The organism is Paraburkholderia sp. J8-2, assembly GCF_905220195.1.
GTDB lineage: Bacteria > Pseudomonadota > Gammaproteobacteria > Burkholderiales > Burkholderiaceae > Paraburkholderia.
In genome coordinates, this window is sequence record NZ_CAJMZA010000020.1 from 1 (window position 1) to 57671 (window position 57671).

A 57671-nucleotide genomic window follows, 5' to 3' on the forward strand; every position below is an offset into this window, starting at 1 on the left:
AGGGTTCTCGGCGGGGACGGGCAGTGCATTCGCGACGCTGCCGGCGCAGAACGCTACGGGCAACTGGATCAAGATCGTCCAGCGCCTGCCGGTGCGCATCGCACTCGATCCGCGCGAACTCGCGGCGCGGCCGTTGCGCATTGGCCTCTCGATGACAGTGGATACCGATACGCGCGACGATGCCGGCTCGCAGCTCGGCGCGGCGCACAATACGCGCTATCGCACCGATGTGTTTGCACAGTACGATGCGCAGGCCAACGGCGAGATCGAAAAGATCATCAAGCAAAACGAAATGCCAGCGCCAGCGCCCGCGACTGCGTCGCAACGCTTGTCGCAACGTGTGGCGGCGCGCGATCACAAGGGCAACGCGGGCTAGGGCTGTCTCGCGGCCCGGCTCAGCGCTTGCGCGTCCGCGGCCAGTGCTTTGGGCACCGCCTCGCGCAGGTAATCGATGAACGTCTTGACTTTGGCGTCGAGGTACTTGCGCGAGGCGTACACCGCATAAGCGGTGAGCCTTTGCAGACGATACTCCGGCAATACACGAACCAGCGCGCCGCTACCCAGCATGGCGAGCGCCGTCGCCATCGGTAGCGCGCCGATGCCCACGCCTTCGCGAAGCGCGACACTGAGTGCATCGGGAAGATTGATTTCGACGGGCGTGTTCGGGAACGCGACCGTTTCGCGGCCGTTGGGGCCGTTCAGGTGCCAGCGATCGCGCGGAAAAAACGACGTGACGAACTGCAGGCACGTGTGAGCCGCGAGGTCCTGCACCGTGCGCGGCACGCCGTGCGCGTTCAGATAGGCGGGCGCGGCACACAACACGTTATGGACTTCCCCTAGCCGGTGCGACACGAGCCGCGAGTCCGGCAGCTCCGTCGTACTCAATTGAAGCATCACGTCGTAGCCGGCCTCGATAATATCGGGCGCGTGCTGTGACAGCGTCAATTCCACCGACACCGCGGGATAGCGCTCGCGATAGCGCACGAGCGCCGGGACCACATAGGCCTGGCCGAAGCTCGGCGAAGCATGAACGCGCAGCCGCCCCGACGGGTCGACCTGCGCGTTGGCCGCTTCGGCTTCGTCGACGCAGGCGAGGATGCGTTCGCATCGCTCGAGATAGCGTTGGCCTGCCTCGGTCAGCGCGAGCCGCCAGGTACTCCGATGCAGCAAACGCGTGCGCAATTGCGACTCGAGCTGCGTCACCGCCCGCGACGCATTGGCGGTCTGAATGTTCAGGCGCGAGGCCGCGCCCGTAAAGCTTCCCTCTTCCGCGATGCGGACAAATATCCGCATCATGTCCAGCTTGTCCATTGCGTGTTTCCAACGGATAGATTGGCCGCGCGCGCAAGTGCGCGCAATGCCGGATCCTCCTATAAATGCAGGCAAATCTGTTCGGCGAATGTCCGTATGACCGCTTCATTGCGTGACAGAAACATCCATTGTCCGATGCGCGTGGAAACGAGAAGCCCCGCTTCGACGAGAACGGCAAGGTGTGCCGATACGGTGGACTGCGAGAGCCCGCTGCGCGCCTGGATGGCGTGTGCGGGCACGCCGCGGCCCAGATCGACATAGCCCTCTGGAAAGGCTTCGGCGGGGGCCTTCAGCCACGCGAGGATGTCTCGCCGCAGTGGATTGGCGAGTGCCTTGTGAATCAGATTCGCGTCTATCATGGCGTTCCTTGCGCTCTCCCACGGCGTCAATGCGGTTGCATCAACAACGTTCTGGCAATCGTTCCCACGGCGCCTCCTCCCAGGTCTTCCCGCACGATAGAGAGAGCCAAATAAATGCCGGCACTTGCTCCGCCCGATGAATAGAGGTTGCCGTCCTTGAGACAGCCAGGATTGGACATGACGTGCACGAGCGGGTATTCGGCTGCGAGGCGGTGAGCATCGCGCCAATGCGTGGTCAGCCAGCGGCGGTCGGCAAGGCCCGCGCGCGCCAGCAGAAACGCGCCGTTGGAAATGCAGGCCAGTCTCTGCGTAGTGGGGCCGGCGTCGCTGAGCCACGCTACGAGTTCGCGATGCTCACGTGCCGGACTCGCGCCAGGCGACCCGGGCACCACGACGACGTCGAATGGCGGGCGCGTTTCGAACAGACATTCCGTCGTGCCCACCGCCGTACCGTTGGAAGACAGGACGGGCCCGGGCGAGGGCCCGACGAGATGCGGTTCATAAAACGCTCTTCCATAGAGGCGATTCGCTTCATGAAATACATCCATCGGGCCGCTCACCTCGAGCAGTCGAAAACCGGCGTAGAGCATCATCGCGACACGCATGCGCCGTCACCCCGCGAACGCCTGCTCGACCAGCGCGGATTGCCTTGCCACATGCGCCGCATGGTAGCCCGGCGCGGTCGATGCGCCGGCATCGGGACCGGCATAGTGCAGCGTTGCGCCCGAAGGCAGCAGGTCGCGCAACTGTGGCTCGGCGAAACTCCATGCGCCCTGGTTGCGCGATTCCTCCTGACACCAGACCACGGTCTTGAGGTTGGGATAGCGCGCGAGTTCGGCGGCCAATTGTTTCGCGGGGAACGGGTAAAGCTGTTCGACGCGGATGATTGGTGTGTCGGAAGCGCGCGTGCGGCGATGCTCGAGCAGTTCGTAGTACACCTTGCCTGTAGCCACGATGACGCGCTCGACACTGGAAGCCCGCGCCGCTTCGATCTGAGCATCCGGCAGAACTTCGCGGAATTCGCCCTCGCCCAACGCTTCGAACGTGCTGACTGCTTCAGGGTGCCGCAACAGCGACTTCGGCGTCATTACGACAAGTGGGCGGCGATCGGCAGCGAGCGCCTGCATGCGCAGCAAATGGAATAGCTGTGCGGGAGTGGTCGGCTGGGCGACGCGCATATTGTCCTGCGCGCTCAGTTGCAGATAGCGTTCGAGCCGCGCCGATGCGTGCTCAGGTCCCGCGCCTTCCTGCCCGTGAGGGAGGAAGAGTGTGAGGCCGCTGCGCTGCCCCCACTTCGCGGCGCCTGCAGCGATGAACTGGTCGATCACCACTTGTGCGCCATTTGCGAAATCGCCGAATTGCGCTTCCCAGATCACCAATGCATCGCGGTTCACCGTGGTGTAGCCATATTCGAATGCGAGCACTGCCGCTTCCGAGAGGATGGAATTCGTGACGTTGAACCGGCCTTGCGCCTGGCTACCCGCTTCACCGATATGATCGAGCGGAATATAAACGCCATCCGGACGGTTCATCCGCGTTTGATCGTGCAGCACGGCGTGACGATGATTGAACGTTCCGCGCGCGCTGTCCTGTCCGCTCAGTCGAACGCCGACCCCGGCGCCGAGCAGCGAAGCGAATGCCAGATGCTCGCCCATGCCCCAATCGAGCGGCCTTTTTCCAGCGGCCATTTCCTGGCGGCCATTCATCATCTTCTTGACGAGCGGATGAAGCGAAAGGCCGTCAGGAACGGTTGAAATCCGTTGCGCGAGCGCGCGCAGCGTTTCGGCTGAAGGAGAAGGGGGGAGAGCCTGGTTCGCCATTCCCGCCGCCATGGAAAGCTCGCCCGCTTCATCGTGCCCAGCGGAAGCATCGGAGCCGTCGGTTTCATTCGCGTGCTTGAGAAGGTCGCGGCGCGCGCTGAGGTAGCCCTCGGCTTCTTCGGCTGTCACCACGCATTGTTGAATCAGCTTCTGGGCGTAGAGCGTTCTCACGCCGGGATGATTGGCGATCGCGCGATACATCAGCGGTTGCGTGATGCCCGGTGTGTCCTGTTCCTGGTGCCCGTATCGGCGGTAGCACACGAGATCGATGACCACGCTCCGTTTGAACGCCGTGCGATAGTCGAGCGCAAGGCGCACCGCCATCGCGACCGCTTCGGGGTCGTCGCCGTTCACATGCAGGACGGGCGCCTCGATCATCTTCGCGATGTCCGTGGTGTAGAACGACGAACGCGTGTCGCGCGGATCGGAAGTCGTAAAGCCGATCTGGTTGTTGACGACGATATGAACGGTGCCGCCTGTGCCATGTCCGCGCGTATAGGAGAGGCTCAAGGTTTCCATCACGACGCCCTGGCCGGACATCGCCGCGTCGCCGTGAATCTCGACCGGCAGAACGTCGACGCCGTCCGTGCTGCCGAGGACCTCGCCCTTGGCGCGCGCCATGCCTTGCACAACCGGGTTCACGATTTCCAGATGCGACGGATTGAAAGCGAGCGTCACTTCAACCGGCCCTTCAGGCGTATCGACCGAACTCGCGAAGCCTTTGTGATATTTGACGTCGCCTGCGAGAAGTCTTTCGGGATCCTTGCCATCGAACTCATCGAACAGCGCCCGCAGCGGTTTGCCCACGATATTCACGAGAACATTCAGGCGTCCCCGGTGCGCCATGCCCATCACCACTGAGCGCACCTTTTTCGAGGCACTGTACTGGACGACTTCGTCGAGCAGCGCGATCAACGACTCGCCGCCTTCGAGCGAGAAGCGCGTTTGTCCGATATAACGCGCGTGAAGGTACTTTTCCAGGCCCTCTGCCGCAGTCAGGCGTTCGAGCAGCCTGCGTTTCTCCGCGGCCCGCAGCGACGGCCTGGCTCGCGTGGATTCGAGTTGCATCTGCCACCAGCGCCGCTGCCCGGCATCGGTGAGATGCATGAACTCCGCGCCGAGCGTGCCCGTGTAGGTTTGCTCGAGCGCCGTGACGAGGTCTTGCAGCGTGGCGTCGTCGTCGAACAGGAACGTGTCGGCGGTGCTGAATTTCGTCGACATGTCGGCGGCCGTGAGGCCGTAGTAAGCCGGAGTCAACTCGGCGTAGGCGCGTGGCGGCGTCCATGCCAGCGGATCGAGATCAGCGGTGCGCGTGCCGATCATGCGGAACGCGGCGATCAGCGACTGTACCGCTACCTGCTTGCGTGCGAGGCCAAGGCCGGAGTCGTTGGCCAGCGTGCTATCGGACTGCGCGATCGCGCGGGGCGGCCGCTTCGCAAGCTCGACAAAGCTTGAAATGACAGGCGCGTGCGGCTCGTCGTCGCGATCGCTGCCGTCGATAGCGGGTGTTTCGCGCAGCGCATCGAACCACGCACGCCATTCGCCGGTGACCGCATCCGGGTCAGCCAGGTAAGCTTCATATTGCTCTTCAACATAAGGGGCATTGCCCCCGAACAGGAAAGAGGTCTGACGTTCCTTCAACATGATCATTCTGCCCTTGGTCGTTGCGCGGTCCAGCATCGACCGCAACGCGTGGAGTGGCGGCGATAACGCCGGCTACCCGGTACGCCCGGGTTTGTCCGCCTAGCCGCAATCGTGAACACCAGTCTAGTAAAGGGAGGCAGCGGAGGAAATGCGCGCATGGTGCTGCCGCCTGCCAATGAGTGGACGTTTTGGGCCACGCTTGTTCATCGGCCGAATACCGGCGACGCTCAGGGTCTGGCCGAAGATTTGTTACACCGAGGCAAAATACTTTTTCCGGGGACAGACGGCATCAAATCGCGACGATGCGGTAAGCTGCGCCACGGTCCTCGTCGGGGCACGGCGCGTTGAGTTGGCATGCATCGAACTCACGCGGGCCGGCTCTACGACGCAAACATAGCTATCACCAGTGAAGGTCACGGCATGAAAGTCGCCATTGTTGTATTCGATGGTGTGCAGGCGCTAGACGTTGCAGGCCCACTCGACGTGTTTGCCGAAGCGAACACGTTTCTCTCCGAGCATCAGCGCTACGAGGTGACGCTCGTAGGGCGCGAGGCGGGCGCCGTGACCTGCTCGAACGGTATGCAACTGGCTGTCTCGCTGGGCTATGCCGACAGCGACGTTCAATGGGACCTGCTCCTCGTAGCCGGTGGCCCGCGGCTGCCCGACGTCCACCCATCGAACGAGTTTCTCGCCTGGCTGCAAAATCAGGCGCGCAGCGCGAGCCGCTTTGGTTCGGTGTGCAACGGCGCATTCGTGCTGGCGCATGCGGGGCTGCTCGACGGCAAGGAAGTGACGACCCACTGGTCCGACGCCGGTCGCCTCTCCAACGAATTTCCGCACGCTAATGTGCAGCCCGACCGCATTTTCGTTCGCGATGGGCGGCTGTTCACGTCGGCGGGCGTGACCGCGGGCATCGATCTGTGTCTCTCGCTGGTTGCGGAAGACTGGGGACACGATCTGGCGGTGCGCGTTGCGAAGCGGCTGGTGGTCTATATCCAGCGCGAAGGCGGCCAGTCCCAATACAGCCCGTATATCGGCGCCGGCAAGGACGAAGACCCGATACTGAACAAGGTGTACCGCTACGTGAGCGAACATATCACCGATACGCTGTCGATCGAGGCGCTGGCGAACGCCGCTGCCGTAAGCCGCCGTACGCTGTCGCGCATATTCGCGAAGAACGCCAAGGTCACGCCCTCGGTATTCGTCGAGCAGGTGCGTGTCGATACGGCGAGGAAGCTTCTGGAGGACACGGACGCGCCGCTCAAGACGGTAGCATTCAAATGCGGGTTCCATAGCGCCACGCATATGCGCACGACGTTCTCGCGTCGTCTGAATGTCACGCCAAAACAATATCGCTTGCGATTTCGCGGGGAAGCGAGTGCGTAGCAACGATGCTCAGGTTGAGGCTGCGAATGTCCCTTCCGCGCAGGGGCTTCCGGATATCATCGGGCCCGGTTTGTCGGTACTTTTCTGCGGGATCAATCCGGGTATGCGTGCAGCGGCTGCGGGGCACCACTTCGACGGCAGAGGGAACCGGTTCTGGCGAGTTCTGCACCGCGCTGGCTTTACGAATGAAGAGTTTCGCCCTGAGAACGACCGCGAGTTGCTGCGGCGCGGCTTTGGTCTGACTACGGCAGTTTCGCGTGCGACGGCGCGCGCGGACGAATTGTCGAGAGCGGAAATTCGAGCCGCCTCCGCGGAGTTCGAACTGAAGATCCAACGTTACGCGCCGAAGTTCGTTGCCTTCCTTGGCAAGATGGCGCTTGCCGAAATGTCCGGTAAGCGGGATATCGAGTGGGGTTTGCAATCCAGCCGATTCGGCGGTGCGCACGCATGGGTCCTGCCCAACCCGAGCGGCCTGAATCGCGCATTCAGTCTCGACGCACTCGTGAGTGCCTATCGCGAACTGCGTATCGCGGCTGAGTCGTCGGACGAATAATTGAGTGGCTGTAAATATTGTGTGTGCGTCCCATGTCGCGCGGGTTCGCGATTGCTTTCACTTTGCGTGCATTCACCCCCGGATGTCACGCCGCCCGCACACTGAAGATGGGCGTTGCTGCGCAGCGTTTCAGTCACGAACTCCACGAAAGACCGAATCTTTCCGCTTGTCCCGCGTCGCTCGACATGAAGCAGATTGACGGGTGCGGATTCGGGCTCGTATGGCCTCAGGATTGGCGCCAGGTTTCCGGCGGCCACTTCGGATGCGGCCTGATACGAGAGCAACTGTGTGATACCCACGCCGTCCTGCACGGCCGAAATGGCGGCGGGCGCCAGATTCACGATCAATCGTGGCTGAAGCCGCACGGGAATCTTTGAATTATTTTCGTAAAACATCCACTCATGCGGTTGGGAAACGCCGGTAAAGGACACGCAGAGGTGGGCGGCCAGGTCTCTCGGGTGCATCGGTTCTCCATGCTCGGCGAGATAAGCGGGGGATGCGAAGGTTTGACGCCGCACCGATCCCAGGCGCACCGCGAACGTGGACGAATCCTCGAGATGGCCAATGCGTATGGCGATATCCACGCCTTCTTCGAGCAGGCGCGTGGGACGATCGAGGTAAACAGCGTTCACGCTGACGTCGGGGTAGCGCAGTGTGTAGGCGTTGACGAGCGGGGCGATGAAGCGTTGGCCGAGCTGGACCGGCGCCGTGATTGTGAGCGTGCCCACAGGGTTCGCGGGGTCGGCTGCGATATGCGACTCCGCGTCGGTGATGCCATCCAGCAGCTTGCGGCAGGCGTCGAGGTAAGCGACGCCCGCATCGGTGGGCCGTACCGAACGCGTCGTGCGCGCCAGCAGTTGCGCGCCCAGCCGCGTTTCGAGCGAGTTGACCGCTCGCGAAACCGCCGCGCGCGACAAGCCGAATTTTTCGGATGCGGCGCTAAAGCTGCCACGTTCGAGGATGGCTACAAACACCTCCATCTCGCGCAATCTGTCCATCTTGATGTCCCAATCCCAGTCTCTTTCAAACAGAAGACAAAAACAACAGCCGTTCGGCGCTTGTCATCCTGGCTCGTTCTCAAACCTTCGCCATTCGCATTTGCCGCGATTCACTCCCGGCTTCAATGCATACGCCGTGATTGATTCTAAGCGTCGCGTGCGCGCTGGTAGCGCCTCTTCACCTGGATTGGCTCAAAAGCGCGCAGAAATGACCCATGCGAAGTCAGTGAGGCTTGCCTTGACGCAGCGCACTTGCGCTGCCGCGTCATGAACAGACGGCCTGGCAAAATTCTCGTACTAGATGGCCCAAAATCAGGCCAGGTGAGACTTTAAGAAATTGGGTTCATCTCTGACAATAAAGCACTCGGTGAACAGCAACAATGCGCGGCACACCCATGGCGGGATCCTCGCATTGCGTGAGGAAGCAGGGCGCCGAATCGCACCACAGTGAAATAGCCACATCAAACAGTACAGCTAACGAAACGGGAGAAGTTGCTGATCGCCATGACGACTGCGAACCCTTTGACGACTGGAACGAAAGCGGCAACGATCCCGCATCCGCGGGACCTTGTCCCTGTGCGCGAGGCCGAGGCGCCCGCGCAGCCTGCTCCCGCGCAAGTGGCGTTTACCGCGCGCATTGTCGTGGGTCTGCTCGGCATGTTGTTCGCTTCGTTGCTGGCTATCCTGAATGAGCAGGTCACCGCGGCGGCGATGGCCGATATCCAGGGCGCGTTCCTGATTGGCCATGACGACGGGACCTGGCTGACCTCGCTCTTCGAAGCCGCCAACGTCGCCATCATGGTGTTCGCACCGTGGTTCGGCATCACCTTTACGCTGAAGCGGTTCACGATCGGCGCCGTGCTCGCCACGATGTTCTTCGGATTGCTTTGCCCGTTTGCGCCGAATCTGGCGTCGTTGTACGTCTTGCGTATCTTGCAGGGAATTGCGGGCGGTTGCCTGCCCCCCATGCTGATCATCGTGGCGCTGCGTTATCTGCCACCCAAATTCAAGCTCTATGGGCTCGCCGGCTATGCGCTGACGGCGACTTTCGGGCCGGCGCTCGGCACACCGCTCGCCGCGTTGTGGACGGAGTTCGTGAGCTGGCGCATGGCGTTCTGGCAAATCATTCCGCTCGGCGTGCTGTGCTGTATCGCGATTCAGCAGGGCCTTCCCGCCGATCCGGTCAAGCTCGAGCGCTTTCGCACGTTCAACTGGATTGGGTTCATCACAGGCTTCCCCGCGTTTGCCATGCTCGTGACCGCGCTTTTGCAAGGCGATCGGCTCGACTGGTTCAATTCGCCGTTCATCGCATTCATGTTCTGCGCTGGTGGGCTGTTGCTCGTCGTGTTCCTTGTCAACGAGTGGTTTCAGCCCGTGCCGTTTTTCAAGTTGCAGTTACTCGAGCGCAGGAATTTCACGCATGGACTCTCAACGCTGCTTGGCACCGTGATCCTGCTGGTGGGCGTGGCGGCAATCCCCGGACGGTTTCTCGCCCAGATTCACACGTACAGGCCGCTGCAGACAGCGCCGCTCTCGCTGCTGCTGGCCATTCCGCTGCTGATTACGCTGCCATTGACTGCCGCCGTGTTGAATACGCGGCGCGCCGATCATCGCTGGATGATCGCGATAGGTCTGTCCCTGATGTTCGCGACGTTCGCCATGGGAAGCTTCGTGACGTCCGAGTGGATTCGCGACAACTTCTACGCACTGCAGGCGCTGCAGATCGTCGCGCAGCCCATGGTGATCATGTCGATCCTGATGGGCGTCACGACAGGTTTGCCGCCAACGGAAGGCCCGTTTGCTTCGGCCATGTTTAACACGGTCAAGACGTTCGCGGCCGCGATTGCGACGGGTCTGATCGAGGGCGTGGGAACGGCGCGCGAACATTTCCATTCCAGCATGCTCGTCGACCAGTTGGGCAACCGCGCGCAGGTGGCCGGCACTGGCCTCGACACACCCCAGGCGCTGGGGCAACTCGCGCACCGTATTCATGAGCAGGCCGTCGTTCTGACTTCCGCCGATCTCTATCGTGTGATGGCGTGTATTGCGTTCGTTCTGCTTCTTCTTGTTCCCGTGCTGCCGGTGCGCATCTATCCGCCGTGGAGCACCACGCCGCCCGCTTCGAAATGAGGTTCGTTTTCCATGTCATCGACCAAACCCACCCCCACACCGTCCAGGCTGAAATGGCTTCGTATTGCCGCAGTGATCGTCGTCGTCGTCATCGCTGCGTGGGCAGGCATGAAGTTGTTGTCGCACTCCAGTTCGGAATCCACGAACGACGCCTACGTCACCGCCGACTTCACGCTAGTCGCGCCGCGCGTAGCGGGGCAGATCACGGACGTATTGGCGAACGATAACGAGGACGTGAAAGCGGGCCAGTTGCTGGTGCGTATCGACGACCGCGACTATCGCGCCGCGTTGATGAGCGCACAGGCGGAGGTGGCGGGAGCCAAGGCATCCGTTGCGAACCTCGACGCGCAGATAGCGCGCCAGCCCTCGCTGGTCGATCAGGCGCGCGCCACGTTGCGCGCCGACGATGCGTCGATCAGCTTTGCGCGGGCCAACGCCACGCGCTACCAGAATCTTGCAGCCGCGGGAGCCGGGGCCGCGCAGGAGCAGCAACAAGCGTCGAGCACGCTCGCCGAGCAGCTTGCGCAGCAGTCGCACGATCAGGCGGTGCTCACCGCCACCGAGCAGAATCTGGACGTATTGCGGACCGAGCGAGACAAGGCCGCGGGCGCGCTGGAACACACCGAGGCGGTGCTCGAACAGGCGAAGCTCAACCTCTCCTATACGGAGATCCGCGCGCCTGTCGACGGCAAGGTGGGACGCCGGTCGGCGCGGGTCGGCGCATTCGTGACGCCTGGCGCACCGGTGCTGGCAATCGTGCCGCTTGCGGATGCATATGTGGTCGCGAACTTCCAGGAGAGCCAGATCACGAACATGCGGCCCGGTGAGCGCGTGCGCGTGACGGTCGACAGCCTTCCCGGCGTGGTGATTCGTGGCCGCATCGACAGCCTCGCGCCGGCGACCGGCGTGAGCTTCGCGCCGATCGCACCCGACAACGCAACGGGCAACTTTACGAAGGTCGTGCAGCGCGTGCCCGTCAAGATCACGATCGATCGCGGGCAGCCGGCTGCCGCGGCATTGAGCGTGGGTCTCTCGGTGGAAGCGGAAGTGGCCGTTGGCCGGAACTCAGAAGCAACGGCAGAGGGGGCGGAAAGAAAATGAACGCGAACCAAAACGCTATTCGCGCGATCCTCCTCACGGTGCTCGCATGCCTCGTCATCGCGGGTTGCACGGTTGGTCCCAACTTCGAACCGCCAAAGTCGCCTACGCCGGAGGTCTTCAACCGCACGCAGACCGCGCAGGCGGAAAGCCAAGCTGTGCAAGCGCAATTCGCTCCGGAATGGTGGACGCTTTTCAACGATCCGGTATTGAACGGCCTGGAAAAGCAACTGGCCGACGCAAACCTCGACGTGGCGGCGGCCTCCGCGCGCTTGCTGCAGAGCCGGGCCGAGCGCCGCGTGGCGGGCGCGGCCCAATATCCGACGCTCGACGGCGCCGCATCGTATAACCGCGAACGCGGCAGCGAAAACGGCATTCTTTCGCTGCTTGGCGTCACGCCGTCGCAAAGTCAGCCGCTGTCGGCTTCGGGCAACTCGCCGCTCGGCGTGTCGGCGATGCCGGGCTCGAAGGGCTCTCCTGCCTACAACCTGTATCAGGTTGGCTTCGACGCTTCATGGGAAGTCGATATCTGGGGGCGCGTGCGCCGCAGCGTGGAAGAGGCGACGGCGCTTTCGGAAGCCTCGTACGAGGACCGCAATGCGGTCTTGCTGAGCGCGCGCGCGGAGCTTGCCCGCGACTATATCGAGCTGCGCAACACACAGGAACTCCTGCAAATCGCGAAGGAAAACCTGGATATCGCCAACAACGCGCTGAAGCTTACGCAGGTGCGCGCGCATGAAGGCGTCACGACGGATCTCGATGTCTCGAATGCGTCGGCTCAGGTGGAGAATATCGAAAGCCTGATTCCCACACTCGAGTCGCAGTCCGAAACAAGGATCAATGCAATCGGCCTGCTGCTTGGTGAGGAGCCCGGTGCGCTGCGGCAGACGCTCGCCGCCACGCAGGAAGTGCCCGTGCTTCCCGCGCAGGTCCCAATCGGCTTTCCTTCCGAACTCGTGCAGCGCCGGCCCGATATTCGCGAAGCGGAAGCCAGGCTGCACGCGGCAACGGCGTCGATTGGCGTGGCGAAGGCCGATTTTTATCCGCGCATCATGCTCAATGGAAGCGCGGGCTTTCAGAGTCTTCAACTTTCGAGTCTGGCCAGTTGGGCGTCGGGGCAGTTTGTCGTTGGCCCTTCCATTACGTTTCCGATCTTCGAAGGCGGACGCTTGAAGGGCACGCTCCAGCTGCGTGAGGCGCAACAGCAGGAGGCCGCGATTGCCTACAAGCAGACGGTGCTGCGCGCATGGCAGGAAGTGGACGACGCGCTCGTCACCTACGACGCCGAGCAGCGTCGCCGCGACCGGCTCGCCCAGGCCGTGACCATGAACCAGCGCGCGCTTGCGGTGGCGACGCAGCGGTACAAGGCCGGGGCGCTGGACTATCTCGACGTGTTGAACGTGCAGAGGCAGTTACTTGAAGCACAAAGCAGTCTCGAACAAAGCAAAGCGACGGCTGCCACGAATCTCATCACGCTCTGCAAAGCGCTGGGAGGAGGATGGGAGTCGACCTATGGCGGGTAATACATGGCACGAATGCCCGCTTGTCATGATGCTTGCGAGGGCCACCTGTTGATGCCAATGTTGCTTTACGTCGACGCATGGCAGGCTCAGTGCACACACACCATCATTGTTCAGGACAATCGATGACATTGCGGCGCTGACAATGGCGCAAAGACGGGCACGCGTGCAAAATCATTTGCGGACGAAAATCGCATCATGACAGGAGCGTGCGTCGTGGATCTCGCCGGATACGAGCTTGAGCCGCTGCGCGACGACAGCGATTTTTCACTGTATCGCGCCCGCAAACGCAGCGACCCCGTCTCGGTGCTCGCGCGAGTCGCCACGCGCGCGGACCCGGTGGGCGTGAAGCGCCTCGAGCGAGAGTACGGACTCGCCGCGTTGCTCGATTCCAGCTGGGCGGCGCGGCCTCTCGCGTTCTACCGGCACAGGGAGCCGCCCATGCTCGTGCTCGACGACGACGGCGGCGAGCCGCTCGATCGCTCGCTTGGCGGCCCGTTCGAACTCGCACGCCTGTTGCGCATTGCGGTCAATCTGGCGAAGGTGGTCGGCCATGTGCATCGATGCGGGCTCGTTCACAAAGACATCAAGCCAGCGAATGTGCTCGTCGACAGCAGCGGCAACGTGCGGCTCACCGGCTTCGGCATCGCTTCGCAACTGCCCCATGAACATCAGCCGCCCGCGCCGCCCGAGATCGTCGCCGGAAGCTTTGCGTATATGGCGCCGGAGCAGACCGGCCGCATGAACCGCTCGATCGACACGCGCAGCGATCTCTATTCGTTCGGCGTCACGCTGTACGAGATGCTCACCGGGGCGTTGCCGTTCAACGCAACGGACGCGATGGAGTGGATTCATTGCCATATCGCGCGCAAGCCGACGCCGCCACGCGCGCGCCGCGACGCGATTCCGCAGGTGCTCGAGGGCATTGTGCTGAAACTGCTCGCGAAGGCAGCCGAAGACCGCTATCAAACCGCAGCAGGACTGGAGGCCGATCTGCGCACATGCCTCGCGGCGTGGGAAGCGCAGCATCGCATCGACGCATTTTCGCTGGGGCAGCACGACGCGTCCGACCAGTTGCTGATCCCGGAAAAGCTCTACGGTCGCGAGGCGCAAATCGAAGCATTGACGACCGCGTTCGATCGTGTCGTGGCGAGCGGCTCGGTCGAACTGGTGCTGATTTCAGGCTATCCGGGCATCGGGAAGTCGTCGGTCGTCAACGAGTTGCACAGGGTGCTGGTCCCGCCACGCGGTCTCTTCGCTTCCGGCAAGTTCGACCAGTACCGCCGCGGCATTCCGTACGTGCCGTTCGCACAAGCCTTCCAAACACTCGTGCGCAACCTGCTGAGCATGCGCGAAGCGGAAGTCGAGCCGTGGCGGTGCGCGCTGATGGAGGCGCTCGGGCCCAACGGCCAGCTTATTGTGAATCTGATCCCCGAGCTTGCGCTCATCATCGGCGAGCAGCCGGCCGCGCCGACGCTGCCGCCTCAAGACGCGCAAAATCGTTTTCAGATCGTATTTCGAAAGTTTCTCGGCGTATTCGCGCGGCCCGAGCATCCGCTCGCCCTGTTTATCGACGACCTGCAATGGGTCGATACAGCGACGCTTGATCTGCTCGCGCATCTCGCCACGCATCCTGAAGTCAAACATGTCCTGCTGGTGGGCGCGTATCGGGACAACGAGGTCGATGCTAGTCACCCGTTCGCGCGCACGCTCGAGTCGATCGCCCGCGCCGAAGGCAAGGTGCAGCAAATCGAGCTAACACCGCTCACACAAGACAGCGTGACGCAACTCACGGCGGAATCGCTTCACTGTGACAGCGCGAGCGCCGCTGCGCTCGCTCAACTGGTGCATGAGAAAAGCGGCGGCAATCCATTCTTCACGATCCAGTTTCTCACCGCGCTCGCCGATGAAGGCCTGCTTGCGTTCGACCCGCGAGCCGCGAAGTGGGGGTGGGAACTGCCGCGCATTCGCGCGAAGGGCTACACCGAAAACGTCGCCGATCTGATGGCGGCGAAATTGAGCCGGTTGCCACGGGCGGCGCGTGACGCACTTGGCCAACTGGCGTGCCTGGGCAACGTTGCCGAAGTGGCTGCGCTGACCTGGGTTCAGGGCGGCTCAGAAGAACGGATGCACGCGGACCTCTGGGAAGCCGTGCGAACCGGGCTGGTCTATCGCGAGGCCAACGTCTATGAATTCGCACACGATCGCGTGCAGGAGGCCGCGTACGCGCTCATTCCTGACGATCAGCGCGCCGCCGCGCATCTGCGCATCGGGCGCGCGCTGGTGTCGCGCACGCCGCCGGACGCACGCGAAGACGCGATCTTCGATATCGTCAACCATCTCAATCGCGGCGCGGCGCTGATCGCGCAGGAGGCCGAGCGCGAGCAGGTCGTCGCGTTGAACCTTGTCGCGGGCAAGCGCGCCATGAGTTCGACGGCATACGTGGCCGCGCGCGGATATCTGGCGCAAGGCGCCGCGCTGCTCTCGCCCGAGGCGTGGACGCAGCGCTACGAGAGCACGTTCGAACTCTATCTCGCGTTTTCCGAGTGCGAATATCTGGTGGGCGATTTTGCAAAAGCGGATGCCCTGGCGGACATGATGCTCGCCTCGGCGCGCTCCAGTCTCGATCGTGCAAAGGTGTACAGCCTGCGCATCGAGTTGTATCAGCTTGCCGGAAGATACGACGAGAGCTTCGCGGTCGCGCTCGTTGCCTTGCGCGGCTTCGAGATCCGCTTTCCAGAAAACGATGAAGACATCCAGGCGGCGTTTCAATCCGCGCTACAGGACGTTCGCGTCAATCAGGCGGGGCGGTCCATCGGGCAAATCGTTGAGACGCCGGAAGCGACGGACCCCGCCATTCACGCGATCATCAATCTTCTCCTTCAGGCAATGAACTGCGCCTTTGCCGCGCGGCCCGCATTCTATCCGCTCATTACGCTCAAGGCGGTCAATCTCTCCTTGCAGCACGGCACTACCGACAACTCCAGTTTTGCGTTCGGCAATTACGCGCTCATGCTCGTTTCACTGATCGGCGATATTCCCACCGCGGTTCAGGTTTCGGAGATGTCACTGAAGCTGAACGAGAGATTCGGCAATCGGCAGCTCAATGGAAAGCTGCTTCACCTGTATGGCGCGCACGTCAATTTCTGGCGCCGCCACATCGCTGCGAATCTCCCAGTGCTGGAACGCGCGACTGCCGAGTGCATGGACGTAGGCGACTACGTCTTTGCAGGCAACGTTGCGTTCAATGCCGTTTGGCAGTCGCTTGAAAGCGGGGCCGCGCTCGAAGACGTGCAGGCGATAGCCGATAAGTACGCGGCGCTCATGCGGCAGAGCCACAACGACGCGGTGTACGAACTGATTCGGGTTGAACGGCAGTGCGTGATCAGTTTGCGGGGCAAGACGGCCAAACCGTTCGATCTGAATGACGAGACGTTTGACGAAACTGCCTGTTTTGAAGCGATCGTCAAGTCGAATTTCGGTTGTGCGATTGGCGTCTATCGCATCATCAAAGTGATGCTCGCGTATCTCGCTGGCCGCTACGTCGAAGCGCTGGAGGCCGTGCAGCGGGCACAGGCAGTGCTGAGTTCGGTGATGGCGCTGGCGATCGAACCGACGTTTCACTTTTTCCATATGCTGACCTTGACTGCGCTTTATCCCGAGTCCTCTGCCGAGCAGCAGCGAATCTACGATCGCCAGCTCGCCGCGGCACTCGAGAAGTTCGAAATGTGGGCCGGACATTGTCCGGAGAACTATCAGAACCGCTTTGCGTTGCTCAGCGCGGAACGCGCGCGTCTCGCGGGCCACGATCTCGACGCCATGCGCCTGTACGAGGAGGCCATTCGCTCTGCTCGCGAGAATGGCTTTTCGCATCACGAAGGCATCGCCAGCGAACTTGCCGGCCGTTTCTGTTTGCGCATTGGCCTCGCGACGAGCGCCGAAGCGCATTTGCTCAACGCGCGCCGGTGCTTCGACGCGTGGGGCGCGCAAAGCAGGATCGTACAGCTCGACAGCGAATTTCCGCACCTCGCCGAACTGGAGGGGAGCACGCCGACGTCGACGCTCACTTTCGATTGGCGCCAGTTCGACGCCGCCACGTTGCTCAAGGCGTCCCACGCGCTCTCCAGCGAGATCGAACTGACGAGCCTGGTCGAGCGCCTGATGACGATTGCGCTGGAGACCGCAGGCGCGGACCGCGGGCTGCTGATCGTGCCGGAGCAGCCGGACGGCTACCGTATCGAGGCTGAGGCGCGCCTGAACGGCAACGCGATTGAAGTGAAGCGCTTGCCGGATGCCGGCTCCGCCACGCCCGCCGCGCTGCTGCGTTACGTCATGCATACGGGCCAGCGCGTCATCATCGACGACACTCGGGCCTCCAGTCTCTTTGCGGAGGATGCGTATCTGGCGAGCGGCGCTACGCGGTCGGTATTCTGCCTGCCGCTCGTGCGGCAGGGAAAACTCGGCGGGCTGCTGTATCTGGAAAACACCGAGACTTCGCATGTGTTCACAGCACGCCGCTCCGCGCTGCTCGACCTGCTCGCGTCGCAAGCCGCCATTTCTCTGGAGAACACGCGCTTATATGCCGATCTTCAGGAGCGCGAAGCAAAGGTCCGGCGTCTGGTGGACTCCAATATCATCGGCATCCACATCTGGGATTTCGAAGGCAATGTCATTGAAGCCAACGATGCATTTCTGCGCATTGTGGGATACACCGCGGCCGATCTCCGATCCGGGCAGATCCGCTGGCCCGATCTCACGCCGCCCGAATGGCGTGAGCGCGACGAACGCGTGCGGGACGAATTGAAAGCCACCGGCAGCGCCAAACCGTTCGAGAAGGAATATTTTCGCAAGGATGGGAGCCGGGTGGCCGTGCTGGTTGGCGCGGCGGCGTTTGGCGATCGCGAGGGGCAGGGCGTTGCGTTCATACTCGATCTGACCGACCAGAAGCGCGCGCAACAGGATGTGCGCGACAGCGAGCGACGCTACCGCGAACTTCAGAACGTACTGGCGCATTCGAACCGCGTGGCGACGATGGGCCAGCTATCGGCGTCGATCGCGCACGAAGTGAAGCAGCCGATCACCGCAATTGCGGCCTACGCGAGTGCCGCCTCGCGCTGGCTCGCGGCTCGCCCGCCGAATTTCGACGAGGCGCGTCTCGCGCTCACGCGCATTGTCGCGGACAGCGAGCGCGCCAACGGCATAGTCGACAGGACGCGCGCCTACTTCAAGAAAGAACCGCTGCGTACGGACGGGCTCGACGTCAACGACATGATTCGGGAACTGATCGCGCTCATGCGCGGCGAAGCGAGCAAGTCCGGGGTCGAACTCACGGTGGAACTCGCAGACGGATTGCCGCGCGTTCAGGGAGACCGGGTGCAATTGCAGCAGGTGATGCTCAATCTGATGATCAACGCCATCGAAGCCATGCGCGAAATGAAAGGCGGCGAGCGAACGCTTCTGGTACAAACCGGCAGGACCGATGAAAACGAACTTTGCGTGACCGTGCAGGATTCCGGGCCGGGCCTCGCTGCCGGCAATCCGGAGGGCGTTTTCGACGCGTTTTTTACGACCAAACCCGAAGGCCTCGGCATGGGGCTGCCCATTTGCCGCTCGATCGTGGAAAGCCACGGAGGGCGGCTATGGGTGACGCCGAATGTTCCCGCTGGTGTCAGCTTTCATTTCACGCTTCCGCTACCCGGCAACGCTTCGCTGCCTGTGAGCGCTTGACGTGCTGGTCGCATTGCGATGGCCGGAAACGAGCCGGGAATGTCCCCAAACCGTCGTAGCTAGCGCATCGGACAAGCGCCGCAAAACGTAGACTGTTCTGGTCGGCGGTCAACCACTGCCGATGCTGGCGGGGAGTCATGGAGATGCCCGGCCACTTGACTTGATGCGCGCTGCAATGCGGACCTTCTTTGATTCCGGGCAGCGCCCAGTTCCCCTAAAGGAAGGACGTATGAGCGAAGCAAACCAGGGCGCAGTGCGCCAACTGAGTCATTTCATCGACGGTAAAAGTACCGCGGGCGTGAGCGGGCGATTCAACGACGTCTACGATCCGGCGCAGGGCCGGGTGACGGCACGCGTGCCGGTTGCGAACACGGCCGAGGTTGCCGCCGCCGTCGCGGCCGCGAAAGCCGCATTTCCCGCGTGGAGCGAAGCGCCGCCGCTCAAGCGCGCGCGCTTGATGTTCAAGTTCAAGGAACTGCTCGAGTCGCATCTGGACGAAATCGCCGAACTCATTACGCGCGACCACGGCAAGCTTCTTTCGGACGCGAGAGGCGAGGTGATGCGCGGAATCGAGATCGTCGAATTCGCGTGCGGTATTCCGAACCTGCTCAAGACCGATTTCACCGACCAAAGCAGCAGCGGCGTCGACAGCTGGAATTTGCGTCAGCCGCTCGGCGTGATTGCTGGCGTCACGCCGTTCAATTTCCCGGTGGTGGTGCCGTGCTGGATGTTCGTCATGGCGGCCGCGACCGGCAACGCTTTCATCCTCAAGCCTTCGGAGCGCACGCCGTCGTCATCGATCCGGCTGGCCGAACTCTTCATGGAGGCGGGCTTTCCGAAAGGTATCTTCAACGTGGTGAACGGCAACAAGGACACCGTCGATGCGCTGATCCAGCATCCCGATGTGGTCGCCATGTCGGTCGTCGCCTCCACGCCGGTTGCCGAATATATCTACGCAGAGGGCGCCAAACGCGGCAAGCGCGTGCAGGCGCTGGGCAGCGCGAAGAATCATCTCGTCGTCATGCCCGATGCGAATCTCGATCAAGCCGTCGATGCGCTGATCAATTCGGCCTATGGCTCGGCCGGCGAGCGCTGCATGGCGACTTCGGTCGCAGTGGCGGTAGGCAGCGTGGCTGACGACTTGGTCGAGCGTCTCGCGCCGCGCGTACGCACACTGCGTATTGGCGCGGGCATGGAGCCCGATCTGGACATGGGGCCGCTCATCAGCGCCGCGCATCGCACCAAAGTGCAGGGCTATATCGATGCCGGTGTCGAAGCGGGTGCGAAGCTCGTCGTCGACGGGCGCGGCCATACGGTGGCCGGCCACGAAGAGGGTTTCTTCCTTGGTGGTTCGCTCTTCGACAATGTGCAGCCCGATATGAAAATCTATCGGGAAGAGATTTTCGGGCCAGTGCTTTCGGTGGTGCGCGTGCCGGATCTCGCCAGTGCCATCGAACTCGTCAACGCACACGAACTCGGAAATTGCGTCACGCTGTTCACGGCCGATGGCGCTGCGGCACGCACGTTCTCGCGGCAGATTCAAATCGGCATGGTGGGCATCAACGTGCCGAGTCCGGTGCCTTCGGCGTGGCATTCGTTCGGCGGCTGGAAGCGTTCGCTGTTTGGCGATCATCATACGTATGGCGAAGAAGCCGTGCGCTTCTATACGCGCTACAAGAGCGTGACGCAGCGTTGGCCCAACAGCATCGACAAGGGCCCGGAATTCGCAATGTAGGCGGCCAAGTAGGCCAGGCGCGGCGTGAGTACGCCGCGCGCTCGACGATAGCCGGTGCGGGTATGGCCGGCTATTGTTCGTTTTTCAGCTGGGGTTTGCGTGCGGCAAGATGAGCGAGTGAACTGCGGAAAGCGCCTGTTGCGAGGTGACGTTGCCATCGTCGGCGCACGTGCCCTCCCGGTCGTCGCGAGTATGCGTAGCCCCTTGGGCCGTGGGAAGGCGCCCAAGGGCTAACTGGGTGTGATTTTCTGGACCCATTGGCTGCGCCAGGCTGGCGCTTCAAAGGACTCCGAAAAATACTGGGTCTCGTGAATGACCTTGCCGTCACGGAATTCCATAATGCTGACGGTGAAAGCAGATCGCCCCTGATAATCGATGGTGTATTCCGTCACCCAAAGATTGCCTTCGCCCTGCATGCGTCTGACTTCGAAACCGGACGGCTTGCCGGGATGATGCCCGCGAAGCGCCTGCAGATTGCGCCGCCCGAGAATGCGTTCACCCGATTGGGGATAGTCACAGATGGCGTCGTCTGTGTAAATGTCGTGCTCGGCTTCGAGATTGCCTGCGGCCGAAGCTTGCCAGTGCGCGTTCAGCGCTTCACGTATCGTCGCGTCCTGCATGAGACACCTCCGGAATACCGTCGACTTCAAAAATATGGCAGCACTTCGCTGTGCAATTCGTCGAGTACGTCGCCGTACGGACGCGGCGTGACTTTCGGATTCAGAGCGACGTGGCTCACGCCCGCTTCGCGCGCCGCTTCGAGGAAACGCCTGAGCGAGCGGCTGCCAATTGCAAATCCGCCCTTGATTGCGCGGAACAGGTAGTCGGGCCTCGGATGCAAATAGAGGTACCCGCCAAAGGCAATGGGCTTGAAGGTTTCGCTGCCCATCGACTGCGCTACCTGGTCTTTCCAGCTGCGCACGAACGCATCGAGCGCGGCGGGGGCTGGCACGAAGCCGAGATAACCATCCATGTGCGCTGCGATCCATTCGAGGCTCTGCTGCGCGCGGCCAACGGCAATGGCCGGGGTGTGTCCGTAGGGCGGCTTGGGCAGCATGTCGAGCGTGCCGCCCGACTGGCCGAAGCGGGGCGAGGAGAACACCGGAAACGGTTGCTCGCTCACGGTCCGGTAGGTCTGAAACGCGTCGCGAAACCGCTCGCCGCGCGTATCGAAGTCGATACCGAAGACGGGATACTCGGAGGGTCTGTCTCCCGAGGACATCCCGAGCAGGAGCCTTCCATTCGTCAACTGGTCGAGCGAATTCACCTGCTTGGCCAGTAAAAGCGGCTCGCGCATCGGCAAGACAATGCCTGTCGTGCCGAGCGCGATCTCTTTCGTCACTGCGGCGAGGCTGGCGATATACACCAGGGGTTCGAAGATCTGGCCGGCATCGCCGTAAGCGGGGTCGTAGAACGGGATGTCGCGCATCCACAGCGCGGCTACGCCCATCGCCTCGGCGCGCTGCGCCATTGCAACATGATCGCGCATGGTCGGAATGGGCGAGTCGGGGTGCGTTTCGAGCGGCAGGATCAGCCCGACCGAGAGCGCGTCCTCGCGAAACACGCGACGCCACGCAGGCTGCTCCGAAAGCGCATGTTGGACCGGCGCGGAAGCCTTGATTGCGGTGATTGCGGATATATCCATTGCGTTTCGCCTTGCCTTTTCTCTGATGCGAGCAAGGTTACGCACGAACGACGCTGACAAAAACCACCTGCCATGAACAACACTTGATACTCGCGCTCAATAACGCGGGGATTTCAAGCGGCGGACATGCGCGCCTTGAGGCGCGGCGACATGAAGTCGAGAAACGCGCGCAGCTTGAGCGGCAGCGGCGTTTGGCCGGCATGGACGAGATGGATCGGCATGGGCGGCAGCGCGAAGGTCTCCAGAACCAGTTGCAGGCGGCCTTCCTGTACGGCACTCGCGACCTGATAAGACAGAACCCGCGTCAAACCGGTCCCGAATGTCGCGGCGTCGATGGCCGATTCCGCCGTGTTCGTCACGAGCCGCGCGTGGATGGGCACGTTCTGTTCCGATTTTCCGTCGGCAAACGTCCACGCGCGCGACGAATTGATGCCCTCGAAACCAATGCATGCGTGGTTGGCAAGCTCAGCGGGGTTCTGCGGCGTGCCACGCTCGGCCAGATACGCGGGGCTCGCGCACACCACCGGGCGCGTTTCGCCCAGACGTATCGCCACGAGGCTGCTGTCCGGCAATTGGCCGATACGCACGGCCACGTCCACATGGTCTTCGAGAAAATTCACGTTGCGATCGGTCAGCACGAGGCGGGCATCGATCTCGGGATACTGCGCGAGAAAGGCGGCCATGACAGGAACGACATGCAGCCTTCCGAAGACCACGGGCGCCGTGGCCACGAGAGAGCCTTTCGGCGCGGCGTATTCGCCGGTCACGGCGCGTTCGATTTCGCCGATGTCTTCGAGAATGCGCCGGCACGAGGCGACATAGGACTCACCGGCTTCGGTCAGCGAGAGGTGCCGCGTGGTGCGATGGAGCAGGCGAGTCTTCAGATGCGCTTCGAGATCGCCGACCTTGCGGCTGACTGTCGCCAGCGGCTGGCCGAGTTGCCGGGCCGCGGCTGACAAACTGCCTGCATCGACGACTGCGACCAGGATGGACATCCCTTCGAGACGGTCCATGGTCTTCTCGATTACTGGAAGAGAGATTCCCGATGTTAGCGGATTCTCTTCCGGCGCGAGCGCACAGCGCCTTTACGCGGGCGAATCAGGCAGTCACGCCGAAACGGGGTTGGCGAGTTCGCCCGCTGTGCGCTCGCGCAGGCGCGGCGAAGCGAAATCGAGAAATGCGCGCAGCTTCAGCGGCAGCGGGGCTTGCCCAGCGTGCACGAGATTGATGGGCAGCGGCGCCGCTTCAAACGTGTCAAGGACGACGCGAAGCGCGTTGGCGCGTACGGCGTGCGCCACCTGGTAGGACAGCACGCGGATCAGCCCTACGCCGAGGATCGCGGCTTCGATGGCGGCGTCCGCCGTATTCACCGCAAGCCGCGAATGAACCGGCACCGACTGCTCCGCCTTGCCGGAGCCGAACGCCCACGCGCGCAGTGACGCGAGCGCTTCGAAGGTAATGCACTCGTGGCCGGAGAGGTCTGCGGGCTCGGCGGGCACACCGTGCTTCGCGAGATAGGCGGGGCTTGCGCAGATGACCCGGCGCACCGCGCCGACGCGCGTCGCGATCAACGTGCTGTCGGGCATCTCGCCAATACGGACTGCGACGTCCGCGTGTTCATCCATCAGATGAACCACGCGATCCGTTAGCAGTAGATTGATGTCGATCTCGGGATAGTGCGCGAGAAACTCCGCCACCACCGGCACCACATGCAAGCGGCCAAACGCAACCGGCGCGGTGACCACGAGTTCGCCTTTGGGCGCGGCGTATTCCCCCGTTGCGGCGCGCTCGGCTTCACCGATCTCTTCGAGAATGCGCCGGCACGCGGCCACGTAGGCACTGCCGGCTTCCGTCAATGAAAGCTTGCGCGTCGTGCGGTGAAACAGACGCGTCTTCAGGTGCGATTCCAGCTCCCCGACCTTGCGGCTGACCGTTGCGAGCGGCATGTCGAGCTGCCGCGCGGCAGCCGAGAGACTGCCCGCGTCGGCAACCGAAACGAGGATGGCCATGGCTTCGAGGCGATTCATGGACCCTATCAAATAGTGGAAGGATGAATCTTGATCGTGAGGGATTCTCTTCGTAAATGCAAGCGCGTAACGTTCGACCTCAATCTGGATCGCGGCAATTCGCTGCAAAACCCGGAGAAATTCAACGAACAAGGAGGTTGTCGTGAGCGGCGTACCCAACTCACCCGCAAGTCCAGCAACACCCGCCGTGGCATCGCGCGGCAAGATCGTCATGATGGCGATCATCGCAGGAGCCGTGATCACCAACATCTATTGCACGCAGCCGATTCTGCCGCTGATCGCAGCGGGTCTGCGGGTCAACATCACTGCGGTCGATCTTGTCGCCGGCGCGGCGCTGCTCGGTTTCTCTACGGGGCTCGCGCTGTTGTTGCCGCTTGGCGACCGTTTCGACCGGCGCAAGCTCGTGCTGACTCAAATCGCGCTCGCACTCGTTTTTGCGGCGACGTCGGCGGTTGCGCCCGGGATCTGGGCACTGATTGCGGCTTCGTTTGCGCTTGGGATCGTGAGTTGCGTTCCCCAGCAGCTCGTGCCCTTCGCGGCCGTCATGTCGTTGCCGCACGAGCGGGGGCGTAACGTCGGCACTGTCGTGAGCGGCATCATGGTCGGCATCCTGGTCGGCCGCACGATTGCCGGCGTGATCGGCGCGGCGTGGGGTTGGCGTGCGGTGTACGGCGCGGAAGCCGTGTTCATGGTGCCCGTGTTCATCGCCGCAGCCGCGCTGCTGCCCAAGGGCGTGCCCACCACGAATCTTTCGTATGGCCGCCTGCTCGCTTCGCTGTGGCCGCTCGTTCGCGACCATCGTCCGATTCGTGAATCGATGATTATCCAGGCGCTGCTGTGGGCCTGTTTCAACGCCTTCTGGGTCAATCTCGCCGCGCTGCTCAAGAGCGGACCGTGGCACCTCGGCAGCGCGTGGGCGGGCGGCTTCGGCATTATCGGCGCGGCCGGCGCGTTCGCCGCATCGCTCGGTGGCAATGCCACCGACCGGGTGGGGTTCCGCAAGGTCATTGGCGCGAGTATCGGCATCGCGACGCTTGCCTACCTGATTCTCTCCGGCGCGGCCACGTCGCTCACGATGCTGATCGTCGGCGTGATCGTGCTCGATATTGGTGTGCAGTCCGGTCTCGTTTCCAACCAGACTCGCGCGTTCGCAGTCGACCCGAAAGCACAAGGCCGAATCAACAGCCTCTATATGACGGCCACCTTTTTCGGCGGCGCCTTCGGTGCGACGGTCAGCGGCTGGCTCATGAGTCGCTATGGCTGGTCGGGCATCGTGGCCTTCGGCGTCGTGCTCGGGATCGTTGCTGCCGCCATCCACTGGATCGGAGCGCCTCGCGCTTCCACGGGCCAGGTCCCATCAAACGCGGATTGATTCAAGGCATCGGGAATCTGCTTGCTGGAATCCGCCGCGATCAGGTCGATGCCAGCTTCGAATACTGGAATTATCATGATTGGCATCGTGCGCGTTGCGCTGAAACGGCCTTATACCTTTGTCGTTCTGGCCGTGTTTATCCTGATCGTCGGCGTTCTGTCGGCGTTTCGTACCCCTACGGATATTTTTCCTTCGATCAATATCCCGGTCATTAGCGTGGTATGGCAGTACACGGGGCTTTCGCCCGACCAGATGGAGGGTCGCGTGATGGCGCCGTACGAGCGGGTGTTGACGACGACCGTGAATGGCGTTCAACACATCGAAGGCACTTCGCTCACCGGCTACGGCATCGTCAAGATCTTCTTCCAGCCGGGCACCAATATCGGTACGGCGAATGCGCAGGTAACGGCCATTTCGCAGCAGATCTTGAAGCAGCTTCCGCCTTCGGCCACGCCGCCGTTCATCATCAACTACAACGCTTCGACGGTTCCGATCATTCAGCTCGCGCTTTCGGGCAAAGGTCTCTCGGAACAGAATCTCGCGGACCTTGGCAAGAACCAGTTGCGCCCGATTCTGGCGACCGTGAATGGCGCCGCAATTCCGTTTCCGTTTGGCGGCAAAGACCGGCAGGTTCAGGTCAACATCAAGCCTTCGGAACTCGAGGCGCGCTCGTTGTCGGCCGAGGACGTGCTCAACGCGTTGACGGCGCAGAATCTCGTGACGCCGGTCGGCACCGAAAAGATCGGCAACTACGAGTACACGCTGCAATTGAACGATGCGCCGGCGACCATCGCGGCCATTGCGAATCTGCCGGTCAAGTCCGCCAACGGCACCGTGGTGCATATGCATGACGTCGCCGATGTGACGGACGGCAGCCCGCCGCAGCCCAATATCGTTCACGTGGAAGGCAAGCGTTCGGTGCTGCTCACGGTGTTCAAGAACGGCTCGGCCTCGACCTTGGCGATTATCGGCGGCATTCGCCAGAAGGTGGCCGATGCGAAGGCGTCCTTGCCCGACGCGCTGCAGATCGCTGCGATTGGCGACCAGTCAATCTTCGTGCGCTCCGCGATCAAGGGGGTGGCGCGTGAGGGTTTGATCGCCGCCTTGCTCACGAGTGTGATGATCCTGCTGTTTCTCGGCAGCTGGCGCTCGACGATCATTATCGCGACCTCCATTCCGCTCGCGATTCTCGGTTCGATCTCCGTGCTCTCGGTGCTCGGCGAGACGCTCAATATCATGACGCTCGGCGGGCTCGCGTTGGCGGTGGGTATTCTCGTGGACGACGCGACCGTGACCATCGAGAACATCAACTGGCACCTGGAGCAAGGCAAGGACGTCGAGGCCGCCATTCTCGACGGCGCCGCGCAGATCGTGACGCCGGCGTTCGTTTCGTTGCTGTGCATCTGCATCGTGTTCGTGCCGATGTTCTTCCTGAACGGCGTGGCGAGATTCTTGTTCGTGCCGATGGCCGAGTCGGTGATCTTCGCGATGATTTCCTCGTTCATTCTCTCGCGCACGCTCGTGCCGACGATGGCGAAGTACCTGCTGAAGGCCCATGCACGTGAACAGGACCATCGAGAGTCTTCCAGCGTGTGGGCGCGCTTTCACCGTGGATTCGAGCAGCGTTTCGAGCGCGTGCGTGGGAATTACGCGGCGATGCTCGAATGGGTGCTGGTGCGTCGCCGCGCATTCGTCATGGGCTTCTTTGCATTCGTCGTGGCGTCGTTCGCGTTGATGCCGCTGCTTGGCCGCAACTTCTTCCCGGACGTCGACGCGGGCCAGATCCTGCTGCACGTGCGCGCGCCGGTGGGAACGCGTGTGGAGAGAACCGCCGGGATTTTCGCCGAAGTGGAAGCTCAGGTTCGCGCGACGATTCCGCCGGCCGAACTCGGCACCGTGGTGGACAACATTGGACTCTCCACCAGTTCGATCAATACGGCCTACAACAACACGGGCACGATTGGCCCGCAGGACGGCGACATCCAGATCTCGCTGAATGAAGGTCACGGCTCCACGGCCGCCTACGTGCGCAAGTTGCGCGAATCGTTGCCGCGCGCGTTCCCGGGCGTGACGTTCTCGTTCCCGCCCGCGGATATCGTGAGTCAGATCCTGAACTTCGGCTCGCCTGCACCGATCGACTTGCAGATTCGTGGCAACAATTTGCCGGCCGACTTCGCTTACGCCAACTCGCTGCTGCGCCAGATCCGGCATGTGCCCGGTGTTGTCGACGCGCGCATCGAGCAGTCGCAGGCCAATCCGCAATTCAATATCGATGTGGATCGCGACCGTGCTTCGTTGCAGGGTCTGACCGAACGCGATGTGACCAATAGTCTTGTGGTGCATATGGCGGGATCGAGCCAGATCGACCCCACGTACTGGCTCAACGCAGCCAATGGCGTGGAGTATTCGATCGTTCTCCAGACGCCGCAATACAGCGTGGATTCGCTCGCGTCGCTCGTGAATCTGCCCGTGAGCGGCGGCGCCGAGGCGAACGACGGGCAAATCCTTGGCGGCGTGGCGAGCATTCATCGCACGGCGAGCAACGAAGTGGTGAGCAACTACAACGTGCAGCCCATGGTCGAGGTGTTCGCCACGACCCAGGGGCGCGACCTCGGTGCGGTTGCCGCCGACATTCGCCATATCGTTTCGGCCAATGCCAAGGATGCGCCCAAGGGAGCGAAGGTCGTTCTGCTCGGCCAGGTGCAGACGATGAACAACGCCTTCGGGGGCTTGTCGTTCGGCATTCTGGGCGCTGTAGTGCTGATCTACCTGCTCATCGTGGTGAATTTCCAGTCGTGGTCCGATCCGCTCGTGATCGTGGCGGCATTGCCTGGCGCACTGGCCGGCATCGTCTGGATGTTGTTCGCAACAGATACCACGCTTTCGGTGCCTGCACTGACCGGCGCAATCATGTGCATGGGGGTGGCAACGGCCAATTCCATTCTGGTGGTGAGTTTCAGCCGCGAACGTCTGGCCGAGCACGGCGATGCGTTCAAGGCAGCTCTGGAAGCCGGTACGACCCGGTTCCGGCCGGTCCTCATGACGGCGCTCTCGATGATTATTGGCATGGCGCCGATGGCATTGAGTCTTGGCGAGGGCGGAGAGCAAAACGCGCCGTTGGGCCGAGCGGTGATTGGCGGGCTGCTGTTCGCCACCGTCGCAACGCTTTTTCTCGTGCCCGCTATTTTTTGCATGATCCACTCGCGTCGGGGTCGCACATCGACGGCCACGCAGCTTACCGGAGATTCGATCCATGTCCTCTGAACCCACAACGCGCGCCGCAGTCGCGCAACGTCAGCTTTCCTTAACAGGCCTGGTCGGTTGTGCGCTCGCCATCCTCATCGTGGCGGGTGGCGTCTCGTTTCGCATGAAGCATGAGCATCAACTGAAGGCCTGGACAGAGGCTCAAGCTATTCCATCCGTGAATGTCGTCGTGCCTGCCCCGGAGGCGCCGGGCGGGTCGCTGGACCTGCCTGGCAGACTGGACGCGTTCGAAAGCGCGCCCATCTATGCACGGGTGAGCGGATATCTGAAATCGTGGAGCGTCGACATCGGCACGCAGGTGAAGGCAGGCCAAACGCTCGCCGAGATCGAGACGCCTGAACTCGATCAGCAGTTGATCCAGGCGAAGGCCGATCTCGCCAGCGCGCAAGCCGACGCCGCGCTCGCGAAAACGACCGCCGCGCGCTGGCAAAGTCTTCTGGACTCCGATTCAGTATCGCGCCAGGAGGTCGATGACCGCACCCAGGATTCTGTGGCGAAGCAGGCTCGCGTAGCGGCGGCGCAGGCGAATCTGGACCGGCTGGTTGCGACCAAGAGCTTCGCGCGGATCGTCGCTCCGTTCGATGGCGTGATCACCGCACGTAACACCGACGTGGGCGCATTGATCAGTGCTGGCGGCGGTACGGGGCCGCAACTCTTCTCCGTATCGAGTGTGGACAAGCTGCGTGTGTATGTGCGCGTGCCGCAGGAATACGTGCCGGCGGTCAAGCCGGGCGGTACCGGCACCTTCACCGTGCCGGAGTATCCCGGCAAGACCTTCACGGCCACGGTCGTGGGTCTGGCGGACTCGGTCAACGCCGCGTCGGGCACGTCGCTCGTCCAGTTGATGGTCGACAACCCCGGTCATCTGCTGCTGCCGGGCGACTTCGTGAATCTGCACTTCGCGCTGCCTGCACGTGCCGACGCACTGCGGGTCCCAGCCAGCGCGCTGATATTCGACAACCGGGGGCTGCGGCTTGCCACCGTCGATCGCAACGACACCGTGCATTTCAAACCGGTTTCGATCGTGCAGGACCTGGGTAATGCGGTCGATATCGGTTCGGGACTGGCGCAAAGCGACCGCGTGGTCGACGCGCCGCCCGATGGACTCGTCGAGGGCGACCATGTTCAGGTGATCGCACCGAAGGCTAAAGGTGAATAGCATGATCAAGTATCTGAAACTGGCCACGCTGGCGAGTGCCGTGGCGCTTGCGGCGTGCTCACTCGCGCCGCACTACGAGGTGCCCGAAACGCCCGTTGCGGCGCAGTACCAGGCGCAGGGGCTATGGACCGCGGCGAGCCCGGCTGACCAGCTCGACCGCGCGGGATGGTGGAAGCTGTATAAGGAGCCCGAGCTCGACGACCTCGAACAACGGCTGATCGCGAAGAACCCCGACCTCAGCGCGGCGCTATTCCATTATGAGCAGTCCCAGGCGTATATCCGGCAGGTCAAGTCGCAGATGTATCCGCAGGCTTCCGCTGCAGGCAATGTCCAGCGAGATCGCGAGTCGGACACGCGGCCGTTGCGCAGCCCAACCGGGCCGACCGATTACAACTCGGCCACGCTGGGTGTCGAAGTCGACTACGAAGTCGATCTGTGGGGACGCGTGCGCGATTCCGTTGCCGCGAGCAAGGACGAAGGCCTGGCGTCGAAGGCGGATCTGGCTTCGACGCAGTTGAGCCTCGAAATCGAACTGGCGCGAAGCTACATCGACCTGCGCGGCCTCGATCAGCAAATCCAGTTGATCGAGGGGACCCAGGACGCGTACCAGAAGGCGCTCGACTTGACCCGCAACCGGCATGGCGCGGGAATCGTCTCGGGTCTCGACGTCGCGCGCGCAAGCAACCAGTTGTCGTCGGTCCAGTCCGAACTCACTCAGATCAGGGCCCAGCGAGCGTTGCTGGAGCATGCGATAGCGGTGCTCGTAGGCGCTTCGCCCTCGGAGTTCCAGCTCGCGCCGAGTACCGAATCCATCGCGCTGCCTGTCATTCCGGTCGGCGTGCCTTCCACGCTGCTGCAACGGCGGCCGGACGTCGCCGCAGCCGAGCGGCGCATTGCAGCGGCCAATTCGAAGATCGGCGTGGCACGCGCGGCTTACTTCCCAACGCTCACGCTCAGCGCACAAGGTGGCGTGCAAAGTTCGGTGCTTGGGAATCTGCTCAGTCTTTCCAGTTCGTATTGGGCGATCGGGCCGTCTCTGGCAGTGTATCTGCTGGACGGCGGCAAGCGCCGGGCGCAGCTGGATTCCGCGAAGGAGGCCACGGCGGAGGCCGGCGCACGCTACCGCAGCGTGGTGCTTGGGTCGTTCAGGCAGGTGGAAGACAACCTCACGTTGCTCGACGACCTGGGCACCGCAACGAATCAGCAGCAGGACGCCGCCGGTGCCGCTCAAACCGCACTCAATCTGGCGCTCGCGCGTTATCAGCGTGGCGCGGTGAGCTATCTGGACGTGGTCGAGGCGCAATCCGCCGAACTCGAAGCACAACTCAGCGTAATTGCGCTTCGCACGCGGCAACTGGATGCGAATGTCGATCTCATTCACGCGCTCGGCGGCGGCTGGACCACGGATGACCTGAAAGCCGGTTGAATTCAAACCATCAAGGATTGAAACATCATGAACTTGCTTGACATGATCGATTTCCCGAGCAATTTGCGCGATCTAAACGAGAGTGAGCTTGAACGCCTGGTGGACGAGGTTCGGGAATTCGTGATCGACAGTGTGTCGGGCACCGGCGGTCACCTGGCATCGAGTCTCGGTGTCGTGGAGCTGACCGTTGCGCTTCACTATGTGTTCGACACGCCGAAGGACCGTCTCGTATGGGACGTCGGGCATCAATCCTATCCGCACAAGATCCTGACCGGCCGAAAATCCGCAATGCGGGGCGTGCGGAAAGTGGGCGGGATGGCAGGCTTTCCCACACGCGACGAGTCGCCTTATGACACGTTCGGCGTCGGGCACGCCGGCACTTCGATATCGGCGGCAGTCGGCATGGCGTTGGGGCTGCGCGGCCGCGACGCCCGCGTCGTTGCGGTTATCGGCGATGGCGCGTTGTCTGCGGGTATGGCATTTGAAGCCATGAATCACGCGGGGTCCTGCGAGACGTTGCCGCTCACGATAGTTCTGAATGACAACCGTATGTCGATTTCCCCGGCAGTTGGAGGGCTGAACGATCATCTCGAGTCGCTGGTCAGGCGTTGGCGCGATCAAACGCATGTCTCTTTTTGCACGCTATTCGAAACACTGGGTCTGGATTACATCGGTCCCATCGACGGCCACGATATGCCGACCCTGCTCGGCGCGTTGCGCGACGCGAAGACGCGCACACGCCCGCACGTCATTCACGTGGCGACGCAAAAAGGAAAGGGTTATCGGCCTGCAGAACTCGATCCCGTTGCCTACCACGGGCCCAGTCCGTTCAAGCCTGAGACGGGGCTCGTGCGCCAGAGAGGCGGCAAGATGACGTATAGCCAGATATTTGGCCAATGGCTGTGCGACTCGGCGGCGACAGATGATCGAATCTTCGGTATCACGCCTGCGATGAGCGAAGGCTCCTGTTTGACCGAATTCGAGCGTCGTTATCCGGATCGCTATATCGACGTGGGTATCGCGGAACAGCACGCGCTCACGCTGGCGGCCGGCCTCGCCGTCGAGGGAATGAGGCCTGTTGTGGCGATCTATTCGACGTTTCTTCAGCGCGGTTACGACCAGTTGATTCACGATGTCGCCTTGCAGAACCTGCCCGTTCTGTTCGCGTTGGATCGCGCGGGGATTGCCGGGGGTGATGGCGCCACGCACGTGGGCGCGTTCGACATTGCGGCCCTGCGTTGCGTCCCGAATATGGTGGTCATGACCCCGTCCGATGAAACGGAGTGCTATCGCATGCTGAACACGGGGCTTGCGTGGCCGGGTCCATGCGCGGTGCGCTATCCGCGGGCGACAACCGGATCTGAAGTCATTGAGCAGACAAAAGAAACGCTGCCGCTAGGAAGAGGGCTAGTTTGCAGGGTCTCTGGTAAGCAGGGCGGCGCGCGCGTGGCGTTTCTGGCGTTTGGACCATTGCTCTCGGTTGCGATGGAAGTCGCGAAGGAGATCGACGCGACCGTGGTCGATATGCGCTTCGTGAAGCCGCTCGATGAAGACCTGTTGCTGACGGTGGCAAACGAGCACGAAGTGATCGTGACACTCGAAGAGGGGGCCGTGATTGGCGGGGCGGGCGCGGCATGCGCCGAGCGGATCGCGGCGGAGGGTTGGGCCGTACGCATGCTGCGGCTCGGACTGCCCGACGCGTTCGTACAGCACGGTGACCGTTCGGAACTGCTCCGGTTGAGCGGCCTCGGTGTCGCAGGCGTGCGGGAAGCGGTCCTCGCGTTCGCCGAAGAGGTGGACATCCTCGACGAAGCCTGATGATCGCCGCATGCCGGCTTGATTGGGTTACGCGATGTAAAGAGTGAATTGAGGCCAGCCTGGTTGGTGGCAGCGAGCATTGAGCCTATAGTGAATCAGACTGTTATCGAAACAGAGAGGTGAAAAGTGAAGTTCGCGATGAAAACCGAAATCCGCACGACCGATCTTCCGATGATCGTGCATGCGATGAAGTCCGTGGACGCCGAAGCGAAGGTCGACGTCGATGTTGGCGCACAAACCGTGAGCGTCGACTCGTGGCTGATGCCAGAAGAGTTTCTCGTTGCTTTCTACGACGAGAACCTCGACGTGGGCATTGCCGAATGGTAGGGAGGGGCATGTGGCCCGGATGAGACTCATCTTGGCCCACAAACACCCTTCTTGCTGACGCAGATCGATGCAATCGTTGTCAGAATCTTTGGAACCCTTTCTCACGGTTTTTCCAGGTGCACGTCAAAAGAGTGCGGGGTGAACTGTGCTTCATGCGGAGAACCCGCTGAAGCCGTCGCCCACGAGCTGGTAGGGGACATACGCTGTTCTTGAGTCGGAAGGGAAATGATCCGATGTGTTTGGCCGCTGATCGCATCAGCGCCCGTTTTCCGTGCGAGTCAGGTATGACCCAGAACCCAAAAATGGCTTCAGAAAGTGCCCCCAAAGCGCCGTTTCCCGGCGAGCCGATGTCAGGCGCCGATATCATCTTGCGCGTACTTAGCGAACAGGGTGTCGATACCGTATTCGGTTATAGCGGCGGCGCGATCTTGCCGACCTACGACGCGGTGTTTCGTTTCAACGAGCTGCATGCCGACGAGCCCGAGCGTCAGATTAACCTCGTCGTGCCCGCGAACGAACAGACTGCCGGCTTCATGGCCGCGGGCTATGCGCGCGCGAGCGGCAAAGTGGGCGTGTTCATGGTGACGTCGGGTCCCGGCGCGACGAATGCCGTGACGCCGATCGCCGACTGCAATGGCGACTCGGTGCCGGTGGTCCTCATCTGCGGACAGGTGCCCCGCGCCGCCATTGGCAGCGATGCTTTCCAGGAAGCGCCGGTGTTCAACATCATGTCGGCGTGCGCCAAGCAGGTGTTCCTGGTGACCGACCCGGACAAGCTCGAACAAACGCTGCGCACCGCATTCGAAGTGGCGCGCACCGGCCGACCCGGCCCCGTTGTCGTGGATGTGCCCAAAGACATCCAGAACTGGACCGGCACCTGGCAGGGCAACGGTACGCTGGCGTTTCGCGGCTATTCAGACCGTCTGCGCAAGGTGGCGAAGGGCGCACGTCTCGAAGAGAGCAAGCGCCACGCGTTCTTCGATTTGCTGGCGCAAAGCAAGCGCCCATTGCTGTATGTGGGCGGGGGCGTCATCACAGCCGGCGCCACGGCGCAATTGCGTGAGTTCGCCGAGCGCTATCGCATTCCCGTGGTGAACACGTTGATGGGGCTCGGCACGATGTCCGTGAAGCACGAGCTCGGGCTCGGCATGTTGGGCATGCACGGCGCGGCCTGCGCGAACTACGCGGTGGAAGATTGCGATTTCCTGATCGCCGTGGGCGCGCGATTCGACGATCGTGTCGCGGGCGGCCGCCCTCACTCATTTGCGCCGCGAGCGCGCTTTGTCGCGCACATCGATATCGACGAAGCGGAAATCAACAAGGTGAAGCGCGCGCACTGGACCCACGTGGGCGACGCGAAGGACGCGCTGCTTTCGCTGATGCAACACGAAGCGCACGTGCAGGCCCCTACGGCGTGGCTTGACTACATCAGGGAACTGAAGCAGCGCTACGGCATGAACTACGACCGCAATAGCCCGCTGATTCAGCCGCAGTTCGTGGTGGAAAAGTTGAGTGAGATGACTGGCGGGCGGGCTATCGTCACCACGGGCGTCGGCCAGCACCAGATGTGGGCCGCGCAGTTCTTCGACTTCCTCGAGCCGCGCAGCTTTCTCACGTCGGGCAGCATGGGGACGATGGGGTTCGGCTTGCCCGCTGCGATCGGCGCCCAGATGGGACGCCCCGATGCCCTCGTGATCGACATCGACGGCGACGGCAGCATGCGCATGAACATCGGCGATCTGGAAACCGCGACTACGTATGGCGTGCCGGTCAAGGTGCTGCTGTTCAACAATGTCGGTGACGGAATGATCCGGCAGTGGCAGCGTCTCTTTTACGACGGGCGCCTGTGCGTGAGCGACAAGTCGCTGCATCGAAAGGACTTTGTCATGGCGGCGCGCGCCGACGGGTTCGAGTTCGCGCAGCGCGTGGAGGTTCTCGGTGAAGTCGAGGAAAAACTCAGGGCTTTCATCGACTTTGAAGGGCCCGCCTTCCTTGAAGTCATGATCGATCAGGATGCCGATGTGTTTCCGATGGTCGGGCCCGGCAAAAGCTATTCGGAAATGATCACGGGGCCGTTCATTCCATCCAGGGATGGAGATGAGTCGGGTGGGACGCGCGTGGGTCATCAAGCCGCTTCTGACATGTTCTAGGCGCGTGCTTCAGCGCCAGCCCGAACGTAACAGGTTTCCTCGTTCCGCCATGTAACAAAAGAAGTTCTGGCTGCTGCGTTTATCGAGTCGAGGCGCAATCATATAGTGACTTTGATGGCTGGGAGCGACGCGGGACATGGGGTCCCGCGGGCCCCGCGTTGTCTCTTCATTGAAGCGAGCAAGAATGAAATTGATCTATGTTGGCGATCCGATGTGTTCGTGGTGCTATGGTTTTGGCAAGGAGCTTTCCGCGCTCGTCGCGCGCGTGCCCGATCTGAAACTGGAAATCGTGGTCGGCGGTATTCGCGCGGGCGCGACCGATGTACTCGATACAACCGGCAAGCGTTTCCGGCTGCAGCATTGGCAGCGTGTCGAAGCGCTGAGCGGCTTGCCCTTCAACCGCGAGGCGTTCATGGCGCTCGAGGGGTTCGTCTACGATACCGAGCCGGTATGCCGCGCCGTTGTGGCGGCGCGCCGCTTCGCTAGCGGTGACGCCTTGCTCTCGGTGTTCCGCGCGCTTCAGAATGGCTTTTATGCGCAAGGCCGCGATACGACCGATGGCCATGTGCTGAGCGATATCGCGGCGACGGCGCTGCATGCGGCGGGCGTACAGGTGGGCGTCGACGCGTTCTACCAGGCTTGGGCAGCGGCAGAAACGAAGGAAGAGACGCAGCGCGATTTCGCGCGCGCGCGAGCGCTCGGCGTGGCTTCGTTCCCTACGTTGCTGCTCGAAGAACAAGGCCGCACGTACGCCGTGCATTCGGGCTACGCGAGCGTCAACGCCCTCGAGGAAAGGCTTAACGAGATCGAAGGGCCGCTCGCTTGAGCGTGTCGGGTCCCGGTTGTTCGAGAGCGTGCTGCGCAAGCGATTGCGCAGCACGTATTCGCATGCGCGGCCAGATGCCGAAATCTAAAAGGAGCGTGAAGCAATGAGCGACAGCAACGAAATCGTCGAACTCGTCCAGCGCTATTTCGACGCCACCTGGCGAGGCGATGTGGAGCGGTTGAGAACGGTGTTCGATCCGCGTGCGATCGTAGCGGGAGAGGTGAATGGCGATCCCTACTACAAGACGATCGATGAGTATCTCGCAGGTGTCGCGAACAGGAAATCGCCGGCTGAACGGGGCGAGCCGGTTGAGACGGAACTGCTGATGCTCGATGTTCAGCAAAACATCGCAACGGCGAAGCTGCACGTGCGCATGCTCGGGTTCAATTACTACAATTATTTTTCGGTCATGCGCCAGCACGATCGATGGCTCGTCATTACGAAGACGCTGACGAACGTGCAATGAATGTCTTGCGCGCACAGCGCCCCCGACGAATCATCCTCGTCGGGGGCGCGCGCCGCGCAAGCGCTTAGTGCCCCGCGCTCTGGCCGCCGTCCACGTGCAGGATCTCGCCGGTCACGAACGGCGCCGAGTCGAGATAGAGAATCGCGTTGACGATGTCGCTCATTTCACCCATGTGACCGACCGGATGCATCGCGCCGAGCGTGGCGTGCGTTTCGGGAGCGTGCATCGGCGACTTGACGATACCGGGCGAAACCGCATTGGCACGGATTCCCGCACGCGCGTATTCGATGGCAAGCGACCGCGTCGCCGCATTCAGGCCGCCCTTGGTAAGCGAAGCAAGCACGGACGGCACTTTGCTGTTTGCCTTGTCGGCAAGCGTAGTGGTGACGCTCACCACGTGGCCGCTGCCGTGCTTCTGCATCGCTTCGATTGCGTATTGCGTAATGTGGAAGAAACCGTTCAGGTTGACGTTCAGGATCGCCGCGTAGTCTTCAGCGGTGTACTGCGTGAAGGGCTTCGCAATGAAAATGCCTGCGTTGTTGACGAGCGTATCGACACGGCCGAAGTGCTCGATGGCGGCATTCACCACGCGGCGCGCCGTGGCGGCGTCGCCGATGTCGCCGGCCACGGCGACATAGTCCGCTTCAGCGGCCGGTGTGATGGAACGGGCCGTGGCGACCACGCGATGACCTTGCGCGCGGAAAGCCTTGACGGTTTCAGCGCCAATGCCTTGCGATGCTCCGGTGACGATGACGACCTTGGAAGTGCTCATTGTGTGTCTCGCAGTATGGGTAGGCCGGCCGGTTGGCCGTTCGAATCGACGGATCCGATGAAGGTGCACTCTAGGCGCATCCGTTGCGGAGTCGAACACCCACCATGGACAAAGAGTCTTGCGTCGCAAGAACAAATCGCTCAGGCGGTTGCCTCCATGTGCGCATACGAAGGCGTCGTGTGAAAGCCGCTCGCAAACACGGGCGGGGAGAGTGCGACCCCGGAGGCCTCAGTATTGCGGGACTGCTGGCGGTATTGCCGTGGTGTGACGTTCAGACGCCTTTGAAACACCATGCGCATGTGCGCAGCGTTATGAAAGCCGCAGTTGAACGCAACGGTTTTCATCGGCATATTGCGTTCCTCCAGTAGCCTTTTTGCAGCACCCATACGGACTTCGTCGACGAATGCGGAGGGTGTCGTGTGGAGATGCTTCGCAAAAATCCTCGACAAGGTGCGCCGGCTCACGTAGACAGCGTCGGCCAGTTGCTCGATCGAAAGCACGTCCGAAAGGTGATCGTCGATATGCCGTTGTACTTTGCCGATGATCGAACTCTCATCGGCAAGTGTCGCGATGTAAGGGGCACGTGGGTCTGGCTCGCTCTGCAGATTGGTGCCGAGACGTCTTGCCACGCGTTCGGCGAGAATCTGGCCCCAGTCCTCAGCCACGAGAGAGAGGCCAAGGTCGAGTCCAGCGGTCGCGCTGGCAGATGAAATCAGACGTCCATCGCGGATCAGCGTTTTGTCGGGGCGTATGCGGGCGCGCGGGAATTCGCTGGCCATCCGGCTCGCGTCGGTCCAGCGCGCGGCGACTTCTTTGCCATCGAGAAGACCTGCCTGCCCGAGCAGCCAGGCGCCATTGCATACCGAGCCGTATCGCTTCGACTCGAGTGCGCGCCGCCGCAGCCACGCCAGAAAATCCGGCTTCGGGCGAGCGGTCGCGCTGCGGGAGCCGCTCGTCACCAGCAGAACATCGACGTTGGCACGGAAGTCCGCGTAGACCCACGGCACACAGAGCTGCATGGCGTTCGAACACGCGACCCCGCCCACATGCTCGCCGATGAGGGGCACCTGATACTGGCGCGTTGCACCGAGGAAATGGTTCGCTTCGGAGAACACGTCGAGCAGGCCTGCGATATCCATGGCCTGCACACCATCAAGCACGACGATAGCGACTTTCATTTTGCGCACCCAACCTGAGCAAGGATCCCAATTGCGCGACGATCCGCTGGAGAAAGGTTATGCGTGCAGCGACAGCCTGACCATTCTCCGAATGGCTGAAGCTGCAGCGTGCCGGCATGTGGTCGCTCATACGCCCGTATGATTCGTGTAGTTCGAGAGGCGTGTGCGCCGTAGGAGCCGCACTAAGAGGGTCAGTTATGTGGGCGCCTGCTTCAAAGGAAGACGATGAGCAACCAGTAGCGATAAGTCTTGCTATTGCTTACTATATGACGAGCATCGGCACTTTTTCGCCATCACGAACTTTTCGAAGATCGAGCGATGAAACACGACAGTGTTGGGACGCAAAGTGAACATTCACCGGGCTCGCTCGTGTACGTGATTGACGACGACGAGTCCATTCGAGGCGCACTGACCAGTCTGCTCATGTCGGTTGGCATCGAGGTTCGTGCGTTCGAATCGGCTGACGAATTTCTCGCGGAGAAAATGCCGGACGTGCCGAGCTGTCTCATTCTCGACATTCGGTTGCGAGGCGAAAGCGGCCTTACGCTTCAGCAGGAAGCCTTCAAGGAAAGCATTCGATTTCCCATCGTCTTTCTAACGGGACATGGCGACATAGACATGACCGTCAAGGCAATGAAAGCAGGCGCTTTCGATTTCATGACCAAGCCATTCAAGGATCAGGATCTGCTCGATACGATCGCTGCAGCGCTAAAACGCGACGGCGAACTGAGGCGGCAGGCCAGGCTCGTTGCGGGCATTCAACAAGCGTACGATTCGCTGACGGCGCGCGAACGCGAAGTGATCGGCCTCGTATCGGAAGGCCTGTTGAACAAACAGATTGCCGACCTCCTGTGCCTGAGCGAGGTCACGGTCAAGATCCATCGAGCGCAAGCCATGCACAAACTCAATGCGCGATCCGTGGCCGAACTCATCAAGAAGTTGCAGCAGGTGCAGCCGGCACCTCAGAGCGCCAGATAGGCATTCGCACATTCCGCTGTGCGACGGCCGCTTGCCTCGGCGCGCGGATCTCGCCCCGCTAATACGAACTGTCACAAGAATCATCCGAAGGTGTGATTGCTGCCCCTTCGGCCGGCCTGTATTTTGCAGAAAGATTCTACCTTTCTGCATCATTTCAATGGCCACGGGACATCCGATAAAACCAGCGCGCTCGTCGGCTACGATTGCCATGGTGGACGACGATGAATCCGTCCGGATGGCGCTGTCCAGTTCGCTGCGCTCGGCCAGCTGGAATGTCATTGCCTACGCGTCCGCTCATCATCTTCTGGACGATGCGCGCCGATCGAAGCTCAAGCTCGTTGTTGCCGATATTCAGATGCCGGGCATGGACGGCTTTGCGCTGCTCGAATCGATCAAACTATGGAAGCGCCCAATCCCTGTCATTTTCATTACCGCCTACGCGACCGAGGCAATGTTCGAGCGCGCGAAAACCCATGGCGCGGCCGGCTTCTTTTCGAAGCCCGTGGACGACGCACGACTTCTCGCACTGGTTGGTGAATTGCTGAAGGAGTGACGCGGCCGAGCGTGCAAGCGCTGCCGCTATGTCGGCCACCTGCTTTAGCCATCCGAATGTATTAGACGCGCACGCGCCTGCATAAGACACACACCTGATCGGACGATACCATCGCGCGTCCGACGCGTTTACGCTTGGATCGTCGGCAAGCAAAACACTTATGAGGTGCGAGATGGATCAGCTTTACATGTTGCGTGCATTTGTCGCCACTGCGCGGTATCAGAGCTTCAGCAAGGCCGCAGAATCGTTGAATGTGACGACAGGGTCTGTGTCGAAAGCGATCGCCAAGCTTGAGGAATGCGTCCAGACCCGAGTCTTGCTGAGGACAACGAGATCCGTCTCTTTGACCGAAGTCGCGCAGTCGTATTACGTGACCTGTTACCGCTTGCTCGAAGAACTCGACGAAGCGAACCGGCAGATCGCGTTCGAGCATGAGGTCAATGGCGGCAAGCTGCGGCTGGTCGTGCACCCCATGCTGATGAGCGGAACGTTTTCGCGACTGTTGCGGCGCTATCGCGCCATCGCGCCTCACGTGAGTCTGGTGGTGTCCGTCCAGGAACATGTCACGAATTTGTTCGACGGCCGTTTCGATATCGCCATACTGCCCCCTCAACTCGTCGAACAGTCCACGGTGATTCGCAGGACTCTAGCCCGGTCGCCTCGCATTCTCGTGGCTTCCCCTGCGTATCTCGAGCAATACGGTGCACCGGAATCCCCGTCGAAGCTTGCCAAACACTTTCTACTGATCGATCCCGAAACGAGAAGGAAGCATGCGGACTTCATCGATCTGCATGAGAGCGGCCGCAAAGTGAGCGTTTCACGCCTGTCGTCGATGGAAGGCACCGAGGTCGTGTTGCGCGAAGCGGCGCTCAACGGAACGGGCATCGCGACACTGCCCGAGACCATGGTTCGCGAAGATATCGATATGGGCCAGCTCGTGCACATCCTGCCGGAATTCACGGCTTCGGACAGCGGCGTTGAAATATGCCTTTTCTATTCGCACCGGGAACTGATCCCGGCGCGGCTCAGGATGTTCATCGACTTTTGCATAGATTTCTTCCGGGCGCCCACTAACCCCACTGCCGACGATGTGATACGCGTACCGCAGCCGATGAAGCGAAACGAAGGTCTCGGGATGATGTCGTGATGCCTTCCCGCGCGATGCCTGCTAAACCATCCAGAGTCTCAGAGGTCGCTATGTCTCACGTATTGCACAACTGGATATTCGTTGGCAGTACTGCATATGACGAATACACCTTCGTTCCATGGCTCAACAGGAACGTCTATCGCCGCACGGTAGAACTGAGTCGTATTTGCCTGCTGTGAGTGTTCGGAGCGCCCGTACAAACCGATATTCCCGCTGAATGGAAGATTCATTCCCGAAACTGCGGGATTCTCTTGCCTGCTGGAAGTGATTAATCTGGCTAGGTTGTTTCCACGGAGGCATCGCCTCCATCACCTTGCTAGATAGAGAGATTGAAATGAAATTGCTTACTGCTGTCCTTTGTGCCTGTTCGCTGTCGGCTAGCTTCGCCGTTCACGCAGAACCCCTCGCGCCCGCGCATGCGAATGTTCAACAAGCGGCCCAGGCAAAAACGTCGCGGGCGGATACGGATCAGGCGCCGCAGCGTCGCGCTACGACGCCGGCTAGAAATGCTAGTGCTTGTGTAGGCCCGGCGAGTTTCTGCAACCTGTTCTTTGGCAGTTAAGGTTATGATGGGTTGGCGCCGCGCGCATCGATGGGATCACGATCGAGCGCACACATTGGGACGAACGAGCAGTTCCCCGAGCGTGCGGATTGCTTTATCGATGCGCGGTGACCACAGATGACCGTAACTTGACCGTAATTGGGCCGGATGCAATTTTCGAATACATTTGACGAAGAAAAGAGCGGGCCGGACGCGACGCTAATGTCGCGTTCGGTCGCGAGGAGATGGAGCGGCATCGCCAGCCGTATCTTCTTCAAATGACCTCGTAGCCACCGTGTTGCACTTTGAGATCAAAGTAGCGCTTTTCGACGAGTGCATTCGAACCGCCGAATGCGGCGCTCGCATGCACGCTGGCGAGCGCGTACACTTTTTTCAATTCAGTTGCTGCACATGTCAACTCTCCACACACGGCTACGTCACGCGTTCAGCGCACGCGATATTCGCAAATGACATCGGCGTACGGTTCGAGACCATGCCCCAGAAAATGGCGCCGTCGTTCGGCGATGCGTGGGCTGGGTGCGATTGGCCGGTATCGCTATCGCGAACCGAAGGCTGCGACGTTGAAGGCCTTCGTCAACAGTTACCAGGACGGCGCATTCATGGGCAGTCCGATTCTGCAGGCGATGTTCGGTCTCAGCAGCCTGTATTCGGTGCTGCTCAACCTCGTGGGGAGCCTCGTGATGGTTCCGCTCACCACTATGCTGCTTACGAATTTTTTGGGGCCGCTACCGGTCGTAATCACGATTGAACATCTTCCATCAGCGGGTTTTCGCTAAGTTCCCGCTGGAGCCATTCGAAGCGACGCCTCCAAGCCCCGGTCCCTGTAATCTGCATCAGCGCTTATAGGAGCGCCTGCCACCTCGGTATCGCGAATACCAACGGAAAATCTCATGCATGGCCTTGAGGGAATTGCTGTCGCCAGCAAGTTGCGGAGGGGGAGTCGATCGCAAACATGTCTTGGCCGGTCGTCAGCAGGGCACGGAGCAGTAGCCGTCGCGCGTCAAATCGCGGACCATCCTTTAGGGAGTGGCCTTACCGGCGAACGGGTAGGCGCCCAACAATTTGGCGATTAGCGGATGAGACTTCTCGAACGAATGTACCTGGGCTGCTACAGGTCGCCGTGCCTCAGGTGCGGCGTCATACGGCTCTCGTTGCTTGTGCGCCTCTGCTTCGCCATATTTCTGCACAAGTTCATCCCAACTCAATTACCCGTCGGCGTCCCGCTCTCTAGCGGCCGCGATTCCGTCGAACGCGGTCGCGTCGGCTTCGCGCAGCTGTCGATAGTCAGGTATGAGCTGCGTGCGTTTGGTCGCCGGGATAAAAAGCGTCGAGCTCTCTGAGAAGAGTGAGCTTTTCGAGCGACAAGGCGATGGTTTCAAGGTGGTTCAATAGTTTATCGTCAGTCCTTGTCGTTGATCATTTGCACGCTCCGGTGGTTGAGTTTGACATAATACGAATGGGTAATATTTCGGCATCCTTATAAATACTGTCGATTCGGTAAGAATGGCACCGAGCGCAACGAGGTGGCTGAAGTCGGGGAGGGCAAGGTTGCCAACGTGAAAACGGAAAGGCACTGGTGGCGGTACGGAACGGGGATTGGCTCCGGCATCAGGCAAGCTGCAACTGCTGTCCATCTCCTTCCACGCGTACCTGGTAGCCCATCGCGCGGTACCCTCGCTGACGCTTCTCCCACATGCGCAGCAGCGCCGGGTGACCACCATCGACGTAGTCAATCACACGTACGCCGGTTTTACCCGCGTGCTCGCGATGCAGGCGGCCGGCATATTGCTGCAGGGTGCCTTTCCATGCCACTGGCATGGCGAGTATCAGTGTATCCAGTGCCGGGTGGTCAAATCCCTCACCAACGAGCTTGCCAGTAGCCAGTACGACGCGCGGGGCGTCATCGGCCAGCGCGTCGAGCGCGGCAAGCTGTGAAGCGCGCACCTTTTTCGCGAGACGCCCGTGCAGTCCGAACAGCGGCTCGACTGTGTCGCCTAGGGTCTTCTGCAGACTATCGAGAAGATCCGTCCGCTCGGTGAGAACCAGCACCTTGCGTCCCTGCTCGAACTGATCGCGAATCGTCTCAGCGATCATCTCCGTACGCGGCGGATCCAGGGCGATGCGCGCGAACACTGCCTGGATCGGTGCATCGGCGGCAACGTCTACCGTTGCGGTGAGCCTTTGCGGGAACACATCAAGCAACTGCGGCGCATTGGGCGGCAGACGCGCCGCATGCCGGACTGGCCCGCACAGCATGAACATCACCGGTTGCTGGCTGTCACGCCGCACGGGGGTGGCAGTCAGGCCCAGCACGTAGCGCGCATTGACGGCCTTGAGCACTGCCTCGAAGGAATCCGCTGAGACGTGGTGACATTCATCGACAATGACGTGGCCATAACGTCGCAAAAGTTCGCCACGAGGGCCATCTGGCGCGACTGACTGCAGCATGGTGACGTCGATCCGGCCCGTCGGTTTCGACTTGCCACCGCCGATTGTGCCGATGTCGCACGGATTCAGCGCGAGAAACGACTGCAGGCGCTCGCGCCACTGGTCCAACAGTTCCTTCCGGTGTACGAGCACGAGCGTATTGACGCCGCGTTGTGCAATCATCGCGGCCGCAGTTACGTTCTTGCCGAACGCCGTAGGTGCATGCAGGATCCCGGTGTCATGTCGCAGCAGGCTGGACACTGCCGCCTGCTGGTCGTCCCGCAGCGTGCCCGCAAACGAAACGGCCAGGGGCGCGCCCGCGCAACGCTCGTCGCGGATGTCGCAGGCAATGCCGTTGTCGGTCAGCAGCGTCCTGACCTCGTCGAGGTAACGCAATGTGGCGCGGACAGTTCTCGGCGCGGCCGACGATGCGCGGTTTGTCCCATACGCTGAAGCCGAGCGCCTGGGCCCGGTAGAACTCCGGATTCTGGAACGCCGCGAGCCGGATAAGGCGATTGAGCAGGGATTGCGGAAGCTGGGCTTTTTCGAAATAGAGCTGGTTGGCGAGTGTCAGTGTCAGCGACGTCGGCATGGGCCCGGCCAGCCGCTTCGGCAGGGCGGGCGGAGGCTTCCAGGGTTCGGCCTGGTCCTCCGCGGCAATGAAGGCGACGTCAAGCGGATGGGCGCCGCCGGTCGCGCGGAAAATCACCCCTTCGATATCCCGCCCGTCCATGTTCCGGACGGACGCCAGGAATGCCCACTGGTCGGCGACGGGCTGAAGGACTCCATCGACAAACACGCTGCCTCCCTGCTCGCGAGGCTGCTTTTGCAACGGCAGGGCGATCAGGTTGCCGAAGCCGCCTTTGGGCAGCACATCCTGATTGGGAAGGAGCCGGTCGTAGGACGAAAGCTCAAGTTGCCGGGTTCGGGCGCAGGTGTGGCTGATGATGGCCGAGCCAATCCTGCGCGCGTCACGCGCTGCGACGGCCGACGAGAAGAAGATCCAGGCGTGCGCACCGTTACCCGAGCGCGAAATCTCGAGCGATACGGGAACGTCCAGTTCGTCGCACGACTGCCGGAAGGCCATCACATCGTCCCGCCAGCTTTCTTCATCGAAGTCGACAGCGAGCAGGTAACAGGTGCCATCGGGCATCAGTGGGTACAGGCCCACCGTGTGATCGCCAGCCAGGTGCGCATAGATGACCTGCTCGTCCATCGGCAGGAGCACGCGATGCGCACAATCCGCGCACCGGATGCGGGGTTTTTCGCAGATGCCCGCGCGCCACTCGTTTGCGCACGCCGGCGCGTAACCCGACTTTCCGGAATTGCGGCTTTCCCAACGCAGCGGATAGACGTCCGTGCGGCCGCGGAAAAGGCTCCGGAAAAGCTGCACTTTCTGCTGCGGCGAAAGGGTGGCAGTGCCTGCACTTCGCCCAGCCGGCTGTGAGTCGCCCGGGATTGCCTGCCCGGGCTTGCATTCCACCGGGACGGCGGCGCGCAGCAAGGCCGTGAGCCGGGTGTTTTCGGCCTGCAGGTCCGTCAAAACCAGTGAGATACGCGACCAGGCTCTTGCCCGTGGTGGTCAGCCTGAGCGGCCGGTCTAGTCACCAGGATCCGGCAGAAAATCGGCCGTGTAGTCCTGCCCGCCATGGTAGACGCCGAGTACTGCGACCGTCGCACCCGTTACGCGATACGCGATCACCGCCCGGCCGCGGTAGTGCGTCACGCGCAACCCGGGCAGCAGGTCGTCTCGCGGGACGCCACGGGACGGGAAGGTCTCGAGCCGCTCGCAGAATGTCACGATCGCGTCGACGTATTCGGCTGCCGTTCGTGGCGCGCCCGCGGCCGCGATCGCTGCCTCGAGTTCGACCAGCTGATCGCGTGCCTCAGGCGCAAAGACCACGCGGTAGCGTGCCGAACTCAACGCCGTGATGCGCGACGTTGGGCCAGCGCAGCACGCACGTCGGCTGCGTTCAGCGCGCGCGCCGGATCCGCTTCCAGGGCAGCCGCAGCCGGCAGAACCGACTCGCGCAGCCACGCGTCCACGGCCCGTTCGCGCGCGGCAAGCGCGCGCAGGCCATCGCGAATGACTTCCGACTCGGTCGCGTATTCACCGCTCGCGACGCGCCGGCGAACTTCCTCGGCCATTTCATTCGGGAGCGTGATGCTCATCTGTTGGGTCGTACGCATGGCGGTACTCAGGGTCCAGTAGGATTTAATCCTACACCTTGTTCGAGCCAGCGTCACGCACCGGGAAGCAGCGCACAGGCATATTACGGGGCGTACCCTTTTTAAAAAATTGATAATTGTTTATACGTCAACCTTGCATCGTAAGATACATCATGGCGTCTCTCGCAACTAACCGTCCGACCGGCAGCTTGCAGCAGACATTCAGCTGAACCGCCGCGGACCGCGCGGCAATCAGTACGTCTCGAATCTTGAATGTAAGCGTCACAACTACTTCGATTCGGATACCTAAACAATTGCGAGGATATGGCGACTGCCAGAGGATGGAGAGACGCACGGGCACGATTTACATCACTGACCTACTACGGGGCGAGATAAGAAGGATTATCTTCATGACGCTGTTTGTCGGCACATTTTTGTGAAGCACTGAAGCCGTCCGGTGTCCCGGTGGCCAGCAATGTTCACTTGACTTGGTTCTGGCGCATGCGTGCTGCGCCCGGGGGCCCTGCAATGCCTCGCGGTGGCGGCACGCCGTGTTTAACGGGACGATAGGGGCGCCGCCGGGATCGCGCGGCAGCTGACCACCGCTTCCCGCACACCATGTCGGATCGATTTGAGCTCGTTGCGATCGCGCTGCCCAGCGGCTGCGCTCCCGAAGCACTGCCGCCGGCAGTCGCGGCGCTTCTCGCCGCGTGCTGGCCGGGTATGAGCCGGGCGCAGCTGCTTGATCGTGCGCGTCGACTGGCCCTGCGCCTCTCGTTGCGTGCGCGGCCGGACGCTGGCCCGGATGGCGTACGGCTGTATTCGCTGATGCTGGTGGCCGGAGAGGTGCGGGCCGAACTTGTCGCCCATGTGCGACGCACCGTGCGCCGGCGCTCCGGTCGTCGTGCGAAGGCTGCGCTGCCGCCGTTGAGGGATGTGCGGCAGAAGGGGCTGTTTTCCTGATGACGTCCTGTTCGTCGGAGCGCACGGTCGGCCACCCGCCGATCGCGTCATCATGAAGCGGGCTATGATCGCCATCACCGTATTCCACCGCGGAGACAATCTTGGCGACGTTCAAGGAACTGAAAGCGCAGATGGCCAGGCTCGAGGAGCAGGCGGCGGCGGCCAGGGCTGCGGAGTTCGAGGAAGTCCTCGCAGATATCCGGGCAAAGGTAGCTGATTATGGGTTTACGGAGCGGGACATTTTCGGTCGCGGGCGGGGCAGCCCGCGAAAGACTGCCGCAGGTGTCTTGCCGCCCAAATATCGTGACCCCAGGACGGGCGCGACATGGTCGGGCAGGGGACGGGCGCCTGACTGGATCAAGAACGCAAAGAACCGTGACAGGTTTCTGATCTCGCACTGAAGGACTGCTTCGGTGGCACGTGAATAGCGAAACTAGTCAGGATTTCTGACTTTGTGGGCAGGTTACCCGTTGCCTTACGCCCTCGGGACGAAGACTCTCGCGCGCGCAAAGGCGAACAGCTTCAGAGTCTTGGCTGAGAGTTACGATAGCTCTTTCGGAGCGATTGCGCCGGAAGAGCGTGGTTCATGGCGCAAAACCCAGTGGGTCACATCGACCCAACGCGGACCGTTCCGGCCATTGCGCTTTCAGCGCTACTAAGTCTGCCTCTGGAGCCTAAATCTGATGCGTATATCGCTGATCGGAACTGTCCACGCCGAACATGGGCGCGCCAACGTGGCGGAATTGCGGACGATCCTTGAACGCCTGCAGCCGGACGTCATCTTCGCTGAAATTCCCACCGCTAATCTTGCTGACTATCGCGACGGCTCTCACGGCAATCTCGAGTCTGCTGCCGTTGCCCTCTATCACGAGCGCCGTCCAGTCAACGTTGTACCTGTGGACTTGAACAAACCAAGCGACGAGTTCTTCGGTAAAGCTGAGGAGATGTTCAAAAAGGTCGAAAGGACGAGCCCTGAATATCGCCGTCTGATGGACCAGAACAGCCTCGACACGCGAAATCACGGCTTTCCATACCTCAACAGCGATCGCTGCGCCCAAGCATGGGCAGCCATCTACGACGAGGTGCGTGAAACCGTCGAATGGATCGGCGACGACGAATTGCGACAGATCTACGCTCTATGGAGGGAGACGAATGACCGTCGCGAGACGGGAATGCTAGAGAACATCAATGGCTATTGCATCCGCGGCGCACTTTCTCATGGAGTGCTTCTTCTTGGCGCTGGGCACAGGAAAGCCATGGTGGAGAAGGTGCTGGAGCAACGAGGCGTCGGTGCACCAGGAGTCTTATGGAAACTTGAAAGTTCTCAAGAATGGTTTTGAACATTTTCGTGAAAACCTAGCGCGCATTTCATCGCAGGCGGGGAATTGGACCAACGCTGGGTACTGACAAGCGTTCGTCGTGTCGGTTTTCACTCATCCGTGGAAGCATGTATTGATTCAATCGAACAACGGCGCCATGATGGTTTCATGAGACTTGGTGATTTCGACATGAACTTGCTTGTCGTACTCGACGCATTGCTCGGCGCGAAGAGTGTGGTTAGAGCAAGCGAGCGACTGCATATTGGCGCGTCTGCAACGAGCAGTGCGCTATCGCGCCTGCGTGAGCACTTCGAAGATGAGTTGCTAATCCAGGTGGGGAGGAGGATGGAGCTCACTCCACTTGCGGAAAGCCTTGTCGAGCCAGTCCGAGACATTCTGTTGAGCGTGCAGTCGACCGTCATCTTGCGCCCGGAATTCGTACCAGAGAACGCGAAACGAGACTTTGTCATCCGGACCTCTGACTATCTGACGGCGGTCCTGCTCACGAAAGTCGTCCAGCGTCTTCAGCGTGAGGCGCCTGGAATCAAGGTGCACATCGCAAACATGAGCGACGATGTGGGCATGCAGCTTGAACGCGGAGAAGTCGACCTGGTCATTTATCCTGCTTCATTTTCCGACCGACGATACCCATCGGACGTCTTGTTTGAAGACACCTTCACGTGCGTCGCGTGGGCCGGAAATGATGAAATCGGTGAGTCTATCGACCTTGACCAGTACTTGAAGTTGGGCCACGTGGCGGCGACGTTCGGCGACAGCCGTAGTCCAGGCTTTGAGGGTGTCGCACTCGCCGAGTGCGGCTTGACGCGTTTTGTCGAAGTCTCGACCACCAACTTCAATACTCTCCCGTTGCTCGTGGTCGGAACAACACGCATCGCGACGATACAAACAAGGCTCGCCCAGTTCTTTAGCCGATTGCTGCCGCTACGCTTGCTTCCGGTCCCATTGGAATTGCCCGTTCTGACAGAGGTTATGCAGTGGCACTCAATAAAGGAACAAGACCCAGCACATACATGGCTGCGCAAGGTAATCATGGAGGAGGCTGGTACTCACGTCACCTCGAGCGAGGGGCTTTAAACGCATCGGCGTGTAAATGACGTCGAGCCATTGCAGTTCATTTTCTCCTTCGACGACTCAAAGAGCGCTAGCACAATTCATCAACAATTCTCTAAGCCACAGCAGCCCCGGGTCGGTCGTTCGACGTGTATGCCATTGAGTGGATTGCTGCATGTTTGGCATGGTAAGTGGAACATCGCGAATTACAATCGGCTCGCTTTTGGAGGCTTGAAGGGCTAGTCGGCGATGCATTGTAGCGATTCGCTCAGTGCCAAGCAGCAGGTAACCTGGGGCGGCGAAACTGTACGTCGTCGTTTCAATTCGTCGAACTACACCGAGCTCCCTCATAAACCATTCTTCAAGTCCCGTCTGCTCCTGACCTGGCACGACAACGATATGCCCGGCTTCCAGATAGCGTTCGCGCGTGAGTTCCTCGGCGGCCAACATGCTGTCCTTCCAAATCACGCAGCAGAACGTCTCTTCGAGAAGAGTCTCCGACGGGTGGTCGCTCGAACAATATTCTTTTGGGATAATCAGCAAGTCAACATCTGTACGCTCGAGGGCGCGCTGTGGGTGTGCTGATTGGGCGCACAACTCGAAGCGAACGCCTGGCGCGAGTTCGTATGCACGCTTTATCACGTGAGGCATCAACGTCATCTGTGTGTAGTCTGAGACGATGAGGCGAAAGAGTCTGGTCGACTCCTCGGGAACAAATGAAGACCGTTTGGTCACCGTGGCGCCTACGCGAACGAGGATGTCGCGCACGGTGTCTTCTAGCCCCGATGCACGGGGCGTGGGCTCCATCTTTCGCCCTACCATCAGGAGCAAGTCGTCCTCGAAGTATTCTCGTAGGCGACCGAGCGCATTGCTCATGGCGGGTTGACTAAGGTTGACCTTTTCGGCCGCCCGGCTGATGTTGCGTTCGCTAAGGAGGGCGTCCAACGCAACCAATAGGTTGAGGTCTAACTTGTTGAAACGCATATGCTGTGGCGAATTTCTGGGTGAAATTGGGTGGGTCTATTCAAACGCCTTCGGGCGCTTTTGCGAAGACGCTCGGCATCAGGAACCGCGGAGCCGATCGTAGCGATCGGGTCGAATGTCTACGTGAGGCTCCGCGGGGGCGCTCGTACCGTCAGGCTTGCCTCGAAGCGCTGCGCGGCCGGCCCGCACGAGCCGCTCCGAGTGTCGACACCGTGCCCAATACTGCGACGATAGACGCAGCCAGGAAATAGAGACCATGCATACCCACACGCGCCTTTACCGGTTCGAAGAATAGAGGATTGAGGAACACGCCAAAGTAGGTGCAGGCATTGAGGTAGCCGATATATCGACCGCCGGTAGCGATGTCCGTTCGTTCGCTGATGGTGTGGTAGTAATAGGGACCGCTTAGGCCCATGCAGAGCCCGACTGCACCGGCACCGATTGCGGGAAGAGTAAGGGAATGCGATATCGCCAACAGAAGGAGCCCGCCAAGGAAACAAGCCAGCGATGCAACAAATGACCACGATGCGCCGACGCGGTGCTGCAGTATCCCGTAGACGACGGCGCCAAAGATTGCCGCGAGACCAGGAATTGCCTGAATCAACGACCTCGAGCCAGCTTCGGTCGCACCGTTGGCGTTGAGCAGGAAAGGCAACTGCATGCTCGACATACCAATGACGGCGTAGAAAACTACCACCATGATATAAAAAGGCACCAGGCGAGCGAGGTAACCTGTACCGCCCGCCCGGCGTCCTTCAGGACGTCGTTGCGTAATGCCGCCAAGGGCAATCGGAAGTGCGATGAGTGAGAAGACTGGATACTGGATGAAGCTGAGCCTCCACCCGAGATGCTGGGTCAGAAATCCGCCGAGCACGATAGCGATAAGCGTCGCAATACCCCCAACTGCGCCAGCGGCGCTGAAGACGCGGGCGCGGCTGTTACCGGAGAATTCAAAGGAGATACCCCACAGGCACGTAGTGACAAGGCAGGATGCGGCAATGCCAATGATGACTCGCGTAGCGAAGAGGAGTGTGGCATCGTGAAGGAACATCCCGCCGCTCCCGAACACTCCGAACGCAAGAAGCGCGCTGAGGAACGTTGTGCGGGCGCCGGCCCACTCGAGGACGCGACCGCTGACGAGCGCGCCGATGGTCAGTCCAAGCGCACTCATGCCAAGCATCATCTGCGCTGCGAGTTCGCCATTGACGCCAAGGTCTTTCGACATTTCGGGTAAAGCTGCGGTAATTGCTGCTTCGACGAGACCTTGGGGGATGAGGCCAATGAGCAGAGCGACGTAGACCAGTCGCCCTATGCTCTGCTGTTGCACAGCAGAAGAGACGCTTGAAGAAGATATTTGTTCCATGCTATCCATGTCCCTCGACAACCCGACGGGTTCTGCGCCCGTAGTTGGGTGTGTCGATTCAAGTATTGTTTGAGCTGTCGCTAACGCTGGTTGTACGGGGCTACGGCGACTGCTCTCATTGCCCAGATCCCTCGCAGTTCATTGAGAGCCCGGCTGTCTCCTTCATTTGCTGCAGAGGCACGGCTGCGGATTGAAGATGCCACGTAGCTGCCGTGCCTCCATGCACGTCGCTCACTCGCTAACGCCCCGACTACCAATCGATTGGTTTTGACCCAACCTGCAACGTGCAAATCGCTGCATCAATTCCAGGTCAATACGGCTGCGAGATAGTTGCGAGTGCTGCGCCCATCAGCATCTTCGCCTCCGGCCCAGGTGCACTGGTCTGCTCAAGCTTCGACAGCGCGACGCTCGTTTCGACGACAGTACGCACGCGCTCGAAACGGCGAACCATGAACGACTCGTATGCGTCGGCGAGGGTTGACGCTCCCGCGATGCATTGAGCGAGGACGACTGCATCCTCCAGCGCCATCCCGGCGCCCATGCCCATATGGGCGGTCGTCGCGTGTGCCGCGTCGCCGATGAGCAGCGTTCTTCCGCTGAACCAGGGCGACTTGAGGAGGATTGACCTGAACGGGCGACAGATGAAGGTGGAATCGGCGTGCAGATGTTTGCGCAGTTCACCAACGGCGGGTGCGGTGTACATGTCAAGAAGACGACCCACGAGCTCGTAGGCATCCTCCTGGGACAGCCGCGTTTCCGGAACTGATACCACGATGGGCGTATAGACGAGGTTTTGGTGCGGCATATGGAAGAAGCCGAGCCGTCCGAAGTTTCCAGCCACATACCATGCTTCACCTGGAATGGCCGGCCCGGGAATCATCCACCGAATGCTCATTTGACCCGCGTAAGCCGGTTGAGGGCCATCCGGGAAGAGCATCGTGCGTGTGCGCGAGTTGATACCGTCAGCGCCGATGACGAAGTCGTAGCGTCGCTCCTCCCCGTTGCTCAGAACGACGACAACTTCATCGCCAATATCTTGTAGCGTCTCAACGCTTACGCCCGTTTCAATCCTGGCGCCGAGGTTTTGCGCGGTTTGGTTCAAAATTTGGGCGAGTGCCGGGCGGTAGATGCCGATGCCGGTTTTCGCACCGGGCCACGCCGGCCGGGGCGGCGGCGGCGGACCTAGTTCGATACCCGCCGCGTCACGCATGACCGGGCTCGACATTTCGTCGGTAAACGGTCTGGAAGTGGCGTAGCATTCCTCGTAAACGCCGAGTTCTGCGAGCGCTTCCGTCGCGCGGCCGGTGAGCGAGATCGCCGCGCCAACGGGCTTGTCGCCGATCTCGACGACGTCGCAGTGCACGCCTACACGCTCGAGTGCGATTGCCGCCGAAAGGCCAGCGATACCGCCGCCAATAACTAATCCTTTGGAAACACAAGCCATCAAAAAGGCTCCTTCTGATTCAAAATGGCGCTGCTCAATAAGACCGGCAGACTTGAGGGTCAATCGTTGCAGTCATTTTTGACCCGCAATCACTGGGCGCGAGTTGCCCCACGGGCATTCCTTGTCGGAAATTGCCTACGTTTGCATCTGCGGTACTCGCGGTCTGCGAGGAAGTCTTACGACATGAACATGCGTAGGCGCCGAGGCACCCTTTGCGTGGCCGAGCTAAACATGGCCCCAATCATCATGGCGGGTCTCATCCCTTGTCTCCGTATCCTTTCTGCCTTTGCCTAGCTGACTCCGGGGTTTACACCCGGTTTCGTCGTTGCGCTGCAGAGCAGCGCAGGAGCGCCGCGTAGTCGATGCCGGCCCTCTCTGTGAGGGATAAGGCCGCGGCTGCATGGGAACAACGCAGTCAAAGTGTATTGGGCTTGCCGTTGCGGCGCTCGCACTCCTGTTTATGTGGCCATAAACACGCGTTTCGCCGCAGCCAAGGAGCTTCCATTATCGTCACCGCTGCCGAACTGGAAGGGAGGGTGCAGGACGGAGCCTTCTTCGGTGTCCGGCATGAGCGCGACGTCGAACACCTGCCGTAGCTGACGTCCCTTCACGTGAGTTTTCTGGGCCATCGAAGCATCGTCGGCGCTGCAACGGCGCGTCAACGGGCATGGGTAGTTCAATATTTATGGAGATGAGACATGTCCTTGTCGGGTCCTGACGGTGACGCAACGGTCACCTTTGTCGCAAACCGCCTCTTGATTGAGGAACTTATCGTCCGCTACGCCAAGGCTCGGGACACTACTGACGCGGAACTCTACCGGCAGATCTTCGCAGAGGATGCTCAGATTCGCCTGCCTACCGGAAAGGTGCTGTCGGATGGTTTGCAGCAAATCTTGGACGTCGTCGCCACGGACCAAATCCGATTCAATCCGGAACATAAGCAGGGCGGAGCAAGCTATGCGGTTATGCGCCACGTGGTCACGAACATCGACATCCACATCGACGGCGAGACAGCATCGAGTGACTATTACGTCATGACGCTGGCGTACAACGTATCTGCAAAAAAGCCGGAGTTTGTCTCTCAAGCACGCAACGTCGACACATACATCCTGCGTGACGGGCGTTGGCTCATCGCCTCAAGCACGCTCCATTACGACTGGGGCAACGACGAAATGGCAAAGGCTCTGGCCATTGGCCCCCATACACCGGAAAAATACCGACGACATTGACGACGACGCGGTGACCGTCATGGCTGGTCGGAGGCGGCGCTGAATTGCATGGAGAAGTATTCAGCGCGTCAATCTCAGTAATGGAATCAATCGACTTTTCATGACGTACATCAATGCATAACCTGTCATCCAAGGTAGTCACGAAAAGAAATATACCCAAATAGGAGACCGAATATCATCAACCCAACGCAGCGGGAAATTTCAGAGTCGATGCAATTTACTCGTTCTACGTCGGGTTGCGAAAGACAGTTGATAACGCCTTTCTCGCTTGCAGTGCGCCACGCCGGTAACGTCCCTTTCAATCAATGTCAGGAGTTCCTGATCTGTGAAAGTTCTGATAACCGCATCTGCGCGATGCAGTGCCCACTATGTCCCACGTTCCTGAAGAGCCAGAGACCTCGGGCGAAAGCAAAAAATAATTAGTTTGTTGATATTGAGGAGACGCGAAGTTGAAGGTTGCTAAATTCATACTCACGGCAGCAGTTGCTGCGGCGGCGGCGCAGTCGGGCATGGCAGAAACTACGCCAGATGTAACCGCTCAAGTACCACCGAACGCGGTGCCACCGGTATTGCCAGCCGATATGCCCAATCCGATGATGCAATGCGGGCAATACGCCGACTACGACAAGCTTCTGCCACGCACTGCGGCGGTCCTCATCCAGACCCCCGCTTGCGAGACTATTTCGCCGACGCTCTTTGGGCTGCGCTCGACACTCGCGGATAATGGCTTCGGCTTTTCTGCCTCGATTCGCCCGAGCTATCAGTACGACGTGTTGGGCCACAACGAACACCCTCAACGGTATAACGGACAGAATCCGACGTATCTCGGGGCTATCGAGATGAACCTGACCTACGACCTGACCCGTCTGGGTTTCGGCGGCAACGCGCAATTCGTAGTCGGAGCGACGGGGCAGGCGAGTTCTTACCATGAAGGGAACCCCGCCTTCATGAGCATGACGACGCTTGCCATCAATCAGCAGTTTTATAACGGCCAGCTGGAACTGCAATACGGCTATTATGATTTGATTCGCGACTACTACGGTATGGTCTTGGGTGGCCAGTCCGCGTCAGCAGCGCTAGGGCCCGTCAGTGTCATCCCGGTTGAACTCGGCCTTTCGCTGTTCACGCCGACGCCGGCGGCTACTGTAGCAATCAAAGACTCGACGCTCTCCTGGTATAACCGAGCGTCCGTCGCGCGTAGCGCGAGTCCGAACGGCTTCCAGTACGACATCGACCACAATCCGACTGGCTTTAACTTTACTGTGCCCGGGTCGCGTGCAATGTTCGTGGACGAATTTGGCTACAAGACGCCCGTCGGCGCTCCCGGCCGCTCGGTTTGGGCGCGGATTGGTGGCATCTATAATACGAGCCCCGTCAGCGACTTTAAGTCCGGTGGGATGGCCGACAAGAACTACGGCGGCTACGCCGCGTTGACCGTCCAAATCACGAAGCCCGACCCGTTCGGTCCGCAGGGTCTCTATCTGGACACCAAGTTTGACTATGCGCCAGAAGACCGGAACCTGTTCGCGCGCGACTTTCAGCTGACGGCGTTTTATATTGGTCCGTTCAAGAGCCGACCGCTGGACATGGTGTCGCTCGGTTTCTCTACTGAGATGTTCAGCAAGTATGCGCGGCAAGCCATCAGGGATTTTGGCGGCCAAGCGGAGCGCAGCTCGACAGCCCTGTCACTGTCGTACGCGGCTCGGGTCACCAGAGGCATTTACTTTGTCGGTGGGCTGACCTATCAGACGGCGCCGTCGTTCACGCCTGAACGGAGCAACGCGTTCCTGGTTCAGACGGCACTCAACGTGGCCTTCTAATTCACTAGACTCGAATCGCATTCACGCCGAAAAGTTAGTGTGTACAGTGGGGCATGCGCGCGTATGCCCCACCGTTTTCTTTTGTAGATTGCGAGCGGACGACCCGCTCCTTGTTTTCGTTCGATCTGGGTCGCTCTTGACGCTAACGTTTTTGAGAACCTGCTTCAGGAGAGCGCGAGCATCGTACCGTTTATACGGTGACTCGCTCGATGAGGTTTGATTCCGGGCGAAACTGGTTTGCAACCTCTTGGCAGGAATCGACGAGCCACTTGATGTACGGCTCGACGCCACGATACGGCTTCCACATCACCGCAACTTCAAGGTTCAGTTCGTCTTCGTATCGTGGGTCACTGATGATAGGTATCAGACGGAGCGGCAAATAGTGCGTGAATAGCTCGCAATACGACTTCATGCTCGTTATGACGAGGTCCGTGCCGACAATCATATGAGGCATTGTTGTCGCCGAGTGCGCTCGTAATGCGTGGCGCCGCTTGTCGTTGAGCGTTCGGATTAGCGACGGAGCATTTTCGTAGCTATGCGATGCGACGGCGGTCGCATGGCGCATCTCAAGCCACTGGTCGATAGCAATACGGTCGCCGACCGTGGAGTTCTCGTTCCATGCCATACACGTCAGCCGGTCTCTGAACAGCGGGGCGTGGCTGTAGGCGGGCGTTGCGAGCGATTTGGCCGCGATGATGATGTCGATGTCTTCCAGCAAATTCGAATCTTGCGGAAGCGGACGAAATGGCTCTATCTCGACGCTCAAGTTCGGACTCTCAGCGTAGAGATGTGTCAGCAGCTTTGGAACGAATGCATACTCAATGTAGGAGTTACACATGATTCGAACCGTTCTCTCAGACGTTTCCGGGTCGAAGGCAAGTTCGAAATCCAGTGCATCCCGTGCTGTTACGAGCGCGGCTTTGACGCGGGG

Annotated in this window: 47 protein-coding genes and 1 pseudogene (1 of these 48 running past the window's edge); 27 read left to right on the forward strand and 21 right to left on the reverse strand. The window is 60.9% G+C overall.

Going from position 1 to position 57671, the window contains the following annotated elements; translation table 11 throughout:
* A pseudogene (locus U5A52_RS30175) lies at window positions 1–376 on the forward strand (EmrA/EmrK family multidrug efflux transporter periplasmic adaptor subunit); the annotation flags it as partial.
* Here U5A52_RS30175 and U5A52_RS30180 read toward each other — a convergent pair.
* The 4 genes from U5A52_RS30180 to U5A52_RS30195 are packed head-to-tail and all read right to left on the reverse strand — an operon-like array spanning window position 373 to window position 5140.
* The gene (locus tag U5A52_RS30180; protein WP_321937364.1) at window positions 373–1311 is read right to left on the reverse strand and encodes a LysR family transcriptional regulator; all 939 of its coding nucleotides are present in this window, start codon (window positions 1309–1311) and stop codon (window positions 373–375) included. The pseudogene U5A52_RS30175 and the gene U5A52_RS30180 overlap by 4 nt on opposite strands.
* 59 nt (window positions 1312–1370) lie before the next feature.
* Window positions 1371–1670, reverse strand: a complete 300-nt coding sequence (locus U5A52_RS30185) for an ArsR/SmtB family transcription factor (RefSeq protein WP_321937366.1) — start codon at window positions 1668–1670, stop codon at window positions 1371–1373.
* A 26-nt stretch (window positions 1671–1696) separates the two neighbouring features.
* On the reverse strand, window positions 1697–2275 hold the full coding sequence (locus U5A52_RS30190) for an AraC family transcriptional regulator (protein ID WP_321937368.1): 579 nt from the start codon (window positions 2273–2275) through the stop codon (window positions 1697–1699).
* Between the two features lie 6 nt (window positions 2276–2281).
* The gene (locus U5A52_RS30195) at window positions 2282–5140 is read right to left on the reverse strand and encodes a 2-oxoglutarate dehydrogenase E1 component (RefSeq protein WP_321937370.1); all 2859 of its coding nucleotides are present in this window, start codon (window positions 5138–5140) and stop codon (window positions 2282–2284) included.
* 414 nt (window positions 5141–5554) lie between these two features.
* On the opposite strand from U5A52_RS30195, the gene U5A52_RS30200 reads away from it, so the two are divergent.
* Together U5A52_RS30200 and mug are read left to right on the forward strand one after the other, a co-directional pair.
* The gene (locus tag U5A52_RS30200) at window positions 5555–6520 is read left to right on the forward strand and encodes a GlxA family transcriptional regulator (RefSeq protein WP_321937372.1); all 966 of its coding nucleotides are present in this window, start codon (window positions 5555–5557) and stop codon (window positions 6518–6520) included.
* On the forward strand, window positions 6513–7073 hold the full coding sequence (gene mug, locus U5A52_RS30205) for a G/U mismatch-specific DNA glycosylase (protein WP_321937374.1): 561 nt from the start codon (window positions 6513–6515) through the stop codon (window positions 7071–7073). The genes U5A52_RS30200 and mug overlap by 8 nt, the downstream gene beginning before the upstream one ends.
* Here mug and U5A52_RS30210 read toward each other — a convergent pair.
* Window positions 7031–8071: a LysR family transcriptional regulator gene (locus U5A52_RS30210; protein WP_321937375.1), complete on the reverse strand. Its 1041-nt coding sequence runs from the start codon at window positions 8069–8071 to the stop codon at window positions 7031–7033. The two genes, mug and U5A52_RS30210, sit on opposite strands and share 43 nt — an antisense overlap.
* Before the next feature lie 504 nt (window positions 8072–8575).
* On the opposite strand from U5A52_RS30210, the gene U5A52_RS30215 reads away from it, so the two are divergent.
* The 5 genes from U5A52_RS30215 (at window position 8576) to U5A52_RS30235 (ending at window position 20281) form a co-directional block, all read left to right on the forward strand.
* Window positions 8576–10201 carry an MFS transporter gene (locus U5A52_RS30215; RefSeq protein ID WP_321937377.1) on the forward strand — a complete coding sequence of 542 codons (1626 nt, stop codon included), beginning with the start codon at window positions 8576–8578 and terminating at the stop codon, window positions 10199–10201.
* A 12-nt stretch (window positions 10202–10213) separates the two neighbouring features.
* Complete coding sequence (locus tag U5A52_RS30220; RefSeq protein WP_321937379.1) at window positions 10214–11302, forward strand: HlyD family secretion protein; 1089 nt, start codon at window positions 10214–10216, stop codon at window positions 11300–11302.
* A complete protein-coding gene (locus U5A52_RS30225; protein WP_321937381.1) occupies window positions 11299–12822 on the forward strand; it encodes an efflux transporter outer membrane subunit in 1524 nt (507 codons plus the stop codon). The genes U5A52_RS30220 and U5A52_RS30225 overlap by 4 nt, the downstream gene beginning before the upstream one ends.
* A gap of 213 nt (window positions 12823–13035) precedes the next feature.
* On the forward strand, window positions 13036–18546 hold the full coding sequence (locus U5A52_RS30230; RefSeq protein ID WP_321937382.1) for an AAA family ATPase: 5511 nt from the start codon (window positions 13036–13038) through the stop codon (window positions 18544–18546).
* A 229-nt stretch (window positions 18547–18775) separates the two neighbouring features.
* Window positions 18776–20281 carry a CoA-acylating methylmalonate-semialdehyde dehydrogenase gene (locus U5A52_RS30235; protein WP_321937383.1) on the forward strand — a complete coding sequence of 502 codons (1506 nt, stop codon included), beginning with the start codon at window positions 18776–18778 and terminating at the stop codon, window positions 20279–20281.
* A gap of 230 nt (window positions 20282–20511) precedes the next feature.
* On the opposite strand, the gene U5A52_RS30240 is transcribed toward U5A52_RS30235, so the two are convergent.
* The 4 genes from U5A52_RS30240 to U5A52_RS30255 all read right to left on the reverse strand — a co-directional run bounded on the left by U5A52_RS30240 (window position 20512) and on the right by U5A52_RS30255 (window position 23953).
* Entirely contained in the window at window positions 20512–20901 is a 390-nt protein-coding gene (locus tag U5A52_RS30240; RefSeq protein ID WP_321937384.1) for a nuclear transport factor 2 family protein, read from the reverse strand.
* A gap of 26 nt (window positions 20902–20927) precedes the next feature.
* Window positions 20928–21926 (reverse strand): LLM class oxidoreductase, encoded by a 999-nt coding sequence (locus U5A52_RS30245; protein ID WP_321937385.1) that lies wholly within the window; start codon window positions 21924–21926, stop codon window positions 20928–20930.
* Between the two features lie 113 nt (window positions 21927–22039).
* Window positions 22040–22939 (reverse strand): LysR family transcriptional regulator, encoded by a 900-nt coding sequence (locus tag U5A52_RS30250; protein ID WP_321937387.1) that lies wholly within the window; start codon window positions 22937–22939, stop codon window positions 22040–22042.
* 93 nt (window positions 22940–23032) lie between these two features.
* The gene (locus tag U5A52_RS30255; protein WP_321937389.1) at window positions 23033–23953 is read right to left on the reverse strand and encodes a LysR family transcriptional regulator; all 921 of its coding nucleotides are present in this window, start codon (window positions 23951–23953) and stop codon (window positions 23033–23035) included.
* Between the two features lie 142 nt (window positions 23954–24095).
* Between U5A52_RS30255 and U5A52_RS30260 the strand changes: the two genes are divergently transcribed.
* The 9 genes from U5A52_RS30260 to U5A52_RS30300 all read left to right on the forward strand — a co-directional run bounded on the left by U5A52_RS30260 (window position 24096) and on the right by U5A52_RS30300 (window position 36761).
* A complete protein-coding gene (locus U5A52_RS30260; RefSeq protein ID WP_321937391.1) occupies window positions 24096–25325 on the forward strand; it encodes an MFS transporter in 1230 nt (409 codons plus the stop codon).
* A gap of 75 nt (window positions 25326–25400) precedes the next feature.
* Window positions 25401–28589: an efflux RND transporter permease subunit gene (locus U5A52_RS30265; protein ID WP_321937393.1), complete on the forward strand. Its 3189-nt coding sequence runs from the start codon at window positions 25401–25403 to the stop codon at window positions 28587–28589.
* A complete protein-coding gene (locus U5A52_RS30270; protein WP_321937395.1) occupies window positions 28579–29748 on the forward strand; it encodes an efflux RND transporter periplasmic adaptor subunit in 1170 nt (389 codons plus the stop codon). The genes U5A52_RS30265 and U5A52_RS30270 overlap by 11 nt, the downstream gene beginning before the upstream one ends.
* Before the next feature lies 1 nt (window position 29749).
* Entirely contained in the window at window positions 29750–31174 is a 1425-nt protein-coding gene (locus U5A52_RS30275) for an efflux transporter outer membrane subunit (RefSeq protein WP_321937396.1), read from the forward strand.
* 27 nt (window positions 31175–31201) lie between these two features.
* Entirely contained in the window at window positions 31202–32992 is a 1791-nt protein-coding gene (gene dxs, locus U5A52_RS30280) for a 1-deoxy-D-xylulose-5-phosphate synthase (RefSeq protein ID WP_321937399.1), read from the forward strand.
* A gap of 126 nt (window positions 32993–33118) precedes the next feature.
* A complete protein-coding gene (locus U5A52_RS30285) occupies window positions 33119–33319 on the forward strand; it encodes a copper chaperone (protein ID WP_415774075.1) in 201 nt (66 codons plus the stop codon).
* Between the two features lie 284 nt (window positions 33320–33603).
* Window positions 33604–35469, forward strand: coding sequence for a biosynthetic-type acetolactate synthase large subunit (gene ilvB, locus U5A52_RS30290; RefSeq protein ID WP_321937402.1), 1866 nt, complete (start codon window positions 33604–33606; stop codon window positions 35467–35469).
* Window positions 35470–35653: 184 nt separating this feature from the next.
* Complete coding sequence (locus U5A52_RS30295; RefSeq protein WP_321937404.1) at window positions 35654–36295, forward strand: DsbA family protein; 642 nt, start codon at window positions 35654–35656, stop codon at window positions 36293–36295.
* A 103-nt stretch (window positions 36296–36398) separates the two neighbouring features.
* Entirely contained in the window at window positions 36399–36761 is a 363-nt protein-coding gene (locus U5A52_RS30300) for a nuclear transport factor 2 family protein (protein WP_321937406.1), read from the forward strand.
* Between the two features lie 64 nt (window positions 36762–36825).
* Here U5A52_RS30300 and U5A52_RS30305 read toward each other — a convergent pair whose 3' ends face one another.
* Entirely contained in the window at window positions 36826–37533 is a 708-nt protein-coding gene (locus tag U5A52_RS30305) for an SDR family oxidoreductase (RefSeq protein WP_321937408.1), read from the reverse strand.
* A 140-nt stretch (window positions 37534–37673) separates the two neighbouring features.
* Complete coding sequence (locus U5A52_RS30310) at window positions 37674–38711, reverse strand: GlxA family transcriptional regulator (RefSeq protein ID WP_321937410.1); 1038 nt, start codon at window positions 38709–38711, stop codon at window positions 37674–37676.
* A gap of 318 nt (window positions 38712–39029) precedes the next feature.
* On the opposite strand from U5A52_RS30310, the gene U5A52_RS30315 reads away from it, so the two are divergent.
* From U5A52_RS30315 to U5A52_RS30325, 3 genes are all read left to right on the forward strand, one after another.
* Entirely contained in the window at window positions 39030–39689 is a 660-nt protein-coding gene (locus U5A52_RS30315) for a response regulator transcription factor (RefSeq protein WP_321937412.1), read from the forward strand.
* A gap of 208 nt (window positions 39690–39897) precedes the next feature.
* Window positions 39898–40242: a response regulator gene (locus U5A52_RS30320; RefSeq protein WP_321937414.1), complete on the forward strand. Its 345-nt coding sequence runs from the start codon at window positions 39898–39900 to the stop codon at window positions 40240–40242.
* 187 nt (window positions 40243–40429) lie between these two features.
* Window positions 40430–41389, forward strand: coding sequence for a LysR family transcriptional regulator (locus U5A52_RS30325; protein WP_321937542.1), 960 nt, complete (start codon window positions 40430–40432; stop codon window positions 41387–41389).
* An 815-nt stretch (window positions 41390–42204) separates the two neighbouring features.
* On the opposite strand, the gene U5A52_RS30335 is transcribed toward U5A52_RS30325, so the two are convergent.
* Entirely contained in the window at window positions 42205–42327 is a 123-nt protein-coding gene (locus tag U5A52_RS30335; RefSeq protein WP_321937417.1) for a hypothetical protein, read from the reverse strand.
* Window positions 42328–42397: 70 nt separating this feature from the next.
* On the opposite strand from U5A52_RS30335, the gene U5A52_RS30340 reads away from it, so the two are divergent.
* Window positions 42398–42727 carry a hypothetical protein gene (locus U5A52_RS30340; RefSeq protein WP_321937419.1) on the forward strand — a complete coding sequence of 110 codons (330 nt, stop codon included), beginning with the start codon at window positions 42398–42400 and terminating at the stop codon, window positions 42725–42727.
* Between the two features lie 832 nt (window positions 42728–43559).
* Here U5A52_RS30340 and U5A52_RS30345 read toward each other — a convergent pair.
* From U5A52_RS30345 to U5A52_RS30360, 4 genes are all read right to left on the reverse strand, one after another.
* Window positions 43560–44639: a DEAD/DEAH box helicase gene (locus tag U5A52_RS30345; protein ID WP_321937420.1), complete on the reverse strand. Its 1080-nt coding sequence runs from the start codon at window positions 44637–44639 to the stop codon at window positions 43560–43562.
* Window positions 44617–45771, reverse strand: a complete 1155-nt coding sequence (locus tag U5A52_RS30350) for a TOTE conflict system archaeo-eukaryotic primase domain-containing protein (RefSeq protein ID WP_321937422.1) — start codon at window positions 45769–45771, stop codon at window positions 44617–44619. Before U5A52_RS30350 ends, U5A52_RS30345 begins: the two co-directional genes overlap by 23 nt.
* Before the next feature lie 207 nt (window positions 45772–45978).
* Entirely contained in the window at window positions 45979–46302 is a 324-nt protein-coding gene (locus U5A52_RS30355; RefSeq protein ID WP_321937424.1) for a type II toxin-antitoxin system RelE/ParE family toxin, read from the reverse strand.
* Window positions 46299–46568: a type II toxin-antitoxin system ParD family antitoxin gene (locus U5A52_RS30360; protein WP_321899975.1), complete on the reverse strand. Its 270-nt coding sequence runs from the start codon at window positions 46566–46568 to the stop codon at window positions 46299–46301. The genes U5A52_RS30355 and U5A52_RS30360 overlap by 4 nt, the downstream gene beginning before the upstream one ends.
* Before the next feature lie 597 nt (window positions 46569–47165).
* On the opposite strand from U5A52_RS30360, the gene U5A52_RS30365 reads away from it, so the two are divergent.
* The 4 genes from U5A52_RS30365 (at window position 47166) to U5A52_RS30380 (ending at window position 49924) form a co-directional block, all read left to right on the forward strand.
* A complete protein-coding gene (locus U5A52_RS30365; protein WP_321937425.1) occupies window positions 47166–47510 on the forward strand; it encodes a hypothetical protein in 345 nt (114 codons plus the stop codon).
* Window positions 47511–47611: 101 nt separating this feature from the next.
* On the forward strand, window positions 47612–47911 hold the full coding sequence (locus U5A52_RS30370) for an H-NS histone family protein (protein WP_321937427.1): 300 nt from the start codon (window positions 47612–47614) through the stop codon (window positions 47909–47911).
* Window positions 47912–48193: 282 nt separating this feature from the next.
* The gene (locus U5A52_RS30375) at window positions 48194–48850 is read left to right on the forward strand and encodes a hypothetical protein (RefSeq protein WP_321937428.1); all 657 of its coding nucleotides are present in this window, start codon (window positions 48194–48196) and stop codon (window positions 48848–48850) included.
* A gap of 147 nt (window positions 48851–48997) precedes the next feature.
* The gene (locus U5A52_RS30380; protein WP_321937430.1) at window positions 48998–49924 is read left to right on the forward strand and encodes a LysR family transcriptional regulator; all 927 of its coding nucleotides are present in this window, start codon (window positions 48998–49000) and stop codon (window positions 49922–49924) included.
* 57 nt (window positions 49925–49981) lie between these two features.
* Here U5A52_RS30380 and U5A52_RS30385 read toward each other — a convergent pair whose 3' ends face one another.
* The 4 genes from U5A52_RS30385 to U5A52_RS30400 form a co-directional block, all read right to left on the reverse strand.
* Window positions 49982–50884, reverse strand: coding sequence for a LysR family transcriptional regulator (locus U5A52_RS30385; protein ID WP_321937432.1), 903 nt, complete (start codon window positions 50882–50884; stop codon window positions 49982–49984).
* A 151-nt stretch (window positions 50885–51035) separates the two neighbouring features.
* On the reverse strand, window positions 51036–52256 hold the full coding sequence (locus U5A52_RS30390; protein ID WP_321937434.1) for an MFS transporter: 1221 nt from the start codon (window positions 52254–52256) through the stop codon (window positions 51036–51038).
* 301 nt (window positions 52257–52557) lie between these two features.
* Window positions 52558–53754 carry an FAD-dependent monooxygenase gene (locus U5A52_RS30395; protein WP_321937436.1) on the reverse strand — a complete coding sequence of 399 codons (1197 nt, stop codon included), beginning with the start codon at window positions 53752–53754 and terminating at the stop codon, window positions 52558–52560.
* Window positions 53755–54149: 395 nt separating this feature from the next.
* Complete coding sequence (locus U5A52_RS30400) at window positions 54150–54320, reverse strand: hypothetical protein (protein ID WP_321937438.1); 171 nt, start codon at window positions 54318–54320, stop codon at window positions 54150–54152.
* A gap of 69 nt (window positions 54321–54389) precedes the next feature.
* Between U5A52_RS30400 and U5A52_RS30405 the strand changes: the two genes are divergently transcribed.
* Window positions 54390–54920 carry a nuclear transport factor 2 family protein gene (locus tag U5A52_RS30405; protein WP_321937440.1) on the forward strand — a complete coding sequence of 177 codons (531 nt, stop codon included), beginning with the start codon at window positions 54390–54392 and terminating at the stop codon, window positions 54918–54920.
* A gap of 449 nt (window positions 54921–55369) precedes the next feature.
* Entirely contained in the window at window positions 55370–56740 is a 1371-nt protein-coding gene (locus tag U5A52_RS30410; RefSeq protein ID WP_321937441.1) for a carbohydrate porin, read from the forward strand.
* Window positions 56741–56930: 190 nt separating this feature from the next.
* Here U5A52_RS30410 and U5A52_RS30415 read toward each other — a convergent pair whose 3' ends face one another.
* Window positions 56931–57671, reverse strand: the 3' portion of a protein-coding gene (locus tag U5A52_RS30415; protein WP_321937443.1) for a LysR family transcriptional regulator. It continues 210 nt past the right edge of the window; only the last 741 of its 951 coding nucleotides appear in the window; its start codon lies beyond the right edge, outside the window; its stop codon occupies window positions 56931–56933.

Bases quoted from the DNA above. Each gene is read 5' to 3' on its own strand.
- U5A52_RS30235 (WP_321937383.1), top strand. From the start codon at position 18,776: ATGAGCGAAGCAAACCAGGGCGCAGTGCGCCAACTGAGTCATTTCATC.
- U5A52_RS30190 (WP_321937368.1), bottom strand. From the start codon at position 2,275: ATGCGTGTCGCGATGATGCTCTACGCCGGTTTTCGACTGCTCGAGGTG.
- U5A52_RS30265 (WP_321937393.1), top strand. From the start codon at position 25,401: ATGATTGGCATCGTGCGCGTTGCGCTGAAACGGCCTTATACCTTTGTC.
- U5A52_RS30380 (WP_321937430.1), top strand. From the start codon at position 48,998: ATGAGACTTGGTGATTTCGACATGAACTTGCTTGTCGTACTCGACGCA.
- U5A52_RS30220 (WP_321937379.1), top strand. From the start codon at position 10,214: ATGTCATCGACCAAACCCACCCCCACACCGTCCAGGCTGAAATGGCTT.
- U5A52_RS30325 (WP_321937542.1), top strand. From the start codon at position 40,430: ATGTTGCGTGCATTTGTCGCCACTGCGCGGTATCAGAGCTTCAGCAAG.
- dxs (WP_321937399.1), top strand. From the start codon at position 31,202: ATGAACTTGCTTGACATGATCGATTTCCCGAGCAATTTGCGCGATCTA.
- U5A52_RS30295 (WP_321937404.1), top strand. From the start codon at position 35,654: ATGAAATTGATCTATGTTGGCGATCCGATGTGTTCGTGGTGCTATGGT.
- U5A52_RS30400 (WP_321937438.1), bottom strand. From the start codon at position 54,320: ATGGCCCAGAAAACTCACGTGAAGGGACGTCAGCTACGGCAGGTGTTC.
- U5A52_RS30360 (WP_321899975.1), bottom strand. From the start codon at position 46,568: ATGCGTACGACCCAACAGATGAGCATCACGCTCCCGAATGAAATGGCC.
- U5A52_RS30315 (WP_321937412.1), top strand. From the start codon at position 39,030: ATGAAACACGACAGTGTTGGGACGCAAAGTGAACATTCACCGGGCTCG.
- U5A52_RS30180 (WP_321937364.1), bottom strand. From the start codon at position 1,311: ATGGACAAGCTGGACATGATGCGGATATTTGTCCGCATCGCGGAAGAG.
- U5A52_RS30375 (WP_321937428.1), top strand. From the start codon at position 48,194: ATGCGTATATCGCTGATCGGAACTGTCCACGCCGAACATGGGCGCGCC.
- U5A52_RS30185 (WP_321937366.1), bottom strand. From the start codon at position 1,670: ATGATAGACGCGAATCTGATTCACAAGGCACTCGCCAATCCACTGCGG.
- U5A52_RS30270 (WP_321937395.1), top strand. From the start codon at position 28,579: ATGTCCTCTGAACCCACAACGCGCGCCGCAGTCGCGCAACGTCAGCTT.
- U5A52_RS30385 (WP_321937432.1), bottom strand. From the start codon at position 50,884: ATGCGTTTCAACAAGTTAGACCTCAACCTATTGGTTGCGTTGGACGCC.
- U5A52_RS30240 (WP_321937384.1), bottom strand. From the start codon at position 20,901: ATGCAGGACGCGACGATACGTGAAGCGCTGAACGCGCACTGGCAAGCT.
- U5A52_RS30340 (WP_321937419.1), top strand. From the start codon at position 42,398: ATGACATCGGCGTACGGTTCGAGACCATGCCCCAGAAAATGGCGCCGT.
- U5A52_RS30405 (WP_321937440.1), top strand. From the start codon at position 54,390: ATGTCCTTGTCGGGTCCTGACGGTGACGCAACGGTCACCTTTGTCGCA.
- U5A52_RS30200 (WP_321937372.1), top strand. From the start codon at position 5,555: ATGAAAGTCGCCATTGTTGTATTCGATGGTGTGCAGGCGCTAGACGTT.
- U5A52_RS30365 (WP_321937425.1), top strand. From the start codon at position 47,166: ATGTCGGATCGATTTGAGCTCGTTGCGATCGCGCTGCCCAGCGGCTGC.
- U5A52_RS30195 (WP_321937370.1), bottom strand. From the start codon at position 5,140: ATGATCATGTTGAAGGAACGTCAGACCTCTTTCCTGTTCGGGGGCAAT.
- U5A52_RS30210 (WP_321937375.1), bottom strand. From the start codon at position 8,071: ATGGACAGATTGCGCGAGATGGAGGTGTTTGTAGCCATCCTCGAACGT.
- U5A52_RS30225 (WP_321937381.1), top strand. From the start codon at position 11,299: ATGAACGCGAACCAAAACGCTATTCGCGCGATCCTCCTCACGGTGCTC.
- U5A52_RS30275 (WP_321937396.1), top strand. From the start codon at position 29,750: ATGATCAAGTATCTGAAACTGGCCACGCTGGCGAGTGCCGTGGCGCTT.
- U5A52_RS30250 (WP_321937387.1), bottom strand. From the start codon at position 22,939: ATGGACCGTCTCGAAGGGATGTCCATCCTGGTCGCAGTCGTCGATGCA.
- U5A52_RS30310 (WP_321937410.1), bottom strand. From the start codon at position 38,711: ATGAAAGTCGCTATCGTCGTGCTTGATGGTGTGCAGGCCATGGATATC.
- U5A52_RS30255 (WP_321937389.1), bottom strand. From the start codon at position 23,953: ATGAATCGCCTCGAAGCCATGGCCATCCTCGTTTCGGTTGCCGACGCG.
- ilvB (WP_321937402.1), top strand. From the start codon at position 33,604: ATGACCCAGAACCCAAAAATGGCTTCAGAAAGTGCCCCCAAAGCGCCG.
- U5A52_RS30245 (WP_321937385.1), bottom strand. From the start codon at position 21,926: ATGGATATATCCGCAATCACCGCAATCAAGGCTTCCGCGCCGGTCCAA.
- U5A52_RS30305 (WP_321937408.1), bottom strand. From the start codon at position 37,533: ATGAGCACTTCCAAGGTCGTCATCGTCACCGGAGCATCGCAAGGCATT.
- U5A52_RS30390 (WP_321937434.1), bottom strand. From the start codon at position 52,256: ATGGATAGCATGGAACAAATATCTTCTTCAAGCGTCTCTTCTGCTGTG.
- U5A52_RS30215 (WP_321937377.1), top strand. From the start codon at position 8,576: ATGACGACTGCGAACCCTTTGACGACTGGAACGAAAGCGGCAACGATC.
- U5A52_RS30300 (WP_321937406.1), top strand. From the start codon at position 36,399: ATGAGCGACAGCAACGAAATCGTCGAACTCGTCCAGCGCTATTTCGAC.
- U5A52_RS30320 (WP_321937414.1), top strand. From the start codon at position 39,898: ATGGTGGACGACGATGAATCCGTCCGGATGGCGCTGTCCAGTTCGCTG.